This window comes from Texcoconibacillus texcoconensis (assembly GCF_014202575.1).
Taxonomy (GTDB): Bacteria; Bacillota; Bacilli; order Bacillales; family Salisediminibacteriaceae; genus Texcoconibacillus; species Texcoconibacillus texcoconensis.
The window spans coordinates 115,344-173,014 of the sequence record NZ_JACHHB010000007.1; the positions used below are offsets into that span (position 1 = coordinate 115,344).

At 38.5% G+C, this 57,671-nt stretch carries 53 protein-coding genes and 1 riboswitch (2 of these 54 cut by a window edge); of the genes, 41 read left to right on the forward strand and 12 right to left on the reverse strand.

Annotated elements, in window-relative coordinates; translation table 11 throughout:
* The 13 genes from HNQ41_RS09175 to leuD all read left to right on the forward strand — a co-directional run.
* Positions 1-320 carry the 3' portion of a TMEM164-related integral membrane acyltransferase gene (locus HNQ41_RS09175; protein WP_184664125.1) on the forward strand. It extends 391 nt beyond the left edge of the window, so the window shows 320 of its 711 coding nt (coding positions 392-711); the start codon falls outside the window, past its left edge; it ends in the stop codon at positions 318-320.
* A 71-nt stretch (positions 321-391) separates the two neighbouring features.
* Entirely contained in the window at positions 392-1,336 is a 945-nt protein-coding gene (locus tag HNQ41_RS09180; protein ID WP_184664126.1) for a serine hydrolase domain-containing protein, read from the forward strand.
* A 36-nt stretch (positions 1,337-1,372) separates the two neighbouring features.
* Positions 1,373-1,882, forward strand: a complete 510-nt coding sequence (locus tag HNQ41_RS09185) for a DNA-deoxyinosine glycosylase (RefSeq protein ID WP_343043347.1) — start codon at positions 1,373-1,375, stop codon at positions 1,880-1,882.
* Between the two features lie 50 nt (positions 1,883-1,932).
* Positions 1,933-2,799 (forward strand): helical backbone metal receptor, encoded by an 867-nt coding sequence (locus HNQ41_RS09190; RefSeq protein ID WP_184664128.1) that lies wholly within the window; start codon positions 1,933-1,935, stop codon positions 2,797-2,799.
* An 823-nt stretch (positions 2,800-3,622) separates the two neighbouring features.
* Positions 3,623-4,525, forward strand: coding sequence for a branched-chain-amino-acid transaminase (gene ilvE / locus HNQ41_RS09195; RefSeq protein ID WP_184664129.1), 903 nt, complete (start codon positions 3,623-3,625; stop codon positions 4,523-4,525).
* 25 nt (positions 4,526-4,550) lie between these two features.
* Positions 4,551-6,218, forward strand: coding sequence for a dihydroxy-acid dehydratase (gene ilvD / locus HNQ41_RS09200; RefSeq protein WP_184664130.1), 1,668 nt, complete (start codon positions 4,551-4,553; stop codon positions 6,216-6,218).
* Positions 6,219-6,250: 32 nt separating this feature from the next.
* On the forward strand, positions 6,251-7,966 hold the full coding sequence (ilvB, locus tag HNQ41_RS09205; RefSeq protein ID WP_221301912.1) for a biosynthetic-type acetolactate synthase large subunit: 1,716 nt from the start codon (positions 6,251-6,253) through the stop codon (positions 7,964-7,966).
* The gene (gene ilvN / locus HNQ41_RS09210; protein ID WP_184664132.1) at positions 7,963-8,241 is read left to right on the forward strand and encodes an acetolactate synthase small subunit; all 279 of its coding nucleotides are present in this window, start codon (positions 7,963-7,965) and stop codon (positions 8,239-8,241) included. Before ilvB ends, ilvN begins: the two co-directional genes overlap by 4 nt.
* A 14-nt stretch (positions 8,242-8,255) precedes the next feature.
* Complete coding sequence (gene ilvC, locus HNQ41_RS09215) at positions 8,256-9,272, forward strand: ketol-acid reductoisomerase (RefSeq protein ID WP_184664133.1); 1,017 nt, start codon at positions 8,256-8,258, stop codon at positions 9,270-9,272.
* A complete protein-coding gene (locus HNQ41_RS09220; protein WP_184664134.1) occupies positions 9,265-10,812 on the forward strand; it encodes a 2-isopropylmalate synthase in 1,548 nt (515 codons plus the stop codon). The genes ilvC and HNQ41_RS09220 overlap by 8 nt, the downstream gene beginning before the upstream one ends.
* The gene (gene leuB / locus HNQ41_RS09225) at positions 10,809-11,906 is read left to right on the forward strand and encodes a 3-isopropylmalate dehydrogenase (RefSeq protein ID WP_184664135.1); all 1,098 of its coding nucleotides are present in this window, start codon (positions 10,809-10,811) and stop codon (positions 11,904-11,906) included. Before HNQ41_RS09220 ends, leuB begins: the two co-directional genes overlap by 4 nt.
* A gap of 94 nt (positions 11,907-12,000) precedes the next feature.
* Positions 12,001-13,413, forward strand: coding sequence for a 3-isopropylmalate dehydratase large subunit (gene leuC / locus HNQ41_RS09230; protein ID WP_184664136.1), 1,413 nt, complete (start codon positions 12,001-12,003; stop codon positions 13,411-13,413).
* A gap of 6 nt (positions 13,414-13,419) precedes the next feature.
* Positions 13,420-14,025 (forward strand): 3-isopropylmalate dehydratase small subunit, encoded by a 606-nt coding sequence (gene leuD / locus HNQ41_RS09235; RefSeq protein WP_184664137.1) that lies wholly within the window; start codon positions 13,420-13,422, stop codon positions 14,023-14,025.
* A 50-nt stretch (positions 14,026-14,075) separates the two neighbouring features.
* Here leuD and HNQ41_RS09240 read toward each other — a convergent pair whose 3' ends face one another.
* Both HNQ41_RS09240 and HNQ41_RS09245 read right to left on the reverse strand, forming a co-directional pair.
* On the reverse strand, positions 14,076-15,437 hold the full coding sequence (locus tag HNQ41_RS09240) for a PFL family protein (RefSeq protein WP_184664191.1): 1,362 nt from the start codon (positions 15,435-15,437) through the stop codon (positions 14,076-14,078).
* A 25-nt stretch (positions 15,438-15,462) separates the two neighbouring features.
* Positions 15,463-15,738, reverse strand: a complete 276-nt coding sequence (locus HNQ41_RS09245) for an ACT domain-containing protein (protein WP_184664138.1) — start codon at positions 15,736-15,738, stop codon at positions 15,463-15,465.
* Between the two features lie 121 nt (positions 15,739-15,859).
* Positions 15,860-15,936: riboswitch (glycine riboswitch) on the reverse strand.
* 760 nt (positions 15,937-16,696) lie between these two features.
* On the opposite strand from HNQ41_RS09245, the gene HNQ41_RS09250 reads away from it, so the two are divergent.
* The 6 genes from HNQ41_RS09250 to HNQ41_RS09275 all read left to right on the forward strand — a co-directional run bounded on the left by HNQ41_RS09250 (position 16,697) and on the right by HNQ41_RS09275 (position 25,141).
* The gene (locus HNQ41_RS09250; RefSeq protein WP_184664139.1) at positions 16,697-17,800 is read left to right on the forward strand and encodes a branched-chain amino acid aminotransferase; all 1,104 of its coding nucleotides are present in this window, start codon (positions 16,697-16,699) and stop codon (positions 17,798-17,800) included.
* Positions 17,801-17,821: 21 nt separating this feature from the next.
* The gene (gene ilvA, locus HNQ41_RS09255; RefSeq protein ID WP_425506981.1) at positions 17,822-19,111 is read left to right on the forward strand and encodes a threonine ammonia-lyase IlvA; all 1,290 of its coding nucleotides are present in this window, start codon (positions 17,822-17,824) and stop codon (positions 19,109-19,111) included.
* 410 nt (positions 19,112-19,521) lie between these two features.
* Positions 19,522-20,157 (forward strand): FMN-dependent NADH-azoreductase, encoded by a 636-nt coding sequence (locus HNQ41_RS09260; protein ID WP_184664140.1) that lies wholly within the window; start codon positions 19,522-19,524, stop codon positions 20,155-20,157.
* 170 nt (positions 20,158-20,327) lie between these two features.
* The gene (locus HNQ41_RS09265; protein WP_343043348.1) at positions 20,328-21,212 is read left to right on the forward strand and encodes a CAP domain-containing protein; all 885 of its coding nucleotides are present in this window, start codon (positions 20,328-20,330) and stop codon (positions 21,210-21,212) included.
* 165 nt (positions 21,213-21,377) lie between these two features.
* Positions 21,378-21,491 (forward strand): YjcZ family sporulation protein, encoded by a 114-nt coding sequence (locus HNQ41_RS09270; protein ID WP_184664141.1) that lies wholly within the window; start codon positions 21,378-21,380, stop codon positions 21,489-21,491.
* 416 nt (positions 21,492-21,907) lie between these two features.
* Complete coding sequence (locus HNQ41_RS09275; protein ID WP_184664142.1) at positions 21,908-25,141, forward strand: DEAD/DEAH box helicase; 3,234 nt, start codon at positions 21,908-21,910, stop codon at positions 25,139-25,141.
* Positions 25,142-25,187: 46 nt separating this feature from the next.
* On the opposite strand, the gene HNQ41_RS09280 is transcribed toward HNQ41_RS09275, so the two are convergent.
* The 4 genes from HNQ41_RS09280 to HNQ41_RS09295 all read right to left on the reverse strand — a co-directional run bounded on the left by HNQ41_RS09280 (position 25,188) and on the right by HNQ41_RS09295 (position 28,417).
* A complete protein-coding gene (locus HNQ41_RS09280) occupies positions 25,188-26,207 on the reverse strand; it encodes a cytochrome d ubiquinol oxidase subunit II (RefSeq protein WP_184664143.1) in 1,020 nt (339 codons plus the stop codon).
* Positions 26,208-26,235: 28 nt separating this feature from the next.
* Positions 26,236-27,570, reverse strand: coding sequence for a cytochrome ubiquinol oxidase subunit I (locus HNQ41_RS09285; protein ID WP_184664144.1), 1,335 nt, complete (start codon positions 27,568-27,570; stop codon positions 26,236-26,238).
* Positions 27,563-27,700, reverse strand: a complete 138-nt coding sequence (gene cydS / locus HNQ41_RS09290) for a cytochrome bd oxidase small subunit CydS family protein (RefSeq protein WP_184664145.1) — start codon at positions 27,698-27,700, stop codon at positions 27,563-27,565. Before cydS ends, HNQ41_RS09285 begins: the two co-directional genes overlap by 8 nt.
* Before the next feature lie 90 nt (positions 27,701-27,790).
* Entirely contained in the window at positions 27,791-28,417 is a 627-nt protein-coding gene (locus HNQ41_RS09295; protein WP_184664146.1) for a GDSL-type esterase/lipase family protein, read from the reverse strand.
* A gap of 408 nt (positions 28,418-28,825) precedes the next feature.
* Between HNQ41_RS09295 and xerS the strand changes: the two genes are divergently transcribed.
* From xerS to HNQ41_RS09330, 7 genes are all read left to right on the forward strand, one after another.
* On the forward strand, positions 28,826-29,908 hold the full coding sequence (gene xerS / locus HNQ41_RS09300) for a tyrosine recombinase XerS (RefSeq protein WP_184664147.1): 1,083 nt from the start codon (positions 28,826-28,828) through the stop codon (positions 29,906-29,908).
* 59 nt (positions 29,909-29,967) lie between these two features.
* Entirely contained in the window at positions 29,968-31,209 is a 1,242-nt protein-coding gene (locus HNQ41_RS09305; protein ID WP_184664148.1) for a site-specific integrase, read from the forward strand.
* Between the two features lie 121 nt (positions 31,210-31,330).
* Positions 31,331-32,653, forward strand: coding sequence for a radical SAM/SPASM domain-containing protein (locus HNQ41_RS09310; protein WP_184664149.1), 1,323 nt, complete (start codon positions 31,331-31,333; stop codon positions 32,651-32,653).
* A gap of 560 nt (positions 32,654-33,213) precedes the next feature.
* Positions 33,214-34,413, forward strand: a complete 1,200-nt coding sequence (locus HNQ41_RS09315) for a NupC/NupG family nucleoside CNT transporter (protein ID WP_184664150.1) — start codon at positions 33,214-33,216, stop codon at positions 34,411-34,413.
* A 67-nt stretch (positions 34,414-34,480) separates the two neighbouring features.
* Positions 34,481-34,864 carry a cytidine deaminase gene (gene cdd / locus HNQ41_RS09320; RefSeq protein WP_425506983.1) on the forward strand — a complete coding sequence of 128 codons (384 nt, stop codon included), beginning with the start codon at positions 34,481-34,483 and terminating at the stop codon, positions 34,862-34,864.
* A gap of 21 nt (positions 34,865-34,885) precedes the next feature.
* Positions 34,886-35,557, forward strand: coding sequence for a deoxyribose-phosphate aldolase (gene deoC, locus HNQ41_RS09325; RefSeq protein ID WP_184664152.1), 672 nt, complete (start codon positions 34,886-34,888; stop codon positions 35,555-35,557).
* A gap of 567 nt (positions 35,558-36,124) precedes the next feature.
* The gene (locus HNQ41_RS09330; RefSeq protein WP_184664153.1) at positions 36,125-36,322 is read left to right on the forward strand and encodes a YwbE family protein; all 198 of its coding nucleotides are present in this window, start codon (positions 36,125-36,127) and stop codon (positions 36,320-36,322) included.
* A gap of 2 nt (positions 36,323-36,324) precedes the next feature.
* Here the strand turns inward: HNQ41_RS09330 and HNQ41_RS09335 are convergent, their stop codons facing one another.
* Positions 36,325-36,642: a hypothetical protein gene (locus HNQ41_RS09335; RefSeq protein ID WP_184664154.1), complete on the reverse strand. Its 318-nt coding sequence runs from the start codon at positions 36,640-36,642 to the stop codon at positions 36,325-36,327.
* Positions 36,643-36,941: 299 nt separating this feature from the next.
* Between HNQ41_RS09335 and cshA the strand changes: the two genes are divergently transcribed.
* Positions 36,942-38,417: a degradosome RNA helicase CshA gene (gene cshA, locus HNQ41_RS09340; RefSeq protein ID WP_246421576.1), complete on the forward strand. Its 1,476-nt coding sequence runs from the start codon at positions 36,942-36,944 to the stop codon at positions 38,415-38,417.
* Positions 38,418-38,598: 181 nt separating this feature from the next.
* Positions 38,599-39,417, forward strand: coding sequence for a uroporphyrinogen-III synthase (locus HNQ41_RS09345; RefSeq protein WP_184664155.1), 819 nt, complete (start codon positions 38,599-38,601; stop codon positions 39,415-39,417).
* A gap of 49 nt (positions 39,418-39,466) precedes the next feature.
* On the opposite strand, the gene HNQ41_RS09350 is transcribed toward HNQ41_RS09345, so the two are convergent.
* Positions 39,467-40,042, reverse strand: coding sequence for a DUF6944 family repetitive protein (locus HNQ41_RS09350; protein WP_184664156.1), 576 nt, complete (start codon positions 40,040-40,042; stop codon positions 39,467-39,469).
* 195 nt (positions 40,043-40,237) lie between these two features.
* Between HNQ41_RS09350 and HNQ41_RS09355 the strand changes: the two genes are divergently transcribed.
* The 4 genes from HNQ41_RS09355 (at position 40,238) to HNQ41_RS09370 (ending at position 44,063) form a co-directional block, all read left to right on the forward strand.
* Positions 40,238-41,128: an SDR family oxidoreductase gene (locus HNQ41_RS09355; RefSeq protein ID WP_184664157.1), complete on the forward strand. Its 891-nt coding sequence runs from the start codon at positions 40,238-40,240 to the stop codon at positions 41,126-41,128.
* 280 nt (positions 41,129-41,408) lie between these two features.
* Positions 41,409-42,083 carry a beta-phosphoglucomutase gene (gene pgmB, locus HNQ41_RS09360; RefSeq protein ID WP_184664158.1) on the forward strand — a complete coding sequence of 225 codons (675 nt, stop codon included), beginning with the start codon at positions 41,409-41,411 and terminating at the stop codon, positions 42,081-42,083.
* Positions 42,084-42,122: 39 nt separating this feature from the next.
* Positions 42,123-43,586 carry an NADP-dependent isocitrate dehydrogenase gene (locus HNQ41_RS09365; RefSeq protein ID WP_184664159.1) on the forward strand — a complete coding sequence of 488 codons (1,464 nt, stop codon included), beginning with the start codon at positions 42,123-42,125 and terminating at the stop codon, positions 43,584-43,586.
* Positions 43,587-43,673: 87 nt separating this feature from the next.
* The gene (locus tag HNQ41_RS09370; protein WP_184664160.1) at positions 43,674-44,063 is read left to right on the forward strand and encodes a RidA family protein; all 390 of its coding nucleotides are present in this window, start codon (positions 43,674-43,676) and stop codon (positions 44,061-44,063) included.
* 60 nt (positions 44,064-44,123) lie between these two features.
* On the opposite strand, the gene HNQ41_RS09375 is transcribed toward HNQ41_RS09370, so the two are convergent.
* From HNQ41_RS09375 to HNQ41_RS09390, 4 genes are all read right to left on the reverse strand, one after another.
* Positions 44,124-45,098: a hypothetical protein gene (locus HNQ41_RS09375; RefSeq protein ID WP_184664161.1), complete on the reverse strand. Its 975-nt coding sequence runs from the start codon at positions 45,096-45,098 to the stop codon at positions 44,124-44,126.
* A 182-nt stretch (positions 45,099-45,280) separates the two neighbouring features.
* The gene (locus tag HNQ41_RS09380; RefSeq protein WP_184664162.1) at positions 45,281-45,811 is read right to left on the reverse strand and encodes a Gx transporter family protein; all 531 of its coding nucleotides are present in this window, start codon (positions 45,809-45,811) and stop codon (positions 45,281-45,283) included.
* A 23-nt stretch (positions 45,812-45,834) separates the two neighbouring features.
* Positions 45,835-46,245 (reverse strand): NusG domain II-containing protein, encoded by a 411-nt coding sequence (locus HNQ41_RS09385; protein ID WP_184664163.1) that lies wholly within the window; start codon positions 46,243-46,245, stop codon positions 45,835-45,837.
* A gap of 98 nt (positions 46,246-46,343) precedes the next feature.
* A complete protein-coding gene (locus HNQ41_RS09390) occupies positions 46,344-48,161 on the reverse strand; it encodes an FAD-dependent oxidoreductase (protein WP_184664164.1) in 1,818 nt (605 codons plus the stop codon).
* Between the two features lie 419 nt (positions 48,162-48,580).
* On the opposite strand from HNQ41_RS09390, the gene HNQ41_RS09395 reads away from it, so the two are divergent.
* The 9 genes from HNQ41_RS09395 to trxB all read left to right on the forward strand — a co-directional run.
* Positions 48,581-49,630 (forward strand): FAD:protein FMN transferase, encoded by a 1,050-nt coding sequence (locus tag HNQ41_RS09395; RefSeq protein ID WP_184664165.1) that lies wholly within the window; start codon positions 48,581-48,583, stop codon positions 49,628-49,630.
* Between the two features lie 32 nt (positions 49,631-49,662).
* Positions 49,663-50,601: a 1,4-dihydroxy-2-naphthoate polyprenyltransferase gene (gene menA, locus HNQ41_RS09400; RefSeq protein ID WP_184664166.1), complete on the forward strand. Its 939-nt coding sequence runs from the start codon at positions 49,663-49,665 to the stop codon at positions 50,599-50,601.
* Between the two features lie 20 nt (positions 50,602-50,621).
* On the forward strand, positions 50,622-51,431 hold the full coding sequence (locus tag HNQ41_RS09405; protein ID WP_184664167.1) for an energy-coupling factor transporter ATPase: 810 nt from the start codon (positions 50,622-50,624) through the stop codon (positions 51,429-51,431).
* A complete protein-coding gene (locus tag HNQ41_RS09410) occupies positions 51,422-52,279 on the forward strand; it encodes an energy-coupling factor transporter ATPase (protein ID WP_184664195.1) in 858 nt (285 codons plus the stop codon). Before HNQ41_RS09405 ends, HNQ41_RS09410 begins: the two co-directional genes overlap by 10 nt.
* Positions 52,276-53,073 (forward strand): CbiQ family ECF transporter T component, encoded by a 798-nt coding sequence (locus tag HNQ41_RS09415; RefSeq protein WP_184664168.1) that lies wholly within the window; start codon positions 52,276-52,278, stop codon positions 53,071-53,073. The genes HNQ41_RS09410 and HNQ41_RS09415 overlap by 4 nt, the downstream gene beginning before the upstream one ends.
* A gap of 163 nt (positions 53,074-53,236) precedes the next feature.
* Positions 53,237-53,926: a TetR/AcrR family transcriptional regulator gene (locus tag HNQ41_RS09420; protein WP_184664169.1), complete on the forward strand. Its 690-nt coding sequence runs from the start codon at positions 53,237-53,239 to the stop codon at positions 53,924-53,926.
* Between the two features lie 198 nt (positions 53,927-54,124).
* A complete protein-coding gene (locus tag HNQ41_RS09425) occupies positions 54,125-55,432 on the forward strand; it encodes a glycine/sarcosine/betaine reductase component B subunit (protein WP_184664170.1) in 1,308 nt (435 codons plus the stop codon).
* A 12-nt stretch (positions 55,433-55,444) separates the two neighbouring features.
* Entirely contained in the window at positions 55,445-56,761 is a 1,317-nt protein-coding gene (locus HNQ41_RS09430; RefSeq protein WP_184664171.1) for a glycine/betaine/sarcosine/D-proline family reductase selenoprotein B, read from the forward strand.
* A gap of 38 nt (positions 56,762-56,799) precedes the next feature.
* Positions 56,800-57,671, forward strand: the 5' portion of a protein-coding gene (gene trxB / locus HNQ41_RS09435; protein WP_184664172.1) for a thioredoxin-disulfide reductase. Its footprint extends 82 nt past the window's final position; 872 of the gene's 954 nt are visible here — the first part of the coding sequence; it begins with the start codon at positions 56,800-56,802; its stop codon lies beyond the right edge, outside the window.

A 57,671-nucleotide genomic window follows, 5' to 3' on the forward strand; every position in this document is an offset into this window, starting at 1 on the left:
TTCGATATGTTCATTTTTTCTATACACATATGATGGTCATTTGGGTAGCACTTTATTTCACATGGGTTGTAGGGTATCGTCCTACGATTCGTTCGGTATTTAAAAGTCTCATTTTTTTAAACATTCTTTTACCTATCGTTTGGTTCACAAATTCGTGGGCAGGTGGAAATTACATGTTTTTGCAAACAAAGCCAGAATCACCTAACTTGCTAGATTTCCTTGGTCCTCACCCTTGGTATATCATTTCACTGGAAATTGTTGCACTCGTTTTGTTTCTTTTGTTATGGCTGTTATTCCGTGAACGTTCAATGACTCGTTAAATCGTATGATTTGTCAGTGAAAATCCTGTTCTGTAATCTGATGATAAATGATATCTAGGAGGAAACGTAAAATGACAAGCGGAGATGAAGTTGTACATCCTCATGATGTCGGGATGGATGAACATAAATTATCAGCGTTTAAAGAAGCGTTCGCTAATGAGCCTGTGAAAAGTTGGTTGATTTCTAAAAATGGAAAAAATATCACAAATGATCAGACACTAAGTGAAAGAAAAGAACTTCACACACTAAATTCAATCACAAAAAGTATCCTTTCTATTCTTATCGGTAAGGCGGTTGAACAAAGATACATTTCTAGCATTCAAGTACCATTGCAAGAAATCTTTCCACAACATTCATTACGTGATGAGAAAAAAGACATCACGATAGAACATCTATTAACGATGACTTCTGGTTTACAAGGTCCTGAAAGAAGTGATATACAAATTAATGATAACTTGTTAGGAACGATTTTTGATCAACCATTAGCATATAGCCCTGGGGAAAAAATGACTTATAACAACCATGATTCTCATGTTTTAAGCGCAATTATAAGGGAAGTCACAGGAATGAATACAGATGAATATGCCCATTCGGTCCTTTTTGAAGCATTGGAGATCGAAGAGTACGCATGGAAAAAAGACCGACAAGGGACGGCGATTGGCGGCTTTGGTTTAAAGTTGAACCCATATGATTTGCTACGGATTGGAAACTTTATGCTTCAAAAAGGGAAATGGAAAAATGAAGTTTTGTTGTCTAACGACTGGATTGAAGAGGCAACGAAGTCACAAGTTGAAACGGATATTCGCCAACAAAAATACGGATACCATTGGTGGATAAATAACAATGTCCGTGGTGATAATAACAACTTTTATTATGCGGCTGGACGAGGTGGTAATTTTCTATTCGTCGTCCCCGATAAAAGTCTTGTGGCTGCGTTTACTGGTGAATTCAATGCAAAAGAAAGTTTAAAACCTTACCAGTGGTTTGTTCGATATATTTTACCAGCCTTTGAGTAGAAACCGTCGTCACAGCATGCCAAGGAGGTGACATTGATGTCGGTAGTCAAGTCTATGCCTCCAATCATTACTGAAGAGGCTCGCGTGTTAGTGTTAGGTTCGATGCCGAGTGAACAATCTCTAAAAAAGCAACAATATTATGGTCATCCACGAAACCATTTCTGGCCGATCTTATCGAACATCTTTGAAGAAGATGTAGGCACCGAATATGAACAGAGGGTCTTTTTCTTACATCGTCATCATATTGCACTTTGGGATGTCTTCCGTATGTGTGAACGTGAAGGGAGCCTTGACTCAAATATTAGAAATGCCCAAGTGAATGATGTCGTTTCATTGTTAGAACAGTATCCAAATATTCGTCTTGTAGCATGTAACGGTAATAAAGCATATGAGTCATTTATTCGTTATTTGTATAAAGAAGTTGAGGGGATGGTGGAAGTAAAGAAGCTCCCTTCAACAAGCCCTATACCAGGAAAGAATGTAAAAACATTTGAAGAGAAGGTAGAGGAGTGGCAAATCGTTCGCGAAAATGTTTTAAAAAGATAATAGGAGGCGCGTAAAGCTGTACGTGTCCCAAACATAGAGGAGGCCTCGCCGTGAGATTGATTTCACTATGTCCTAGTAATACTGAATTTGTCACTTACTTAGGCTTAACTTCTTCGCTTGTTGCCGTTGATGATTATTCGGACTGGCCAAAAGAGGTTGAACAACTCCCAAGAGTCGGTCCTGACCTTTCCATTGATATGGATGTTGTGGAAAAGATGAAGCCAGACCTTGTTCTCGCCTCCCTGTCTGTTCCAGGTATGGAGAAAAACATCGAACAATTAGAAGATCGAAACATCCCTCATATCATCGTATCAAACCCTAAAAGTCTAACAGAAGTTGCGGAAGTTTTACGAAACCTCGGAAATGACGTTGGGAGAAAAGAAGTTGCTGAACATATAACTGACCGTTTTCATCAGATTCTCAAAATATATCGAACTCTTTCTATGAATGTCGAAGAGAAAAAGTCGATCTATTGGGAGTGGTGGCCCAAACCAGTATTTACACCGGGACAAGATAGTTGGTTGACGGAGATGAGTGAACTTGCTGGTGGGTATAACGTATTCGCACAAGAAAAGAAAGCAAGTGTTCAAACGGACTGGGCGAATGTTTTAGAAAAACAACCTGATGTCATCGCTGCGATATGGGTAGGGGTAAGACAAGATCATATTAAACCGAAATTGATAAAGCAACGTCCTGGATGGGCAGATATGAGAGCAATTGTAAACAATCAACTGTATATTTTAGAAGAGCCATTCTTTTGCCGTCCATCTCCACGTTTGCTCATAGGTTTAATAAGGATTGCATCACTTTTACACCCGAATCATTACCCTTCATTACCATTAGATCAAGATCCTTTGCTTAATGATGAGATGTTCAATATGGTTACAAATTATGGAGCTGGTGGTGATTATAATTAAAGTAACAAATGAAGCTCAGCAATTTCTTGTAAAGTTACTTAACAAACAAAATCAAAAGAGTTTTCGTATTGGTTATAACGCAAGTAGTCGTTGAGGGGGATCTGGATTTAAAATAACTCTGGATGAGTTAAAGGCTGATGATTCTCTTTTACATATAAATGGCCTCTCTTTTCATTACCAACCATCTGTAGAACCTCATATTCCTCATCTTGTTATACAAATTGAAAAAGGGAAACTGAAACTCTTCGACTTTAGAACGACACAGGAGAACGAAGTTTAGATTAACGATATTTTCAGAGCCATTCCACTACCTTCGTGGGATGGCTTTAATGATTTCAACATTATGGAACTATAGTAATCTTGGCATTGTTTATTCGATGTTTCTACACGGGATTTTCCTGTTACCACGTTGTCGATATTTGAAAATAAGGGTGTTCGAAAGGGGGTTTATCATTAGGTAAGTGCGTGAAATAATTTTTTTGTAAATAAAAATGTAAACGCTTACAATGTGTCGAATCAACGGTGGTAACGCTTACACACTTGTTTCATAAGTCGAAATTATCTGAAAACTACTGTTGACGCCTGTGTTAGCAAATATTACAATAACAATCAACTTCAACACTTTATATGACTTTAGAAAAGACGCCAAGCTAAGATTTTAAACTTTGAAATAAATCTCATTTTTTGGTGTAAGGTGTCGAGTTGCAAATGTAGGAATGGCAATAAAATTGTCATGGAAAATATATATCAAAAATGTAGAACTATTATTATCTGAAATTTTTGATCATTCTAAACAAGGGGTTTAAATAAGAGGAGGGGGAGTATGAGCGGTTGGTTGTACCTAGATGGTGAATTTGTTGAAAAGGAGAACGCCAAAGTTTCAGTTTATGACCACGGATTTCTTTATGGTGATGGTGTTTTTGAAGGGATTCGAATGTATTCAGGGAATATTTTTCGATTACGAGAACATTTAGAACGTCTCTACGATTCTGCGAAATCAATAATGTTAGATATTCCACATACGCTCGAAGAGTTGGAATCGATTGTTGTCGAAACGTTAAAAAGAAATCAATTACATGAAAGTGCATATATTCGCCTTGTCGTTTCCAGAGGTAAAGGAGACCTCGGATTAGATCCGTTCAAGTGCCCTGAACCAAGCATCGTTGTAATCGCTGAACAATTGACAATGTTTCCTAAAGAATTATACGAAACAGGTATCGAAATGGTAACAGTACCTACACGCAGGAATAGGCCGGATATTTTAAGTCCACAAGTAAAATCCCTCAATTATTTAAACAACATTTTATTAAAACTTGAGGCATATCAGGCAGGTGCAAATGAGGCACTCACTTTAAATACAGAAGGTTATGTTGCGGAAGGGTCTGGAGAAAATATCTTCCTTATAAAAAATGGAGAAATGTTCACGCCACCAACGTACATTGGAGCACTCGAAGGGGTAACGCGAAATGCGATTATCGAAATTGCAGAGGATCAAGGATACGTTGTTCGTGAACAACCTTTTACACGTCATGATGTTTATGTTGCAGACGAAGTCTTTTTAACAGGTACGGCAGCTGAAGTTGTACCTGTCGTAAAAGTTGATGGGCGAGTAATTTCCGATGGTGTGCCTGGTGAAAAAACACATGAATTATTACATGCATTTAGATCAATCGTCGTAAAAGATGGCGTAAACATTACGAATCACGATCATATTCAAGTTGGATAATTGTAGGCGCTAGGAGTGGAAAGTCATGAGAAGTAATACAATTAAAAAAGGCGTTAACCGTGCACCACATCGGAGCTTGCTATATGCAGCAGGTGTAAAGCCAGAAGACATGGATAAACCATTTATTGGCGTGTGCAATTCATACGTCGACATTATCCCTGGCCATATGCACTTAAATAAATTTGCAGAAGTCGTCAAAGATGCCATTCGCGAGGCAGGTGGTGTACCATTCGAATTTAACACAATTGGTGTTGATGACGGAATCGCAATGGGACATCTAGGTATGCGATATTCACTTCCAAGTCGAGAGCTGATCGCTGATTCAGCAGAAACGGTGATTAATGCTCATTGTTTTGACGGTGTTTTCTATATTCCCAATTGTGACAAAATTACACCCGGAATGCTAATGGCATCGGTTCGAACAAATGTCCCTTCGGTATTTGTTTCTGGAGGACCAATGGAAGCGGGGCGAAGTAAAGACGGAGAATCTTTGTCTCTTGTATCGGTCTTTGAAGGAGTCGGTAGTTATTTATCCGGCAAGATGAGCCGTGAAGAGTTACTCGAGTTAGAATCGAGCGCTTGCCCAACTTGTGGTTCTTGTTCTGGGATGTTTACTGCAAATTCGATGAATACGTTAATGGAAATGCTCGGTGTAACGTTGCCAGGAAACGGAACAATTGTTGCAACATCAGATGAGCGGCACGAGCTTATAAAAGAAGCGGCCAAACACCTTGTCCGCCAAGTAGAGGAAGATACTCGGCCGAGAGACATTATTACAAAAGATGCGATTGATGATGCGTTTGCTCTTGATATGGCCATGGGTGGTTCAACGAACACTGTTCTTCATACACTGGCTATCGCACGCGAGGCAGGTATTGAATACGAAATGGAAGATATCAATAAAGTTGCTGAGCGTGTACCGTATTTATGTAAAATCAGCCCTGCATCAGACTATTCTATGCAAGATGTTCATGAAGCAGGTGGCGTCAATGCGATCATGAAAGAACTGTGTAACATTGAGGGAGCCATTCACCCTGAGAGAATAACAATATCAGGAAAAACGATTAGAGAAACGGTCCAAAATGCAGAAATTATTAACGATGATGTGATTCGTCGTAAAGAAAACCCATACAGCTCTGTAGGGGGGCTATCAGCCTTATTTGGCAACTTAGCCCCAGATGGTGCGATCGTAAAAGTTGGTGCCATCGATCCTTCAATTAAAACATTTGAAGGAGAAGCGATCACCTTTGAGTCCCAAGATGATGCACAGGAAGGAATTGATAATGGGACAGTCAAGGAAGGTCACGTTGTTGTCATTCGTCATGAAGGGCCCAAAGGAGGTCCTGGCATGCCAGAGATGCTCGCCCCAACTTCATCAATCGTTGGGCGTGGTTTATCGACAAAAGTGGCCCTCATTACTGACGGGAGGTTTTCTGGCGCAACGAGGGGGATTTCAATTGGACATATTTCCCCTGAAGCAGCTGAAGGAGGTCCGATTGCTTATATTGAAAATGGTGATTTCATTCAGATTGACTTAACTGAGCGAACGATTCATGTTGATGTTTCAGATGAAGAGATGGCTCGACGGAAAGAAAACTGGACGGCTCCGGAACCGAAAATTAGTTCTGGTTATTTACGTCGCTATGCAAAACTTGTTACCTCGGCAAACACAGGAGGCGTCCTCAAAGATTAATTAAGTGATATAACGGGAGGGGAATGAAACAGATGATTACTGTTGAGAAAGATCAACCTGTAAAAACTGGTCAAAAACTTTCAGGGGCCGAAATGGTTATTGAATCGCTAAAGAAAGAACAGGTTGACGTCGTATTCGGTTACCCTGGAGGGGCAGTATTAAAAATTTACGATGCGCTTTATGATGGAGGGATTCCCCACCTGTTACCACGTCACGAACAAGGAGCGATTCATGCTGCTGAAGGTTACGCAAGAGTAACAGGGAAGCCAGGCGTCTGTATTGCCACATCAGGTCCTGGGGCAACAAATATTATCACAGGAATCGCAGATGCGATGATGGACTCACTGCCACTTGTCATTATTACTGGGCAAGTACAGTCATCTGCACTCGGTTCAGATGCTTTCCAAGAAGCACCGATATTAGGTGTCTCAATGTCGATTACTAAGCACAACTATCAAGTGTTGGACGTAAACGATCTACCAAGGATCATGAAAGAGGCTTTTCACGTTGCAACAACTGGGAGACCAGGGCCTGTACTCGTTGATATTCCGAAAGATGTTTCGGCAGCAGAAGCTGTTTTTGAATATCCTGATACAATTGATTTGCCTGGTTATAATCCAGCGCACGACCCTGAATCATCAGCGATTCAAGGTGTGATCGAGGCGATTAAAGAAGCAAAAAAACCAGTCATATTATCAGGTGCTGGTGTCATTCACAGTGAAGGGCACGAGGAGTTAACGAAATTTGCTGAAAAAACGAACATCCCTGTTGTGAATACCCTTCTCGGTCTAGGGACTATGCCGGCAGATCATAAATTATACCTCGGTATGGGTGGAATGCATGGGACGTATGCTGCAAACATGGCATTGTATGAATCAGATTTGATTATCAACATCGGTGCAAGGTTTGATGATCGCTTAACAGGAAACTTAAAACATTTTGCTCAGTTTGCGAAAGTCGTTCATGTTGACATTGATCCAGCAGAGATCGGTAAAAATATTCCAACAGATATTCCAGTTCTAGGGGATGCAAAGGAAGTACTCACACAACTTTTAGATGAAGAACTTCCAGAAGCGGATTGTCGAACATGGAGACGTCAATTAGATACGTTACAAAATGATTATCCACTTTGGTATCACCAGGACGACGATTCTTTCAAACCACAACGTTTATTTGAAATTGTTCATGAGATGACGAAGGGAGATGCGATTGTCACAACAGATGTCGGACAGCATCAAATGTGGGCAGCGCAGTATTACAAATTCCAACGCCCAAATCGTTGGGTAACATCAGGTGGACTTGGAACGATGGGATTCGGCCTTCCAGCAGCAATCGGTGCTCAAGTCGGTGCTCCGAAAGAACCAGTTGTGGCATTGATCGGTGATGCTGGATTTCAAATGACAATGCAAGAACTAGCGATTCTTAATGAGTATCAATTGCCACTGAAAATTGTCATCGTTAATAATCAATCGATGGGCATGGTTCGCCAATGGCAAGAGCTTTATTATAACGAAAGATATTCTGAATCGTTAATTCCAAACCAACCTGATTATGTTAAATTATCCGAATCTTTTGGCATAAAAGGGAAATCTGTAAATTGTGAAGAAGATTTTCAACAAGTAATGAAAGAAGCATTGCAAACGGATGGCCCGTTTCTTATCGATTGTAGTGTAACACCTGAAGAGAATGTATATCCAATGGTGGGTCCAGGTAAAGGGATTCAAGAGATGGTAGGTGTTAAGCCGTGAGAAGAACTGTAAATTTACTCGTCAACAACAAACTCGGTGTCTTAAACCGTATGACAAATTTATTTTTACGAAAGAGTCTTAATATTGAATACCTAACAGTAGGCCCTGTCGATGATGATTCAAATGTATCGATGTTAACCGTAGTTATCAATTTAGAGGAAGATCAGGTAATGGAAGAAATGAAAAACCAATTGGAAAAACAAGTTGATGTGATCAGCATTACTGAAACATCTTCGAAATCATTATTCTTTTCTAAAACTTACGAAAAACAATAAGGGAGCGATTAAACATGGTAAACATTTATTATGATCAAGACATTTCTTTACAAGCAATTACAGACAAAAAAGTAGCAGTTGTTGGTTATGGTTCTCAAGGCCACGCACATGCACAAAACTTGAAAGAAAATGGATGCGATGTTCGAATTGGTCTTCGTCCAGGAAAGTCATGGAGTAAAGCTGAAAATGATGGGTTTCGCGTTACTACACCAGAAGAGGCAACACAAGAAGCTGATGTGATCATGATTTTGCTTCCGGACGAGAGCCAACCAAATGTTTATACTCAACAAATTAAGCCTAATTTAGCACCAGGGAAGGCAATTGCATTTGCGCACGGTTTCAATATTCACTTCAGTCAAATTGTCCCTCCAGAAGATGTAGACGTGTTTCTTGTTGCGCCAAAAGGTCCAGGTCACCTAGTGCGTCGTGTATTTGCAGATGGTGGTGGCGTTCCGTCTCTTTTCGCTGTATACCAAGATGCGAGTGGGAATGCACGAGATATCGCACTAGCTTATAGTAAAGGGATCGGTGCAGGTCGTGCAGCAATCATGGAAACGTCCTTCCAAGAAGAAACGGAAACAGACCTATTCGGAGAACAGGCTGTCCTTTGCGGAGGTACAACTTCACTCATTAAAGCAGGCTTTGAAACATTGACTGAAGCTGGTTATCAACCAGAAGTTGCTTACTTTGAATGTTTACATGAGTTGAAACTAATCGTAGATCTTCTCTACGAAGAGGGAATTGAAGGTATGCGTTATTCTATCTCTGATACAGCACAATGGGGAGATTTCACTGCTGGACCTAGAATCATTACTGAAGATACGAAACAGGAAATGAAGAAGATTTTAGAAGAGATTCAAAGCGGACAGTTTGCTAAAGGATGGGTGCTAGAGAACCAAACAAATCGCCCAATGTTTAACGCTTTAAATCAAAAAGAAAATGACCATCAAATTGAAGAGGTAGGACGTAAACTCCGTGAAAAGATGCCATTTGTCAAACAAAAAAACAAAGGGATGGTCGGTAATGCGTAAAATCCAAGTCTTTGATACGACTTTGAGAGATGGTGAACAGTCTGCTGGAGTCAATTTGCACGCCCACGAAAAATTAGAAATTGCACTCCAATTGGAAAAGTTCGGTGTCGACGTCATGGAAGCAGGTTTTCCTGCTTCTTCTGACGGCGATTTTCAATCCGTTCGCGAAATTGCAAAAAAGGTCAAGAATTGTACAGTAGTAGGTTTGGCACGTACGATTCAAAGCGATATTGATGCTGTCCGTAGCGCTGTACAAGATGCAGCGTATCCAGGTATTCATATTTTTGTAGGAACATCACCAATTCATATGAAATATAAATTGAAAAAAACTTCACAGGAAGTTATCGACCTCTCTGTTTCATCTGTTAAATATGCCGCTCAATTCTTTTCACACATTCAGTGGTCCGCTGAAGATGCAACCCGTAGTGATTGGACGTTCTTAGCTGAAATTATTGAGAAAGTGATCGATGCTGGAGCAACAGTGATTAATTTACCTGACACGGTAGGTTATACGACACCTGAAGAGTATAGTGAACTATTTAAATATATTCGTTCAAACGTTTCGAACATCGAAAAAGCCAAACTATCAGCACATTGTCATGATGATCTAGGTTTGGCTGTTTGTAATACCCTTGCAGCTGTTCAAGGTGGTGTTGATCAAATTGAGGGAACGATCAATGGGATCGGAGAAAGAGCTGGAAATGCATCACTTGAAGAAGCGGTCGTTGCTTTAAAAGTAAGAAAGGATTTTTATCAAGCTGAAACAGATGTTGAGTTAACGCAAACAATGCGTACAAGTCAACTTGTAAGTAAATTAACAGGTATGATGATTCCGCAAAATAAAGCTGTTGTCGGGGCAAATGCTTTCGCTCATGAGTCAGGTATTCACCAAGACGGTGTACTCAAAAATAAAGAAACGTATGAAATTATCGATCCAGAAATGGTCGGCGTTACGTCTAATAAAATGGTTCTCGGTAAACATTCAGGACGTCATGCTTTCAGAGATAAATATAAACAGATGGGTCTTGATTTAACAGAAGAAGAGGAAAATCGTTTGTTTGACGCATTTAAAGACTTAACGGCGAAGAAAAAAGAAGTGACAGAGAATGATATATTTGCCTTAATGATCGAAACGTCATTAAAAGGATCGAGTCCAGCTTATAAATTAGAGTTATTGCAAGTTTCATACGGATCGAATGTGATTCCAACGACAACTGTTCAAATTCGAATGCCGGACGGAAGTATTGCAGAAGAATCAGCAACTGGGCAAGGTAGCGTTCAATCTTTATATAATACGATTGAAAAAATTATTCCAGAAGAAGTGTCACTTTCTGATTACAGAATCCAATCAACAACCGATGGAAGTGACTCATTAGCTGAAGTATATGTAACCGTTGAATTTCATGATCAAGTCTCTAGTGGTAGAGGCGTTGAGAATGATGTATTAGAAGCATCTGCAAAAGCTTACCTTGATGCGATCAACCGAGTTCATTTAAAAGAATGGTTCTCGCAAAATGAGAAAGGAGTCGGAGCCATTTGAGTTATAAAATCACAGTTTTACCAGGAGACGGGATAGGTCCAGAAATTACTAAAGAAGCTGTCAAATTACTTGATGCGGTCGGTGAAACGTACGGTCACAATTTTGAGTTTCAATATGCTGATATTGGAGGGGTTGCCGTAGATAAACAAGGCACCCCTTTACCTGAACAAACTGTTCAACACTGTGAAAGTTGTGATGCGATCCTGTTAGGGGCAGTAGGTGGCCCGAAATGGGATGATGAAACACCAGACCGTAAGCCTGAAACGGGACTTCTTGGTATAAGAAAGCAACTAAATCTATTTGCAAACTTACGACCAGCGATCGTGTATGATTCATTGCTTGATGCATCCTCATTAAAACGCGATGTACTAGATGGAGCTGATTTACTCATCGTTCGTGAACTAACCGGGGGATTGTATTTCGGAAAACCTCGTGAAAGACGTGAGGGCGAGCACGGTCTTGAAGTCATTGACACACTTCATTATACAGAAGCAGAAATAGAGAGAATCATTCGAAAAGCGTTCGATTTAGCGCGATTAAGAAATAAACAACTAACCTCAGTTGATAAAGCGAACGTCTTGGAAAATTCTCGTCTATGGCGGGAAGTTGCTAATCGTGTAGCAGCTGATTATCCAGATGTCGAGTTAAGTCATATGCTCGTTGATAATGCAGCGATGCAGCTTGTCAATGACCCAAAACAGTTTGATACGATTGTTACGGAAAATATGTTTGGAGATATTTTAAGTGATATCGCATCGATGATTACAGGTTCTCTTGGTATGTTGCCTTCAGCGAGTTTAAGTGCTGATGGCCCTGGGCTATATGAACCTGTTCATGGTTCAGCACCTGATATTGCTGGACAAAACATCGCTAATCCATTAGCTACACTTGCATCCTGTGCGATGCTCCTCCGCTACTCTCTTCACCTGAAAGAAGAGGCTGACGCTGTTGAGGAAGCGATATTAAAAACGTTGCGTGAAGGTTATCGTACAGGGGATATTGCAGCTATAGGCGAAGCTACGGTTTCAACAAGTGAGATGGGAGATATCGTTTGTCAACAAATTTTATCTGCTTCAATCAAACAATCTCAATAACTAACGTAAAGCCTATTTTTTACTAAGCAATGAAAACTTATTTTATATTAGTAACATTGCAGTGCGGGAAACGATCAGAAAGAAGGTGTCAGTGATGAAACCGAAGACGTTGTTCGAAAAAATTTGGGATCAACACGTCGTCGTAGAAGAAGAAGGAAAACCTCATCTTCTTTATGTCGACTTGCATATGGTTCATGAAGTAACTTCACCTCAGGCTTTTGAAGGCCTTAGGTTATCTAACCGTAGTGTGAGACGACCGGAATTAACTTTTGCTACGATGGACCACAATGTACCGACAAAAAATCCATTTCAAATTCATGACGATATTGCATCGAAACAAATTCAAACATTAGAGAAAAACTGTCAAGAATTTGGTATTCAACTTGCAGATTTAGAAAGTTCAGACCAAGGGATTGTACATGTTATTGGGCCTGAGCTCGGATTAACCCTTCCTGGTAAGACCATCGTATGCGGAGATAGCCACACGTCAACGCACGGTGCATTTGGCGCAATTGCTTTTGGGATTGGAACGAGTGAAGTTGAACATGTTTTAGCAACACAAACCTTATGGCAAGAGAAGCCGAAAACACTAAAGGTTGATATTCAAGGTTCAAGAGCGTCGGGAGTGGCAGCAAAAGATGTGATTTTAGGTTTAATTGCTAAGTATGGGATTGCTTTTGGAACAGGATATGTGATCGAATACACGGGTCAAGCTGTTCAAGAAATGACGATGGAGGAACGAATGACCGTTTGTAATATGTCTATTGAAGCTGGTGCCAAAGCAGGTTTAATAGCACCAGATGAGACAACGTATGAATACCTCCGTGATCGTGAATATGCACCTAAAGGTGAAGACTTTGAAAAAGCAATTTTGGAATGGGAAGCTTTAAAAACCGATGAAGGTGCAGAATTTGATGAAGTGATCACCTTTGATGTCAATGAATTAGAACCTCAAGTAACTTGGGGTACGAACCCTTCAATGGGCGTCGGTGTCAATGATGTCGTACCTGACCCTGAAAGCTTTACTAACCCTGTAGACCAGTCCTCTACAAAGCAAGCATTAGAATATATGGACTTAAAACCAGGTACAAAAATGACGGATATTGAAATTGATTATGTATTTCTCGGTTCTTGTACAAATTCGCGAATCGAGGACCTTCGAGCAGCCGCTGAAATTGCCAAAGGGCAAACTGTTGCACCTGGTGTAACTGCTATGGTTGTTCCTGGTTCTAAACGAGTAAAAGAACAAGCTGAGCAAGAAGGGCTAGATCAAATTTTTATAGAGGCTGGTTTTGACTGGCGTTCTGCAGGATGTAGCATGTGTCTAAGTATGAATCCAGACGTAGTACCACCAGGGAAACGTTGTGCATCAACTTCAAACCGTAACTTTGAAGGGCGCCAGGGGCGAGCGGCAAGAACACATCTTGTTAGTCCGCAAATGGCTGTAGCAGCAGCGATTAACGGTCATTTTACAGATGTACGTGAACGATCAACAGTAAGGAGTTGATAATAAATGGAACCACTCGTTAAACATTCAGGGAAAGTCGCTCCCTTAGACAAGGTCAATGTCGACACGGATCAAATTATTCCAAAGCAATTTTTAAAGCGTGTAGAACGAACGGGATTTGGTCGATTTTTATTCTACGATTGGCGATATCAAGAGGATGAAGAGCCGAATCCAGATTTTGTTTTAAATCAACCGGCGTACCAATCAGCGACAATTTTACTTGCAAGAAATAATTTCGGCTGTGGATCGTCACGTGAACATGCGCCATGGGCACTTCTTGACTATGGTTTTAAAGTGATTATCGCACCTTCATTTGCTGATATTTTTTACAATAATTGTTTTAAGAATGGGATTCTACCAGTGAAATTAACGGAAGATGAAGTCGATTCATTATTCCAACAAGCCGATTCTTCGGAATTAACATTAACAGTTGACCTTGAGAAGCAAACCGTCTTAGATGAGAAAGGGAACAGTTATACGTTTGAAACTGACCCTTACAGGAGGAAGATGCTATTAGAAGGGTTAGATGATATCGGTTTGACAGAAATGTATGAGTCTAACATTTCTAAGTATGAAGAAAAAGGAAAGGCCATTTATCAAAGTGTCTTTTAAAACAAGAACTCCCCATTTATAGGGGAGTTTCTTTATGGTTAAAGATGAAATTAATTAATAAGTGATTGTAGCGGTGCTGGAATTCTTCCACCACGATTTACGAGTTTATCCGACGAATAGGCGTTAACGCCCATGACTGGTGCACGTCCGAGTAAGCCTCCAAATTCAACGACATCTCCTTCGTTTTTACCAGGAACAGGAATGACGCGGACTGCAGTCGTTTTCTTGTTAATCATACCGATTGCAGCTTCATCAGCAATCATCGCAGAAAGGGCAGATGGTGTAACATCACCGGTAACGGCAATCATGTCTAATCCAACTGAACAGACACACGTCATTGCTTCCAACTTGTCCAAAGACAAGCTGTCATCCATGATGCCACGAATCATCCCATTGTCTTCACTTACTGGAATAAACGCACCACTAAGTCCACCTACATAAGAACTAGCCATAGCTCCACCTTTTTTAACAGCATCATTCATGAGTGCAAGTGCAGCGATTGTTCCGTGTGTACCAACGCGTTCTAGTCCAATTTCCTCAAGGATTTCAGCTACGCTATCATTCATTGCATTCGTTGGTGCTAACGATAAATCCATAATTCCAAATGGTAGATTGAGTCGGTCAGCTACGACTCGTCCGAGTAACTCACCAGCTCGAGTAATTTTAAATGCTGTTTTTTTAATTACGTCGGCAACTTCTCCAAGATCAGCGTCTGGATGTTTCTTTAATGCGTTAAGTACAACACCTGGGCCACTAACGCCGACGTTGATCACTGCTTCACTTTCTCCAGCACCATGAAACGCCCCAGCCATGAAAGGGTTGTCCTCTACTGGATTACTAAAGACAACAAGTTTTGCACAAGCGATGCCATTTTGTTCACTCGTTAGCTCAGCTGATTTTTTGATGATTTCACCCATTTGTTTTACAGCATCCATGTTGATCCCAGTTCGGGTTGTGGCAACAGAAATCGATCCGCATACCCGATCAGTGGTACTTAGGGCTTCAGGTAACGCATCCAATAACGTTTGATCCCCTTTTGAAATGCCTTTATGTACGAGGGCAGAATACCCACCGATAAAGTCGACACCTAGGTCTTCTGCAGCTTTATCTAATGTTTTTGCAAACTGCACAGCTTCTTCAGTGGTAGCGTTGCCTAACAATTCGGCTGCTGGAGTGATTGAAATTCGTTTATTGATGATTGGAATACCATAGGAATTTGCTGTTTCTTCAGCAACAGTTGTTAATTGTTCGGCATAACTTGTAATTTTTTGGTAGACATTATCCATCATTGTTTTTGCGTCACGGTCAATACAATCACGAAGATTGATCCCCATTGTGACCGTTCGAATATCAAGACTTTCCATTTGAACCATTCGAATGGTTTCTTGCATTTCTGAAAACGCAATATTCATATTGTTCATTTGTTGTACCGCTCCTTTAAATACGATGCATCGCCTGGAATATTTCTTCTCGTTGAATATTAATTTCAAGTGCGAGCTCTTCGCTTACTTTGTTTAAATCTTTTTCTAGCTCAGTTATTTTATTCGAGTCCTTTACATCAATGAGCATCATCATCGTAAAGAAATCTTGCAAGATGGTTTGATTAATATCTAATACGTTAAATTTGTGTTCAGCTAAAACGCCAGTAACTTTTGCAATAATACCTACTTGATCTTTTCCGACTACACTCACGACGGCACGTGTTTGTGTCATGTTCATCACCTCATAAATTCATGTCATATTGTTGTTTAGTAAAAACGGGTTGCAAATAAAAAAAGATTGGATTCTATCCAATCTCTGTACACAAAAGAACGACAGTCCACAAGTGTGGCGCTACCATACTTCTGTCCATGTGCCTGAGATTGTGAACCCTTCGGCGCCGCTCTTGACGGACTCTCCAGAAGTTGCTCCAACTATAGTGTTACCCATAGCTTTCATCGCAACGTATAAAGTTATTACAAGAATCTTACCACCTTCTATAATGGTCGTCAATTTTCTTATTAGTAAAGGGAGGAATATTTTAATGTTATTGAAGTTGTTAGTTTGTGTAAAAGTATGACAAGGGTAAAAGCAAATTGCTTCGCAATAGAATGAATTTCATAATAGATGATGTAAAGATCATTTCCGAACATGGATTGTGATTTTCACTGCAGGCGGACGCTTTCCCAAGGGCTTGTCTTCAGCTAAATTCGCTAAATTCAGCTCCACAAACCGTCGCTAAATAGGATCTTCATACTGCGCTTATCCTTTGGGCGTCGCCGCCTTTCGTTTCAATCAGTTATCACGAACGTTAACCTTCTTGATAACTAATTACATTCGTGATGTTTGTTAAAAGCCTTCATTATGAAATTGGTTCAATAGTAAAACAATTTAGATATGGTGTAATTAAGCGGGGATAAACTGAGAGTCACTTGCTGACTGGTGCTCCAAGAAAACCATACTTATACAATAAGTGGTTCATTATTTTCTAGTGGACGTGCATTTTTAGACAAAACAATTACTGAATTTGTGAAATTCCGAGAGGTTATGACAAGGATAGCTTATGCAAAAACTGTGCGAAAGAAAAAAGACACCTAAGAAAGCGCTTACTTAAAACTTCATCCTTGTAATTACCGATCAAAAAATTTAAAATTATTAGATAATATCGGTTATGACAGTAAGGAGAGTTTTTATGACATTGCAAACGATAGCCTTCGAAAAACGGGAGCAACTCAAACAAAAGCCTAACTCAGATCAATTAGGGTTTGGGAAATACTTCACCGATCATATGTTCTTAATGGATTACGATGAGCAAAAAGACTGGCACAATCCAAGGATTGTTCCGTATCAATCGATTTCTGTCGATCCATCTGCAATGATTTTTCATTATGGCCAAACGGTATTTGAAGGGTTAAAAGCCTATCGAACAGAAGATGATCAAATTTTACTATTTCGACCAGAGAATAATATGAAACGTTTAAATCAATCCAGTAAGAGAATGAGCATACCAGAAATCGATGAAGAAGAGGTTCTTCATTATTTACAACAGCTCATCGCGATTGAACAAGATTGGGTTCCATCAGCAGAGGGTACATCCCTATATATTAGGCCTGTCGTAATTGCTACAGATCCAAATTTATCTGTAGAACCTTCGAAAACTTATACGTTCATGATCATTTTATCTCCTGTTGGTTCGTATTACCCTCAAGGGATCAAACCAGTATCAATTCGTGTGGAACAACAATATACACGAGCGGTAAAAGGTGGTACAGGAACAGCAAAAACAGCAGCGAATTATTCAGGTGCATATAAAGCACAAGAAAAAGCAACTGAACAAGGGCTTTCACAAGTTCTTTGGCTCGATGGTATTGAGAAAAAATATATTGAAGAAGTCGGCAGTATGAATGTCTTTTTCAAAATTGATGGTGAGGTAATTACACCTGAACTAAACGGAAGTATTTTAGAAGGCATAACGAGAAAATCGACGATCGAGTTGTTAAATCATTGGGGAATCCCTGTTAAAGAACAGAAAATTTCTATGGCTGAACTCCATGCCTATTATCATAATGGGAAATTAGAAGAAGCATTCGGCACAGGAACAGCAGCAGTTATCTCTCCAATAGGTGAACTCATCTGGGAAAACGAAAAGCTTGTCATTAACGAAGGACAAATAGGTGAAGTAGCCAAAAAATTGTACGATACAATTACAGGCATTCAGACTGGCAAGGTAAAAGATCGTTATGGTTGGACTGTTGAAGCTGCAAGCAAAACAATGAATACTTCACCTTCACTATAAACAAGGAAAGATGATTGATACATGAAAAAAAATGATGGAAAGGATAAAAGTATGACAAAAACAGCGCAAAGTATCCCTGTCAAAGATATCATCATTGCCAACCAAATATTAAAAGATGTTGTTGTCAGAACGCCTTTACAAAAAGATCCAATCTTATCAGAACGATATGATTGTAACGTGTTATTAAAGCGAGAAGATCTCCAAGTTGTTCGCTCCTTTAAATTAAGAGGGGCGTACCATTTAATGCATAGTCTTTCAACAGAGGAATTACAAAAAGGTGTCGTTTGTGCCAGTGCAGGAAATCACGCTCAGGGTTTTGCGTATTCATGTAAAGCGCTAGGTGTCAAAGGGCACGTATTCATGCCAAATACAACACCAAAGCAAAAAGTATCCCGTGTTGAATTTTTCGGTGAACCATTTGTGGAAGTTGTCTTAACTGGTGATACATTTGATGATGCTTATAAAGAAGCGATGAATTTTCGCGATCTTCATGAGATGACCTTTATACATCCATTTGATGATCCGAAAACGATTGCAGGCCAAGGAACGGTAGGGATTGAGATTTTAGATGAGATGGAGGAACCGATCTCTCATTTATTTGCAAGCGTTGGTGGTGGTGGACTTATGTCTGGTGTTGGTTCTTACATGAAAAACATCAGTCCTGACACCAAACTTGTAGGTGTCGAGCCTTTAGGTGCTCCAGGGATGAAAACATCCATTGAAGCAAATGAAGTGACGCCATTAAAAGAGGTGGATAAATTTGTTGATGGTGCTTCAGTCAAGCAAGTGGGGCATCATACGTTCGAAGTTTGTAAAGAAGTGCTCGATGAAATCGCGCTCGTTGATGAAGGAAATGTATGTACGACGATGTTGCAATTGTACAATGAAAATGCGATTGTTGCAGAGCCAGCTGGTGCGATGCCGATTGCAGCATTGGATCAATATCGCGATGAAATTAAAGGAAAAAATGTTGTATGCATCGTTAGTGGCGGAAACAATGACATTGATCGTATGCAGGAAATCAAAGAGCGGTCGCTCATTTATGAAGGAGTTAAACATTATTTTATTGTAAACTTTCCACAACGTGCAGGAGCATTACGTGAGTTTATGCATGAAGTGCTCGGTGAAACGGATGACATTACCCGTTTTGAGTATACAAAGAAGAACAACCGTGATGAAGGGCCTGTGTTGGTGGGTATTGAATTAGAAAGAAAAGAAGATTATGGACCACTTATTAAAAGAATGGATAAAAAGGGTTTTTCGTACATTGAAATAAACAAAGATCAAGACTTATTCAACCTCTTAATTTGAAAATAAAAGATATTTATGAAACGGTAAGCAATGAAAATGTTGCTTGCCGTTTTTTTTTAGTTCATCTCCATTTCTTCATCCAGTCCAGTATTCTTCACGGAGAATGATGAATTTTCAGTCAATTCAAAACCTCTTTTTTGAACTATAGACACGGTTAACTTGTTCAACCATAGCAAAAATTACCCTTAAGACACAGCGGTAATCGCATGAATTGACTTTCATTTTTAGCCCTTGTAATATGGCTTGGCAGTTACAAAAAATAATCAAAATTCATTTCAATAAATAAATGATTGGAGAATGGAGGCTTATTTATGCGAGAATTGAACTTGATAGGTAAACAAAAAGAAATTCTTTAAGTAAAAGTATTCTACACTAAGACATTTCGTAAAACATCGAGAGGGGAATACAAAATGGAAAAAGTTCTATACATCACAGCCAACCCAAAAACAGAAGAGGACTCATTTAGCAAGGCAGCAGGAAATGCATTTATTAACACATACAAAGAAATTCAACCGAACGATGAAGTCATTTATTTAGATTTGTTCAAAGAGTATGTTCCTCAAATTGATGAAGATGTTTTTTCAGCTTGGGGTAAACTAGATGCAGGTTCTGAATTTAATACACTTTCAGAGAAAGAGCAAAAAAAATTGGCACGTTTAAACGAGTTAAATGAACAATTTATCGAGGCAGATAAATATGTATTTGTTACACCACTTTGGAATTTTTCTTTCCCTCCAGTTATGAAAGCTTATATCGACGCTGTCGCTGTTGCAGGGAAAACATTTAAATTTACAGAAGAGGGACCAGTTGGGTTATTGACGAATAAAAAAGCGATTCACATTCAAGCAAGTGGCGGTTTTTATTCAGAAGGCCCAGCTGCAGAGATGGAAATTGGCCACCGTCACCTTTCAAACATTATGAAATTTTTTGGTGTACCATCATTTGAGGGACTGATCATCGAAGGACATAGTGCAATGCCAGAGAAGGCTGATGAAATCAAAGAAAATGCGATTGCTCGTGCTAAAGATGCTGCGCATACATTTTAATAAGTATCAGTAATAAAAAGGTAGCTCTTTTCGAAGTTACCTTTTTTGTTGCCATGTTTTTTATTAGTTCCCTTTGTTTATCAGCTTTTTCACTTTTATTACCACCTATACTTTCGGTATTTTTATCAAGAATAAAAAGTGAAAAAGAACAAAAAGGGAGGTTTTTTAAAGTGAAAAAGAAGATCATGCTAATGAGCATGGCAGTATTGTTAGGAACTACTGTTGTAGGTTGTAATGCAGATACAGATGAGGCAGGTCAAGCAAGGTACGAACAGCAAACGTTAGAAGGAAATGAAAACCGTGACCGAGGTGTTATACCTGATCGAGATGATTGGGATCCACTACCAGAAATGGACGATTGGGGGCCGCTAGGAGACATATCCAGTGAAAGTACATCCATGTCTAGTGATGACTTCCCACATACAAAAGCCCAACAAGTACAAGAAGCGAAGTTTGATTACGTAATTGATAAAGAGATCGTTCATGATGAAAAATTATACGAATTCGATGTAGAATTTGATGTTCAACGCGGAGGTCAACAAAAGCAAGAAGACACTGACCAGCAACAACAAAAAGAAGCAAAACGTCAAGAACAGAAGCAGCAACATAAAGAACAACAACAAAAGGAACAACAGCAACAAGATGAACAACAAGAACAACAAGATCAGCCTTCAGGGGTTAGTGAGGCAGAGCAACAAGTAGTAGAGCTGACTAACGCGGAACGACGCGAACAAGGTTTAGATGAGTTGCAAATTGACGAAGAACTAAATCAAGTAGCTAACAAAAAGTCAACGGATATGCAGGAAAACAATTATTTCTCTCATACAAGTCCGACTTATGGTTCGCCATTCGATATGATTCGTGACCACGACATTTCATACAACGGTGCTGCAGAGAATATTGCACAGGGACAGGACTCGCCAGAACAAGTTGTTCAATCTTGGATGGATAGCCAAGGTCACCGTGAAAACATCTTAAATGGCGACTTTACTCATATCGGTGTTGGTTATGATGAAAATGGACACCATTGGACACAAATGTTTATTAGTCGTTAAATTCAATAATCTATATAGTGAAAAAGCAGGTCATTTCAAAAACCTGCTTTTTTATTATAAATTTTCCAAAGTTCGCATACATGCCCAGACGTTATAGAACATTTTACATACAGTAATAGTGTAAGTGCAGATCACTTACAAATTCGCATTAGGAGTGATGTGCAAATGTCAGGATACGGACACACTACAGGTGGAGCAGGGGCAGGATTTGCATTAGTCGTTGTCTTGTTTATTCTGCTCGTCATTATTGGAACGGCATATGTAGGCGGAGGCTATTAATAAAAAAAGGGGCAGTTCTGCCCCTTTTTTACATAATTTTTTTGTACAGGAATCAATTTCATTCAAAATAAGATATTGAAATCCGAATAATGAATGGGGCCTCCACTTCAGACGGACGCTTTCCCGAGGGCTTGTCTTCAGCTAACTTTGTCGCATAAGTGGATCTTCAGGGTTCAGATTGCGCTCAACCCTCTGGGAGTCGCCGTCTTTATGATCCGTGTATGAAATAAAAATCTATAGATATTATTCGTTTTATTGCTCATAAAAACGGTATGATGCAATTGATTCACATTTGGGGACAACCTTTTTTGAAAGCACACGTAGGAACTAATAAACCCTTTGTAATTTGAATGTTTTTTACTAACAATCATGATAAAATAATGACACAAGTATACTGTTAATTGACGGAGGAATTTATGGTTACACCAATAACCAATGCAGATATTCAATCACAATGTACAACATATCATGTTTTTGATCGTGGGCTAGCTTACTATGACCAAGGATCCGTTAGAAACGTGATTTATCATGAACAGAGAAATGGTTACTCAGCTTGGATTGTAGGAAATGATGTTTACCGTGTACGAGTTGATTTTGATAAGAATAATGATATCTATTCCTATGAATGTGAGTGTAAAGCATTTGATCAATACCCTGGCGCTTGTAAACACATTGTTGCTTTACTTACTCATTTAAAGAAAAAACAAGAAAATACACTTGATGTTTTTCCGCGTCCATCACACTTACAAAAAGAGCGTCGAACGGCACAGTTAATTGAAGCATTTCAAGATTTATATGAGACGAAAAAACAAACATTCCACGAAAGACAAATTCTTAATGTCGAATACATTTTACACCTTACTGGTACTCAGTCGTTCAATGATGATGGATTTGTTGAACTAGAAATGAAAGTAGGCCCGAAAAGAACTTATGTTGTAAAAAATATTGCCACCTTTTTAGAATCTGTGAAAGAGGAGAAACCGTTAAAATTTACGAAACTGTTTACGTACCATCCAACAGATTTTGCATTTACGAATGAGGATCAACAAATCATTGAATTACTTTATGACATTTTACGTTTAGAATTTGAACAATCATCTTATAATATCATTTCGTCTAATGATTCAAAACGACATTTGACAATACCGTCATTCTTTTTATGGTCAGTGTTAGAAAAGTTAGAAAATCAAAATGTTACGATTCAAGATCATGATCATGATCGTACATTTCAACAAATATCTACCCCATCATCTGATCAACTTCCTTTAGCGTTTTCATTGTCAAGATCACAAAATCAGGAATACTTTCTTTTCGATTGGGAAAACGTGTTTGACATAACATACTTAGGATCAAATTATGGGGTCTTATTTCACAATGGTGACTTTTATGATTTAAAAGAAGAAGAAAAGCAAGTATTATCACTGATGAACCAACAATTTTTAAGAGTTGGTCGGTCTCAAGTATGGTTATCGAAAGAAGAAATGGAAGACTTTTCATCAGTCGTTCTCCCGAAACTTTCTAGTGTCGGAGAAGTTGAGATTGAATCCGATGTTCGCGATCTTGTTACGGTGCTTCCTTTACGTGCAAAGTTATACGTTGATAAATTAGCTGATCGTTTAACGGCTAAACTATCTTTCCATTATGGTGAAAATGAATTTTATCCGCTAGCGGAATCGGAAATTGAAAGCGATCAGTTTATTGTTCGAGATATAGAACAAGAAATGTATCTTCTATCATTTATTGAAGACATACCGTTTAAATACAATGGGCAAGATTTATACCTTGATGACATTGATGAAGTGATCGAATTCGTACTGAACAAACTGCCTATTTTATCTGAACAAATGGACGTTTATACGACATCAAATGTAAAGAACCTCGTCTACGAACCGATAGAGACACCTAAGGTTCAAATTGAAGCCAATGATGAAGTCAATTTATTAGATGTTACTTTTCACATTGATGATTTCGATGAAGGTGAAATGTCTTCAATATTGAAGCAATTACAAGCTTCGAAGACATATTATCAATTAAATTCGGGTGCCTTTTTAAACTTACAAGATCCCGCATTCGACAAGTGGAGAGACGTGCTCGGGGTCGTGGAAAAATCGGCCTCAGAAGTAGCTAAGGAAACGTCATTACCTATGCTACAAGCATTTCAACTAGATGATATAACTGACAACAAGTCTTCTTCGTTTGAAAAAGGAAGGAATTTCAGAAAATTAATAGAACAGGTTAGGAATCCTCAAGAAATTGAAGCAAACGTACCAGATTCCATGGAAACAGTATTACGAGATTATCAACGTACAGGATTTCAATGGTTAAAAACGTTATCTTATTACGGTTTTGGCGGTGTATTAGCAGATGATATGGGGCTCGGAAAAACCTTGCAAACCATTGCATTTTTAGCCTCTGAAAAACAAGAAGGACGTACAGGTAAATCGTTAATCGTATGTCCATCTAGCCTCGTCTATAATTGGGAGAAAGAAATTGAGCGTTTTGCCCCTATGCTAGAGACGGTTGTTATATCTGGGCATGCCAATACACGTAGAGATGCATTACAAGCGCTCGATTCGAAAGATGTCATCATTACTTCTTATCCGTTGTTACGTCGCGATATTGATTGGTATCTTGAAGAAGTATTTGATACATTCATTCTAGATGAAGCACAATATGTGAAAAATGATTGGACAAAAACGGCAAAATCTGTACAAAACATACGTACAAAGCGTGTATTTGCACTTAGTGGAACGCCGATTGAAAATTCTCTAGATGAATTATATGCGATATTTGATGTTGTACTACCAGGTTTATTTCCTGACAAAGCGATGTTTAAATCCTTATCGCATGAAGAAATTGCTAAAAGGGTACGACCATTTGTATTGCGCCGTATGAAGACTGAAGTGTTACAAGAACTTCCAGATAAGTTAGAGTCTGTTCAATATGTAGAATTGACAGATGAACAGAAGCAACTGTACCTCGGCCAATTGCGATTGATCCAAAGCGAAGTTAAATCGGCGATTGAGACCGAAACATTCCAAGAAAATCGCATGAAGATTTTAGCCGGAATCACTCGTTTGCGGCAAATCTGTTGTCATCCTAATTTGTTTCTTGATGATTATCAAGGAAAGTCAGGCAAGTTTGAGCGGTTATTAGAATATTTACAAGAAGCCATTCAGGCCGGGCAAAAGGTCGTTATTTTTTCACAATTCACTCAAATGCTTTCGCTCATTGAGGAACAATGTAAGCAGCATGAATGGGAGTATCATTATTTAGATGGTAGTACTCCTTCATGGAAACGTGTAGAAATGGCCGAGAGGTTTAATGAAGGTGAAAAAGAGTTGTTTTTAGTCTCACTTAAAGCAGGGGGAACAGGATTAAACTTAATCGGTGGAGACACGGTCATTTTATTTGATTCTTGGTGGAATCCAGCTGTTGAAGAACAAGCGACAGACCGTGTGTATCGTTTCGGACAAAAAAATGTCGTGCAAGTACTCAGGTTAATCACCACTGGGACGATTGAAGAAAAGATTCATCAATTGCAAGAAAACAAGCGGCAGTTATTAGAGCAAGTCATACAGCCAGGAGAAACGATGCTTTCTTCATTAGGAAAAGAGGAAATTGAAGAGTTGTTACAACTGGATCAATAGGTGTTTATCAAAGGGTCTGAACATATCATGTTCAGACCCTTTAGTATTAATATGTCTTTTTTTCTCCTCGTGCGTATTCAACATTAAAAATAAATAAGCGAAGCAGTAAAAAGAGTGAAGGAATGAGTAACATGAGACCTGCTATGAAAGCCATAATCAGAGCAATTCCCATTTCTGGACTCGTCACATTTTCATAAATCGTTAAATGTGGATATAGTAAATAAGGTAAATGCGTATACCCGTAGCCAAAAAAAGCAAATGCAAATTGAAAACAAACGAAAATGAAAGCAATGCCTGTTCTTTTTCGCTTGTAAATGAGAGAGACTGCAGTTAGAAAAGAAAGTAGTGAGAATAGGAAAATCCATCGAATTTCAAGCATCGCATTAAAATGTTCAGCATTATGATTTCTCAAAGTAACAAAAATGAGAAAGCTAAACAATATCGTCGGCCCGCTCCATATGAGCGTGAATTTCCTCATTAGTTCATGTGCATCTCGATCACCCGCTCGCTTAGCATAAAATGTTAAAAAAGATGCGCTTATAAATAACACACTAGTAATTGCGAGTAATACGACTGTCCAAGAGTAAGGACTTGTAAATAGTTCGCCCATGAGAAGTTTAACATCCCCACCTTCAACTGAAATAAATCCACCTTCGGAAATCGTTAAAACCGTTGATAATGAGGCGGGGATAAACAAACCCGTCAATCCATATAGAAATAAGTAAAAGTTATTTTCTCGTGCACCGTAATTGGCAAATGCGTAAAACGACCCTCTGATAGCCAGTAAGATTAAAGCAACAGTACCAGGGACGAGCAGTGCTGTTCCGTAATAGTAAGCAGTTGCAGGGAAAAATCCAATCAATCCGACGAAAAAAAAGACTAAAAATACATTCGTCACTTCCCAAACGGGGGATAAGTATCGATCGATCACTTGGCGAATCGTATGTTTCTTATCTGTCATTTTCGCATAAAAAGAGTAAAAACCGGCACCAAAATCGATGGATGCAATGATTAAGTACCCATATAGGAAAATCCATAGCACTGTAATACCGATGTATTCAATCATCTTCGGCCACCTCACGAAGTTTTATATTTTATAGAATAACTTGTTGTTTTTCGAGCTCAGTTTCAACACTCTTTTTGGAAAATACACGAATCAAAATAATCGGCAGTAAAATACCTAGTGTGAAATATAAGACGACATATACGACCATCATTTCAAACACATGTTCAGACGTTGTCGCAGCTTCCGAAACTTTTAAAAAACCTCTTAATATCCAAGGCTGTCTACCGACTTCGGTCATAATCCAACCACTTTCCATCGTTAATATGGACAAAGGACCACTGATGGCGATCGCTCTTAATAGCCATGGACTAAGTGCGTTAAAGCGATTTACGTAATAGAAGATGATATAAATAAAAGATATACCAGCAAGAAACATCCCTGCACTGACCATAAAATTAAAGAAATAATGGATCATAAGAGGTGGCCATAACTCTTCGGGAAACTCATTTAATCCAATCACCTCGGCATCGGGTGAGTTAAATGCAATAATACTTAATGCAAGCGGAATTTCAATGCCATATTTCACTTCTTGTTCATCAGGGTCTAATATACCTCCTAACACGAGCTTAGCTCGGTCTTCAGTTTCAAAATGCCATTCAGCAGCTGCTAATTTTTCTGGTTGATACGATGCTAAAAACTTTCCGCTAAAATCCCCGTTAATAACAGTAGCTATTGAAAAAACAAAACAACCGATCATCGCAAGGTGGAGAGCTTTTTTATAATAAACATGTGTGCGTCCCCGTAATAATTGAAAAGCGGCAATGGATGCTAATATAAACGCACCGGTTAAATATGCTGATGTTAAAACGTGAGAAAACTTTGAAGGAAAAGCAGGGTTAAACATCGCAACGAGAGGTTGTACATTCGTTAACTCACCGTTATCAACATCAAAGCCTAAGGGTGTATTCATAAAAGCGTTAACCGAAGTAATAAAAAAGGCGGATCCAGTTGATCCAATAACGATCGGAATTGAAAGCAACCAGTGATAAATTCGGTTTTTAAAGCGATCCCATGTATATAAGTAAATGCCTAAAAAAACCGCTTCAAAAAAGAAGGCGAACGTCTCCATAAAGAGTGGAAGACTTATAACATGACCTGAAGCATTCATGAAACTAGGCCACAACAAAGATAGCTGCAAGCCGATAATTGTCCCTGTTACAACACCAACTGCAACTAATATCGTATAACCCCTTGTCCACCTTTTTGCTAATAACAAATAATGAGGGTCTTTTCTCTTAATTCCGATATATTCGGCTATAGAAAAGAAGATCGGTATGCCTACACCTAAGGTTGCTAATATGATATGAAAAGCTAATGTAATAAACGTTAACCAACGACTCATTATTACTGGATCTTCAATCATTTGGGCGCGACTCCTTTAATTCAGTCTCGTCACGATATGGTTCCTTCGTATTTCCAGACCAAATAAAAAAAATAGCTAGTGCAAATAGCACAACAAATATTGGTGCAACTAAGATGAGAAAGTCATTCATATACCTAACTCCTATCTCTTATCTCTTTTTTTATATTTTGCGAGACTGAACGTGAAACTATACACAGCTTTTCGTTTAGAGGAGTCTCTTTTATGATAATTGGTAAAGAGATTGGACTAAGTGGCTTGAAATGACACGGTATCCTTTACGGTTCGGATGAACCCCGATTAATAAATTGCGGCTATTCATGTGCGAAAATGGCGTATGCAAATCAATATATATCATGTTTTGGTAGGTAAAAGAGCGAATAACAAGATTGAAATCATTGACGAGTTTATCGCTATAGGGTAGGTGAGGGTAAGGATTGTAAAGACCGACTAATTGAATAATATAAAAGGGTTGGCTGATCTTTAGTGAACGAATCTGTGATAGAAGGTAATCAAGGTTCTTACGCAATTGGTTCAACGCTTGTTTATATATTTGAGGATCATAGTTCGTTAAAAAATGCCGATGTGCTTGTAATGCATCATTTCCTCCAATAGTAACTGTAATCAAATCGGCATGGTAAAGGTCCTTTTGAACATTAGGATTTTGTATGAGATGCAATAATTCGCCAGAGGTGATTCCTGGTTTGGCATGAACGCGTGTGATCACAGGCTTTCGATATATTTTTTCTAACTGTTGGGCATAAGGTTTAGTGAATCCTCTTCCGAACAATGTACCACTACCATGAGTCAAAGAATCCCCAATAGCTGTATAAGTAAAGGTTGGTTTCATATGATCCCTTCTTTCCATAAGAAGTCCCTGTTTTATCATATGAAAATAAACAAGAAGTGACATAAAATGTACAAGGCTTTAGGTGAATTAAACAAGTTGCGATGGTCAATTTGGGATAAATAAAAGCGTAGGATGTCTGAATAGGACAGCACTACGCTTTTATATTTGGCTCTGAAAATGAATTCATGTGTTCATCGATTCAAACCATAGAAAATCCTTTTAAACCCTTGGTATCAAGGGATTTCACTTTATGTCCTTAAATTTTATTACGTAAAATAGCAATTAGACGAAATAAAAATAACGTAGTAAAATGGATAAATACACCGTCATTTTATAAACAAAAATACACGGGCTAAGGATAAATGAATAACATTTTTAGTTACATATCTGTCCGAGGGGAGGATTAAAATGAGTAAAGAAATGAGGCAGAAAATTCAAAAACGAATTAAACAACAATCAGAAAAATTACCATGGTATGCTAGGGAATTTATTGATAAAAGGCGCAGAAAACTATCGCAAGCCACTTTACTTAATTATTGCCATGACTATTTCATCTTTTTTGATTGGATCGTTGAAGAAGGGATTTATGAAGGGGAAAGACACGAGGTTCCACTGGATGTATTAGAAAAGTTAACGCGTCAAGAAATTGAGGACTTCCTTTCATTTTTAGATTTTGAGCTCGATAATTCGGAACGGACCGTTAACCGTAAGTTATCCGCGCTTAAATCATTGTTTCATTATTTGCAAAATATCGCAGAGACCCGTGATTTAGAACCGTACTTATACCGAAACGTCATGGCAAAAATTGAATTAAACCCCATTAAAGAAGACCAAGAAACGGTCGCCAATCGGATTGAAACGAACATTTTACGCGGAGATGAATACGAACAATTCCGCCATTTCGTTGCCTATGAATATGGTATCCTTAACCAATCGAACAAAAAAGCGCTTCGCTTTTATGAGAAAAATTGCGTTCGCGATGTGGCGATCATTTCTCTTATTTTAGGTTCAGGAATGCGCCTTTCAGAAGTGGTAGGATTAAACGTCACCGATATTGATTTCAAAAAAAATACGGCTCGTGTAGTCCGAAAAGGGAAAAAAGAGCAATATGTATACTTTAGTGAGCAAGCGATGACACATTTACAAGATTATCTTGCGATTCGCGACACGAATTATCCTGTTAATCGAAGTGAAAAAGCCCTATTTATTTCTTACCCAATTGGACCAAAAGGAACAGCTAGCCGTTTAACACCAAGGTCTGTTGAAAAGATGATCGAAAAATATGCGACAGCTTTCGGGAAACCAGGACTTTCTGTACATAAATTACGCCATTCTTTTGCAACTAAATATCAATTAGAAAATAATGATATTCCGAAGTTGCGTCGACAACTCGGTCATTCCTCCGTACAAACAACGATGGTTTATACGCACCTTACAAATCAAGAATTGCAAGAAGCTGTAAGCAATATGGACCGCTTAAAAGAAAATTAAAGGTTTTTGAGATAACATATCGAAAGATTTTTAAGGGAAGTAAAAGGAGGGGGAAGGAAATGCCACAAGGGGAATCTTTGCAATCGGTACGTCAAGAAATTGATCCATTTATTAAGAAAATGATCTATAGACAAAATGTCGATATTGACTGGTCTTGCGCGTTTTCAATTGATCGTTTTTTAATGTACGTTTCAAATAACCAACAAGCCCAAGAAGAGCATTTTAAATGGGGAACTCACTCCGTAAACGAATATATGGTGCACTTGTTAGACAGTGGTAAAAGTGGTGCACAAGTAAGAAAAATCACTGAAGCGATCATATCTTTTTCTGAACATATTAACCAGCCGGTTAATAAAGAAGAAGTAACAATACCGGAAGACAGCACAGGCGAAGTACCTACAGTTGAAGAAGAGGAAGATATTTACCAAATCGAAAAACAACAATATGAAAAAGTAATCGCACAAAACGAAGGTGTTTATATAGATAAAAAGCCAACTTTACAAGATGTCACATTAAACCCTTACGGTAACTTTCGTGATGAATTTAGAAATTACTTGCTTTTTCGATTGGCGATCGAAACGGGATTGTACGTTTCTGAAATTGTCCATTTGAATGTAGAATCAGTTAACGATGATGGAGAACTTGTATTAGAAGATAGAACGATTCCATTATCAAATACAACGAAGCAAGTGTTTTATGATTATATCGATTTCCGAAAGCAGTACGATCTTCCTATTTGGGTACAAAAAGTCATGTATGATATTGATAACGGTGGCATTGGCATAACAAAATTATATTTAGATAAAGAGAAGTTACGATTTTTTCACCTTTCTCCTGACGAAAAGACCGAAGAAATCCGCAGTTTAGTTATGGAGAAATTTACTATGGAAGAAGAAGTAGAACAACTCGAACAATCAGAGGAAGATATCAACGAGGAGAAGATCGATGAGTTAGATGATCGCATCGAAAAAACAACGGAACAAATTTATGAATTAAAAGAAATTGTCGAGTTCGAAATGCAAATCAATCAAGCTAGTTTCAACCCAGCCATGTTTGTCACAAGTCGATATGCGCGTATTAGTGAAGAAGAAGTAAAAGAGATATTAGAAAGGGAGGCACTCCCACTAGAAGTAATAAAAGCTACGATTAAAAAAAGGTGGCAAGATGCCGGATTTAAACGAAATCAAACCGAGAAATTTCTTGGTCAAAAACCGAATCGCTTTGGATCTTCTAATCAAGATTCACTTTTCCAAGATTTCATTCATGCCGGATTTACATTTCATAACCGGATATTCTTCTAAATAAAGTTTGGCTTAGCCAAGCTTTCGTCTTTATTGTGAGAAACATCACAGAAAGTGATAGATGAACTTGCTATACTGTAAGTTAAAAGCATTTGCACAGAAGATGAGGTTGGTTAATTTTATGAATGAATGGAAAAAGTCAAGGTTTAATGTTACGACTGAAACAGAATCTGATGAATTACTCATTTACAACAGTTATACGGGGGCTATTGCTACGATTGACCCTCCTGAAAAACAAGAAGCTTTACAGATTTTAAAAAATCCAGTTGCCGATCACCACTCATCTGAACTTATAAGGGTGTTTAAAGAACAAGGCTTCCTTGTCAAATCTTCTATTGATGAAAAAAAACGAGCGCAAGACTTACACGAATCGGTGCAGCACACCGATAGTATGCACCTCGTACTACTACCGACAGAAGCGTGTAATTTCCGTTGTACTTATTGCTATGAAACATTTCAACGTGGAAATATGAATGAAGACGTTCGAGAAGGTTTAAAAGCTTATATGAATCAAAAAGCAAACCAATTATCAAACTTGATGGTAAGTTGGTTTGGGGGTGAACCTCTGCTTGCTTTGGATGAAATCATCGAAGTTTCTGAGTCTTTTCTTGAAACAGCAGAACGTCATGACATCGCTTATCAAGCAGAGATGTCCACAAATGGTTATTATTTAACAGAAGAAACATTCCGTAAACTTTTACAATTAGAAATAAGGCAATTTATGATTACCATCGATGGATTAGAAGACGTACATAATCAAAGGAGAGGATTGGCACAAGGTGGTGGAACATTTTCAACGATTATTGATAACTTGAAGAAAATCAAATTGATTCCTGGAGATTTTGAGATATTTTTACGAATCAACTTTGATGAACATAATCGTCAAGATGTTCGGGCGCTCATCACTTATTTGAGTGAACTTTTTGCTGATGATGATCGTTTTCAAGTGTTAGTTCGCCCAGTCGCTCGCTGGGGAGGAGAAAATGATGAAAATATACCTGTTTGTGATGGTTCAACAGCTCACCAACAAACATGGTCATTTACGGACTTTAGTATTGACAATAACTTAAAAGTGAGTTCACAAATAGAACAAGCATTAATGCCAACAGGTTCTGTTTGTTATGCAGCTAAGCCCAATTCCCTCGTTATTGGTGCAGATGGTCACATCTACAAATGTACATTAGCTTTCGATGAGCCTTTTAATCAATTAGGTCAATTACACCGAAATGGAACCGTGACACTGGATTACGATAAAATCGCTGAATGGACAATGTCAGGTGAAAATCAAGATGAACATTGCCAAGCTTGTTTTTTCCGACCTGCATGTCAAGGGAACCATTGTCCGTTTTATCGACGAACAACAGGATTTCGCCCTTGTTCATTTGAAAAGCAAAATATAAAAAAAGTATTACAACTTATTTGGAAAAGTCATACACTTACCTGATCATTTGATGAAAGCATCATCAATATTTAACTTGAACAGGGAGGTGAAAAGATGCGTGTCATTCGTCCGGGGGTTTCTCCGAAGGAATCAGCTAAAAAAGGCCAACTTGTAAAGTCTGTGCCTGGAAATATTAAATAATTATTGTAAAACGTTTACTGCTATAGCAGTAAACGTTTTTAATTGCTAAGCACATAAATTCAAAGAGACAGAGATAAAATAAAAAAAACCAAAAAAAATGTCGAAAAGGGGTTGAGATGTTAGACATCTTACGTTTATACTAAAGAAGAACAGTTGGACAGGCGAGACGCTTAAAACAACTTGTTTTTTTTGCAGGGAACTGAAAAGGGTTACAATGTGATGCGCTTAGAAGTTTGTTGTCAACACATTTAATGCAAAATTAGTTGAATTAGAAAAACACAATAACTCTAAGTCATCAAAAGTATATACTTTTTAAGTGCACCTGACAGATATTATTATTATTATTTTTTTCTATTGGTTTAAACCAACAAGAAAGAACAAAAGTGAAAAGGAGTGTAAGTTATGCATTTTTATGGGGTATTATGGGGATAGTAACAGTATTAGGTATCGGCTTCCTATTATCAAATAATAAACGATCCGTTAAATGGCGTACGATTTTAGGTGGTTTAGCGATTCAAGTCACTTTTGCTTTCATCGCATTACAGTGGAATGTTGGTGCAGAAGCTTTACAATGGATCACATTTAGGGTTCAAGACGTTATTGATTTTGCCAATGAAGGTATTGGGTTTTTATTTGGTGCATTAGCAGATGGTGACGAATTCGGAAATATTTTTGCTTTTCACGTATTACCGATTATTATTTTCTTTTCATCATTAATTTCTGTATTGTATTACCTTGGAATTATGCAGTGGTTGATTAAATTAATTGGTGGCGCTCTTTCCAAGTTGTTAGGAACGAGTAAAGCAGAATCGATGTCTGCAGCAGCAAACATCTTTGTTGGACAAACTGAAGCTCCGTTAGTAGTTCGTCCGTTTTTACCAAAAATGACACAATCGGAATTATTTGCGGTTATGACAGGTGGACTTGCTTCTGTTGCAGGTTCCGTATTGGTTGGTTATCACTTAATGGGTGTACCGCTTGACTATCTATTAGCAGCAGCATTTATGGCGGCACCTGGTGGACTGATTATGGCAAAAATGATCATTCCTGAAACGGAAAAATCAGAGACAGCAGATAAGTTAGAAATGGAAAAAGATACAGAAACAAGTAATGTTATTGATGCAGCAGCAAGAGGTGCGAGTGAAGGTTTGAAACTAGCTCTAAACGTCGGTGCGATGCTTATTGCATTCGTAGCGTTAATCGCTCTTCTTAATGGTATTTTAAACGGTGTTGGTGGAATCTTTGGTTTCGAAGGGGTTACAATTGAAGGAATTCTAGGAGTTCTGTTTGCACCATTTGCATTTGCAATCGGTGTACCGTGGGAAGAAGCCATGCAAGCTGGTTCTTTCATTGGACAAAAGATTACCATTAATGAATTCGTTGCCTTTGCATCTTTCTCAGAGGCAATGGACGTAGGTGAATTATCTGACAAGAGTATCCTTGTGTTAAGTTTTGCGCTTTGTGGGTTCGCAAACTTCAGCTCATTAGCCATTTTAATTGGTGGAATCGGTGGCATGGCGCCAAACCGTCGTGCTGACATCGCAAAACTTGGTATTAAAGCTGTTATCGCAGGTACTCTTGCGTCATTGTTAAGTGCTTCTATTGCAGGAATGTTCTTTTAATTAAAATACAAACTTGATAAACTAAACACGTTAAGATAAGGAGGGGAAGCTCTTGGATAATCATGCCATGATAGAAGAAGCGAAAAAAGCACGTGAATATGCTTATGTTCCTTATTCTACTTTTAAAGTAGGAGCTGCACTAAGAACAAAAAACGGGGATGTATATCACGGATGTAATATTGAAAATGCGGCTTACCCGATGTGTAACTGCGCAGAAAGAACAGCTTTATTTAAAGCGTATTCAGAAGGTGTCACTTCCTTTGATTTACTCGTAGTCGTTGCCGACACGGATCGCCCTGTCCCTCCATGTGGAGCTTGTAGGCAAGTGATTTCTGAGTTGTGCGAACCGGACATGGAGATTTGGTTAACGAACTTGCAAAATGACGTCAATAAAACAACAGTGAAAGACCTTTTACCAGGTGCTTTTTCTCCAGCGGATCTAAACAAATAAAATTAATTATAGGTGATAATAATGAATGAAAATATTGCAAAAATGATCGACCATACAATGCTTAAAGCAGATACGAAGAAAGAACAAATTGATAAAGTTTGCCAAGAAGCGAAAGAGCACGGGTTCTTCTCTGTTTGTATCAACCCTACGTGGATTGAAGAAGTTGCAAATCAACTTGCGGAATCTGATGTAAAAGTTTGTACGGTTATCGGTTTCCCTTTAGGCGCAACAACGCCTGAAACAAAAGCATTTGAAACGAAAGATGCGATTGAAAAAGGTGCAGACGAGGTTGACATGGTTATTAATATTGGCCAATTAAAAGATGGTCAGTATGACGCGGTAAAGCGTGATATCCAAGCTGTCGTTGATGCTGCGAATGGTCAAGCTCTCGTAAAAGTAATTATCGAAACGAGTCTTCTAACAGACGATGAGAAAAGAAAAGCATGTGAGTTAGCTGTTGAAGCAGGAACAGACTATGTAAAAACATCAACAGGCTTTTCTACTGGTGGTGCAACAGTCGAGGACATTCGCTTAATGCGTGAGACAGTCGGTCCTGATATCGGTGTGAAAGCTTCAGGTGGTATGCGAGATCGCGAGACAGCAGATGCAATCATTGAAGCGGGTGCGTCCCGTATTGGAGCAAGTGCAAGTGTGGCCATCGTCCAAGGTGGAACGAGTGACAGTGATTACTAAAATCAATAAATGTAAAAAGCTGAGCATATATGCTCGGCTTTTTATTTTTTGGTGAAACGGATAAAAACGAAATATCGATAAACACTAAAAATGAATGCAGAATAACTTACACCCTGACAAACAATTTAAACGGTATCAGGGAAGAGGTGTAAGTTTAAGTTTTCATCATGAAAAAGATCGTCCCAAGAAGGTGACGACCTTTTAACTAAGCCATTTAACTGTTCAAATGCATGAGCAACACGTAATAGCGTTTCATCTTCACCGTAACGACCAATGATCATCATACCGATTGGTTGTTTTTTGAAATAGGGACGGTAATCGCAGGGTGCCCTATGATATTAAATGAAGCAGTATTCGTAAATACATCAATAGCCTTGTGTATTCTCTCTTCTATGGTTGCTTTAGGTTAGGGAATATCTAAGTTCGTTTTATTGATAAATACTGAATTTATGAATCATTTCATCGTTGATCCCCTTTAGCAATTGGTATACAATGATTCCGTAAAAATGAAACTGATGATAGCGAGAGTACAGATAACCTCGATTTAGAATAGGAGGGAAGAATGAAATGAAACAAGGACAAACACGAAATCATATATCCATTGGATCGAAGGTAGAGATTGTTTTAAAGAAAGACCAAAGAACAGGTCGCACGACATCTGGGACGGTTAAAGACATCTTAACAAAATCAGCAAATCACCCACATGGCATTAAAGTACGTTTAACAGATGGACAAGTAGGACGTGTGAAAACCATCATCGAATAGATTTATTTTGTTTCTGCACGTCGTTTTTTCAGTTTATCGATTTCTTCCGTTACGACAAACGCTAAATCGTCATTACCGAATAATGATAAAACGCCTAATAACGTCTCATCGGCAATGTCCCCTGCTTCTTCTTTAGGTACAGTTAAGTCAATGGCTTCTTTTAACGTATGATTTTTAGTTTGTGTTGGATAAGCGCGTGTATACAAATCCTCTGGATCAAGGTTGTTATTAACACACCATTGAGTAAAGACGAGAACCATCATTTTTTCATCTTTTTGGTAATTTTCTACGATTTGATCTTCAACATTTTTTGAATTCATGCTAAAAACCTCCTTTAATGATCATAATAAAGTTAATTATATCGAAAGTTAATGACATTTTCATTATTTGTGGTATAATTAATATTCTATGCAATTGGTTTTGTTTACCACTTGACTATACATTCTTTATCAAATAATCATTTTTCGGCCGTATAAAAGATTGTGCGTTTCGGAACAGACGAAGCGCTTTTTCATGTTGGAATTTTGAGAATGGCAATGATTTTCTCAGTTGAATAAGCTTGTTTACAGTCGGGGATGGTTAAAATAAAAGAAGAAAAGAATAAAGGAGAAATGACAAATTGACTACATTTTTTGAATTTGGTCTCACTCATGATGTAACAAAAGCATTGAGCAATATGGGATTTGAAGAAGCAACACCGATTCAAGAGCAAACGATAAAGGTCAGTCTTGAACGGAAGGATTTAATTGGTCAGGCACAGACTGGAACAGGGAAAACAGCTGCATTTGGTGTACCTCTAGTGGAACATGTTGACACCGAAAGCGGTGATATTCAAGGTCTTGTTCTAGCGCCGACGAGAGAGTTGGCAGTTCAAGTCGCTGAAGAACTGAACCGAATTGGAGAATTTAAAGGTGTACAAGCTTTACCTGTTTATGGTGGGCAAGATATTCAACAACAAATTAAAGCACTAAAAAGAAAACCGCAAATCGTTGTTGCAACCCCTGGCCGTTTTATGGACCACATGAGAAGAAAAACGATTCGTTTGCATTCCATCAATATGGTCGTTCTAGACGAAGCAGATGAAATGTTAAATATGGGTTTTGTTGAAGACATTGAATTGATTTTAGGGGAAATTCCAGATCAAAGACAAACATTGCTCTTTTCTGCGACAATGCCGAAAAAAATCCAGCATTTAGCGCAAAAGTTTATGAATGACCCTCAAACAATTGCTATCAAACCAAAAGAATTGGCGATTAATAATATTGAACAAGAATACATTGAAGTTCAAGAAAAAAAGAAATTTGACGTCCTCAATCGTTTAATAGACATCCATTCTCCAGAGTTAGCGATTGTCTTCGGGCGTACAAAACGACGTGTGGACGAATTAGCAGAGGGATTAAACAGACGTGGATATAGTGCAGAAGGGACACATGGTGACCTTACACAAGCAAAACGTGACGCTGTTTTGAGAAAGTTTAAAAACAAAACAATCGATGTTCTCGTTGCAACAGATGTAGCTGCACGTGGGTTAGATATTAGTGGTGTAACGCACGTTTTTAACTTCGATATTCCACAAGATCCTGAAAGCTACGTTCACCGCATTGGTCGAACAGGGCGCGCTGGTAAAACAGGTATGGCAATAACATTCGTCACACCTCGAGAAATCACGCACTTAAAAACGATTGAAGAAGTGACAAAGAGAAATATCCCCCGTCGTGCAATTCCGACATTTTCAGAAGCAATAGAAGGTCAGCAACGTATTGCTGTTGAAAAACTCCTTCATATCGTTGAACATGAAAACCATCAGGAGTATCGTGTAATGGCAGAGCAATTATTAGATGATACGGATTCGGTGACCCTTGTTTCAGCTGCCTTAAAGTCATTAACAAAAGAGCCAGATACGACTCCAGTAAACCTTACCGGTGAAGCACCAGTAAGGGTACGAAAAAATCAAAAGAATGACCATAAGAAAAAAGACCACAAACATCGAGGGGGAAAAGGAGGAGGACGTGGACCACGACGAAATAATGAACGAAATAATGAACGAGGAAAACAGCGCGGTCCAGTCGATTTCAAGAAAAAACGTAAAAATTAACTAAGGCTTAAAAGAGCCTCATGGAAACTTTTGGCTAAATTATAAAATTAGATTAACATAAAAAACATGTATTTCGCTTAGTGAAATACATGTTTTTTTTTGAAGGATATAGGGATGGATTTATTGAATAAATAATTGAAAAATTGTTTTAAAGTTGACCATGATAAAAAGAGGTGGAATGATGATTAACGGATTAACAGGTAAAAGAATCGCTTTCACGAGCTCGCGACGAACAAACGAATTATCCACATTAATAGAAAAACAAAATGGAGTCCCTGTTAGTAGACCTCTTCAAGGAACGACGTTTTTTGCAGATCACAAAGTGAAAGAAGACATTTTAAATATATCAAATGAGAAAATCGATTTGTTTGTATTTACTACAGGAATGGGAACAGAAGCGTTGATTCATTTATCTGAACAACTAGGAGTTAAAAACAACTTTTTACACACCATTCATGATGCAAGCATCGCAGTAAGGGGATATAAAACGAATACTTTAATGAGGAAGTTTGATATTAAAACAGATATTGTAAGTGAAGATGGAACAATCAAAGGATTGATTGATGAATTAAATGATTATCCGTTTGCCAATCAAAAAGTAGTTGTACAACTACATGGTGAATCAGCTCCCGAACTTATCAACACGCTTGAAGCGAAGGGGGCAACGGTTATAGAGCTCCTTCCTTATGAGCATATTCCACCAGAAGAAGAAACGCTTCAAATGATGGTTGAGGAACTCTTACGAGGAGAATTAGGTGCTGTATGCTTTACAACCGCCACGCAAGTTCGTTATTTGTTTCAGCATGTCAAAGACAAAGCTAATCTAAGCCATGTATTAGACATATTTGATAGTCAAACATTAGCAGTTGGTGTTGGCAAAGTGACAAAGGATGCACTTAAAGAAGAGGGAGTCAAGGAAGTACTAACGCCTGAAAATGAAAAAATGGGCGCAATGGTGGTTGAATTATCTCAATATTATCAATCTAATTTTCATAGATAAAAAATAGAGCACCAACTCATCGATGTTCGGTGCTCTTTTCGTATCTTACTTATTCTGAAGGCGGCCAAATATTTGGATCATCGTCATACAAATAATCACGCGTAGTTCCAATCGCTTGTAGGTTGGCCCCAATTGTTTGTATTACACCTCCTACGGCTTTCACTGCTCTACCTTGTTTTTCTTTATTAGCTAATTGGAAAAGTCCACCGGCTGCTTCGAATATTGCACCTATAGAAAAGATGACATTCCCGATTTCTCTTTTTGGGTCGTATTGAACCCTTCGTAAAGCGACCATGTATGCACCAATCGATTGGAAAGAGGCACCGATGATTTCAATTTGTTTATTGATTTCACCATCTCTTCCTGTTAATTCTCGGTACGTTGTCACTGATACTGTTGATGCACCAACTGCTTGGATCCAGTTTCCCACGATCGCGATCGGGTGTATTCCAGAGGTTGCTTGAAGCGCATTTCCGAAGGCTTGGAGAGCCTTACCTACGACAACCAATTGAAAATTAATAACGTGATCACTTGTTAACCTACCACCCGTCCCAATTGCAGCAGTGGTAACACCGATCGCTGATATCCAGTTTCCAATAAGATCTATAAATTGGTTGATGTTCATCATCTGTACCACCAATCCAATCAACATCCTCATGTAGTATATTCGAAGCACGAATTCTTGTGTTGGCGATTTAAATACCCTTCGTATTAAGTGGGCGTCTATGTACTGAAATACCAAATTTATTGTCATATTGAACCTCTCTTAGCATGTGGGCATACATTGAAATGAACAAATGATATTAGGGGAGAAAGGATAATGAGTAACGCGAATCATTTTATTGTAAAAACAGAAAAAATTCCTGTGCAATTCCCACCGCAACATCAGCCGTTTCAACCAGGGGTTGAATGGATGATGGAACCGCGTCCGATTGCAGAAAGTGTTCATTATCAAGGAAGCGGAAAGTTGGAGGGGAAAGTCGCAGTCATCTCTGGTGGAGACAGTGGAATCGGTAAAGCTGTTGCGATTGCATTTGCAAAAGAAGGTGCTCATATTGTGGTCGTGTATTTAAATGAACACGACGATGCGATGGAAACGAAAAAACGGATCCGTCAACTTGGTAAACAATGTTTATTGATTTCAGGAGATCTTGGATTTGAAGAAACAAGTTTTTACGTCGTGAATCAAACGATGGAAAGGTTCGGGCAAATTGATGTTGTCGTTAATAATTGTGCAGCATCTTATCCAAAGGATAGTATTAGGGAAATCACAGCAGAACAGCTGTATCGAGTTTTTCAATCAAACGTTTTTTCGTACTTTTTCCTCACAAAAGCTGCCCTGCCGTTTTTAAAGAAAGGAAGTTCGATCATTAACACCGCATCAGAGGGAGCCTATGATGGACACAGAGGGAATCTCGATTACTCAACGACAAAAGGCGCTAATGTCACTTTCACACGGTCGCTCTCCCTTGACTTGGTTGACCAAGGGATTCGCGTCAATGGCGTTGCGCCAGGTCCAATTTGGACTCCTTTAATACCGTCTAGTTTCCCTGCAGAAGATATGATGACATTCGGCTACGGTACACCAATGAAACGCGCAGGACAGCCGTATGAACTAGCACCAGCATATGTTTATTTAGCATCAGAAGACTCGAGGTATGTAACTGGACAAATTGTGCACGTTAATGGTGGAATGATTAATGGCAGTTAACATGTCTTGAAAACGTCATATTGTTCTAACGATTTTGCGTTAAAAAGGATAATATGAAGCTTTGTCGAATGAATATAAGTGATAATAGAGGACAAAAGATGAAGAATACGTTATGATAAAAATGATATCAATAGGATAAAATCTGCTAGATTCTATGTGATTCTCAGGTTTTAAAGTAACAGAAAATTTGAACATATGTGTTTCTAGATGAACATGACAAATGTGATACAAGTCGTTAAAATTCTCCTAGAAGAGCACTGTAAGATAAGGAGCTTTCGTTTTGAACTTACTATTTGAAGCAGTTATTTTTGATTTAGATGGGGTACTTGCTGATACAGTTGGTGACCATTATTTAGCTACCAAGCGCGTTGCCGATGAAGAGGGATTACATTTCAACCGTGAGATGAACCAAAAAGTACAAGGGATGAGTCGGCGTTTTCTAATTGAACAACTTGTGAAAAATAGCCAATATAAATATTCAGATGTTGAGAAGGAAAAACTCGGTGAAAGGAAAAACCAGTATTACAAAGAACGAATAGCTGGTCTTTCAAAAGAAGACCTATTACCTGGTATGCACTCATTTTTAATACAGTTAAAACAACATAATATAAAATTAGCCATTGCTTCTTCGAGTTCAAATGCAAAATTGACACTTACAAACCTTGAAATTATTGATTTTTTTGATGTCATTATTGACCCAAGATCTGTTCAGAACATGAAACCTGATCCTGAAATTTTCATAAAAGCAGCAGATGAATTAGAAGTGTCAGGTGAGAAGTGTGTGGCGATTGAAGACGGAGAAGCGGGTATGCAAGCCATTAAACAAACCTCAATGTTTTCAGTAGGGATTGGGGATCATACTGCATTGAAAAAAGCAAATTGGCATGTGAAAAACACAAGTGAAATAACCCTAGAAAAGTTAGCAAGTAAAGTAAATCACGCCCAAGCCAACTGATAAAAAATCAGTTAGATTATAAGGATTGGAGAGATAGTGATGACAAAAAAACGCGCAATTACAGTCGCAAAAGGTGATGGAATTGGCCCTGAAATTATGGACGCAACATTGAAGATTTTAGATCAAGCTGGAGCAAGGATTGACCCTGAATTTATTGACATTGGTGAACAAGTATACTTGCAAGGGTACACCTCAGGAATTACAGATGAAGCCTGGGAGTCACTTAGAAGAACGAAAGTGTTCCTTAAGGCACCGATCACTACACCACAGGGTGGTGGTTTTAAAAGCTTAAACGTAACCATTCGAACAACATTAGGTCTATACGCAAACGTAAGACCAAACATTTCTTACGAGCAGTTTATTCAAACGAAACACCCTAACATGGATCTAGTGATTATTCGAGAAAATGAAGAAGACTTGTATACAGGGATAGAGCATCAACAAACAAATGAGGTAACACAAAGTTTAAAGTTAATTACGCGTCCTGGCAGTGAAAAAATTATTCGCCATGCATTTGAATACGCAAGAAAAAATAACCGCAAAAAAGTCACTTGTTTTTCAAAAGATAATATTATGAAAATCACAGATGGCCTTTTTCATAAAGTATTTGATGAAGTTGCAGAAGAATATCCCGATATTGAAACAGAGCACTGGATTATCGATATAGGGATTGCCAAAATTGCGGATACGCCTGAACATTTTGATGTCATTGTCATGCCGAATTTATATGGAGATATTGCTTCTGATGTCGCATCGCAAATTTCAGGAAGCGTAGGTATGGCAGGTTCAGCAAATATCGGGGACCAATGTGCAATGTTTGAAGCGATTCATGGAAGTGCTCCGGATATTGCAGGTCAAGGTATCGCAAATCCATCTGGTTTAATCCAGGGTGCACTTATGATGCTCGTACACATAGGGCAGCCTGAAGTAGCAGAAAAGATACATAACGCGTGGTTAAAAACGTTAGAAGATGGCATTTATACAGGAGATGTTGCTAAAGGCGGAGCATCTGTTAATACACAAGAGTTTGCAGAAGCTGTCATAGAAAGACTAGGAGAGAAACCTTCAACAATGGAGCCGGTTCGTTATAATAAAGAAATAGCAAAAGAAGACGATGATCAAGTAATCGCGCCTTTCGTGAAAGACAGGGAGAAGCCAGACGTAGCGCGTCAGCTTGATGGTGCCGATGTTTTTTTATTCAATAACGATCTCTCTCCTGATGAAATCGGGCAGAAGCTAGAGGGTCTAACAGGATCACGCTTTCAATTATCAATGATTAGTAATCGAGGAGTGAAAGTTTATCCTGGAGGCTTTCCTGAAACGTTTTTGACAGACCATTGGCGTTGTCGTTTCCAAATTGCAGGTGGCCAAACTGAATTGACGAACGCTGACATTCAACAATTGTTACACCGAATTAGTGAGGCAGGGTTGGAATGGATTAAAATTGAGAATTTATATACATTTAATGATGAACTGGGTTATTCATTAGGACAAGGTCAGTAATCTATCATCAATAATCGGTATAATAGAAGTTTAATATGCATCTAGGCTATAAATAATAGATAAGTATAAAATGAGGAGGATTTTAAAATGAATAAAAAGTCTGTATATACAAAAGAAGCACCTGAAGCGATTGGGCCGTATTCTCAAGCGGTTGTTGTAAATGGTGTTGTATACACTTCTGGGCAACTTGGACTAGATCCTAATACTGTCGAGATGGCTGACGGTGTTGTAAACCAAACGCATCAAGTCTTAAAAAATGTCCAAGCTGTATTAAAGGAAGCGGGAAGTGACTTAAATGAAGTGGTGAAGGCGACGATCTTCTTAAATGATATGAATGACTTTTCACAAGTCAATGAAGTATATGCTAGCTATTTCGAAAAACCGTACCCTTCAAGAAGTGCAATTGAAGTGAGTAGGTTACCAAAAGATGCATTGGTAGAAGTAGAAGTGATTGCGTTAGAAAAGGACAATCAATAATAAAAAAAGCTATCTCATAAACCAGATTGGTTGTTGAGATAGCTTTTTGTTGCTACTTAATTATTCAACTGAGATATCTCCAGTTACTTCACTGTCAGCATCGATCTCAGAAGATTCTTCATACTCTTCACTTGCAAAGTAAATGTTTCCATCAACTGTCGCATCTTGAAGGGTGAAGTCGTTTGCTTCTACGTATACATCGCCTTCAACAATACCACCTTGAACTCTTGTGTTTTCACTACGAACCGTTAATTCTGGTGTTGTTAATGTGTAGCGATCCGTTACATTTCTATCTTCATCTTGATCATATAAAGCTAACTTACGTGCTAACTCGCCTCTGTTTGTTTGCTCGCCTTCTAATACAAGTGATTCCTCTGTAGAGAAGTCATCTTCAAAAATAACAATCCATCCACCGTTTTCGCTAACACCTTCAAGAAGGGAATCCTCATCTACTACAACCGTCTGAGTAGCACCAGTAACTGCGTCTGCTTCGCTTTCTGCTGATTCGTCGACAGAAATAGCGCCAGTTACTTCGCTATCCTCTCCAATTTCAGCAGAGTCTTCGTACTCTTCACTAGTGAAAATGATGTCACCATCAATAGTTGCTTCTCGAAGTTCGAAGCCGTTTGATTCAACAAAGACATCGCCTTCGAAAGTTCCGCCTTGAACACGTGTGTTTTCACTTTGGACTGTTAATTGAGGAGCAGTTAATGTGAAAGAGTCAGTAATGTTACGATCGTCATCTTGATTGTATAAAGCTAACTTACGATCAAGCTCGTCATTGTTGTAATGATCTCCTGCTAAAACAAGGTCCTCCTCAGTAGAGAAGTCATCTTCAAAATGAACAATCCATGCTCCGTCTTCACTGATCCCTTGGAGAAGGGAGTCTTCGTCTTCAACCATAACTTGAGTAGCACCAGTTACTGCATCTTCATCTCCACCTGCTTCTTCTGTTTCTGCAGGCTCATCAACAGAACATGCCGCTGTGAACAAAGTCAAAGATGCGCCTAAAGCAAGTAATGTTTTTAGTTTCATAAATTTTTCCCCCTGATGTTTTGAAATTTCACATGAAATCATCACGTGATTAGGTTCACAATTGATTCTACCAAATAAATGAAGGTATACAAATATATTATTTTAATTTTTTTTGTCCTTTTTGTGAAGATGAATATCTTTAAATTATTACCACGATAACTATAGTGTTAAAGGGTGATTGTTTAGCTAGATTCACGTAAATATTTATAGTAATGGAGTTTTTCGACATAAGTTAGTAGATAATTTGCAGCAACGCCTACAGCAATTCCCGATAATATCGCGACAAAAGTTAACACAGGTAAATAGAGAAGGATCGACCACGTCTGAGCAATCCAACTAGCAATCAGTAATTGGCCTACATTGTGCAAAAACGCACCAGTGATACTAACGCCGATGATACTTACTCTAGATGGACCTAGCTTATGAACGATGGACATACCTATGAAACTTAATATCGCACCAGATGCACTGTACATAAATGTAGATATTGTTCCTCCAAGTAGAGCTGTGAGAACGAGGCGAGTCCCAACCACTTTGCCTGCATCAGCTGTTGATAAAGTGTAAATGGCCATTACTGTGATAATGTTGGCAAAACCTAGTTTTGCTCCTGGTGCAATGGCAAATGGGGAAGGGATCGACCGTTCAATTAAGCCAATAATGACTGCTTGAGACGCTAATAAAGCAATGTAGACGAGTCGTTGATTTTTTGTCATACTTCTCTACTTCCAATCTTATGCTAGTAACTTAGAATTTCATTTTCTACATGACCATCCTCAGCTTCGATTTCGATGACAACGCGGTGATGCAAGCACACGATTGTCTCACCAGGTGTTGAAATAAATCCGGTTAAAACACAAACTTGATCAGGACAATCAGAACTTTGTATACGTATTTGTTCATCTTGAAGTTGTACTGTATTTGTATCGCAAGGAACTTCAGGAATATCCAATATTTCATTTCCTTCATGACCTGTAAGGGGAATACGTTCGATTTCTTCGTTGTCAACAGAAACGACAGCTTCAAGATTTGAATCAGCAGAAACACTACCTTGTTGATAAGTGAAAACAACAGAAGGGAGGAATGAAAGAAGAATGATTAAGGGGATGATGATCCAATCCCAAAACTTAAACATATGGAAAACTTTCATGTTGATACGCCCCTTCATTTTTAATTTAATAGTTTCAAAAACTGCTCGTTAGTGTATTAGAAGAACCAACGAGCAGTTGTGATTTTTTTCAATATCAGTTATTTTTTAATACTGGTTTTATCGGTATATATTGCACGTTCTTTCCCATACCACCAGTTGCCTAATTTGTTTCGAAGGCCAGGGATGACCCAATAATCTAAGCCTAATGTACGTCCTGAGCCGTTTAGTAAAGCAATAGATGCAGGTAATACCCAAAGTTGATCCCAGCCGAGCATTGCTGTTAATACAAACATTGCAATAAACTTGGCACTTATAAAACTTGCTATCCATGTAAAGATACCAAAAATGAGTGCTAAACCAATAGCTAATTCAGCAATAACGACGATCTTTTGCATCATGACAGCAATTTCAGGCGTTGGTATCATTATTTTCATAATTCCTTCAAACCAACCAGGCATTTCACTGATTATAGTGGCTGCCGCATCACCTTCGTCCCATTCAGATGCGCCACTTGTCGCATCTGAATGTAACCAATCAAATGGCATGTTTACTACGTTATTTGTAATCCACGAATCTTCTCCAAAAGCTTTTGCTGCGCCTTCATAAAGCCAGAATCCACCGACAAACAATCGTAAAGGAACACTCCAGAGTGCGTTACCATAGCGAGACGGCATATCTCTGAAAATATTTCTTTTATCTTTTGTATGGAAAAATTCATGTTTTACATATTGAACCATATAATAGCCACTTCTCAACGTGAAGAAGTAAAACAAATTAACAAGATGCTTAACAAAATTAGCAAACCAACCACTTAAATGAATACCATTTAAGTCAGCTACGCCGTAACGACTACCAATGGAAACCATGACACCGTGGTAGTTTCCTTTAAATTCAACTTTCTCACCGCCGTTAATGTCAGCAATGATGTTTTCTGCAGCGGTGTGAGCTGTTTGTTCTGCAGCTTCAACAATTTGCGGGATCGGTTCTCCTGGATTTTCTTCATAGTAAGCTAAATCACCGACAACATAAACATTATCGAGGCCTTCAGCTTCCATATACCCATTAACATTTAAACGTCCTGCTCTTCCTTTTGATAAACCATAATCCTTTGTATCTGAGTTTGCTTGTACACCGGCTGTCCAAATTAAAGTATGTGTTGGGATCGTTTCCCCGGATTTTAATTCAAATGATTCAGCATTTACTTGAACGATTGGGGAATCTTTTATAATTTGCACACCATGTTTTTGTAAGTATGCTTCAGCTTTATTTGCATCTTTTCGCTCGAGCATGTTTAAAATCGTTGGAGCAGCTTCGATCACTTGTAATGTGAACTCATCTTCATCAATTTTGTTATCTTTAGCTAAACGCTTTTTCCATTCGACCAACTCCCCAACCATTTCAATTCCCGTAAACCCGGAACCGCAAACTGAGAAAGTTAGCATTGCTCGTCGCGTTTTTTCATCTCGAATCGTTGCAGCTTTTTGGACAGTTGATTCGATATGTTCGCGTAGTTGAACGGCATCTTCCCAAGACCAGAGGGTAAATGCGTGTTTTTCTACACCTGGTGTGCCAAAATCATTTGGTTCAGCACCCATCCCTAAGATTAAATGGTCGAATTCAAACGAACCATGTTCAGTCATCACCTTCTGGCTTTCATAGTCTACATGGGTGACGTTGTCTGTGACTAAATTCACTTTTGTCCTGTTAAAAAGTTTCCGTAAATCAAGTTGAACGGCATCTGGTTCTACTCGATGCGCGGCAACTTCGTGTAGTTCTGTCAACATTGTGTGGTATGAATTACGATCTATTAGCGTAATAGAAACGGAATCATCTTTTTTGTATTTCTTGGCTAATTTTTTTGCTGCAGAAACACCAGCATAACCAGCACCAACGATGACAATGTTCTTACCTGCCATATTTTCACTCCCCTTTTTGATCTTGAAGTTAAAAATTCTTGTGAATCAACGAACAATTGAAATTGTACAGATGTGAAAAAAAATTGTCTACCTTTTTCACCAAATAGTAACAAGTTATTATGAAAAATATTGTCTACAATTTTCACTAAATGGTAACAACGTAATGTACATAGAGGTTCATGATTTTGTCATGATTATTAAGTAGAAGAAAAAGAGGGCTTATAAACTAGGCTATGAAGGGGTTTAGTACATATTTCACCTTGATATAAGCACATAGACAGATAATTTTATGAGTGATATACTGAACGAAAATGTGAGGTTTGTCACATGTAGAAAGTGTATAATTTATTATATTTTAAAAATTACGAGTAGTTAGTACAATTAAAAAATTTTATATTTTAAAGGTAGGTTTTGCATCTATGAGAAAAAAATCACATTGGTCATGGTTAGTTGGTACTCTTATTATCGCTACAGGATGTAGTGAGTCCACAGCTAATGAAGCTGATGGACAGCTTGGAGAACCGTATCAAAAATCGCAAATTGTAATGGGAACAAATGTGAGCGTGCAGATTTTTGATGAAGGAAAAGAAGAATTTTTAGATATCGCCTTTGAGCAAATGGAGGAATATTCAGATATCACAGCAATGAATGAGAAAAACTCAGAAGTTGATTTAATTAATCAAAATGCAGGTAAAAAACCAGTAGAAGTTTCTGATGAAGTATTTACCCTTGTTGAAGAAGGGATTAAGCATGCTGAAACAACAGAAGGATTGTTTGATATCTCTATTGGACCTTTGACATCGCTCTGGAATATTGGCTTTGAAGATGCCCGAAAACCAGAACAATCGGAGATCGATGACGTCTTACCACTGATAGACCATACAAAAATCCAAACGGATAACGAAGAACAAACGGTCTATTTAGAAGAAGAAGGGATGATGTTAGATCTAGGTGGTATTGCAAAAGGGTATTTTGCTGATTTAGTTGCTGAGTTATTTGAGGAAAATGGTGTAGAAAAAGCAATCATAGATTTAGGTGGAAACATTGTTGTTATGGGAGACAAATATGATGGAGAAGCGTGGTCAGTAGGGATTCAAGACCCTCTAGCTATCCGCGGGCAATCTATTGGTACGATCGATGTCAAAGATAAATCTGTCGTCACATCAGGGATTTATGAACGGGTGCTAGAAGAAGACGGAGAGAATTATCACCATCTCCTCAGTCCGACTGACGGATATCCTTTTATGAATGAACTCGCAGGTGTCACGGTCATTTCAGATGAATCGATTGATGGAGATGCTCTATCAACAATGGCATTTGCCCAAGGGTTGTATGATGGATTGGAGTTTATTGAGGAAATGAATGAAATCGATGGCATCTTCGTTACTCGTGATAAAGAAGTTTATACAACGTCAGGAGCAGTAGATGATTTTCAGTTGCGACATAAAGATTACGAGCTTATAGACTGACTTGCTTTTTAGCAGAGGAGGGGAATGTAACGATGACCATCAGTACATTTTTGAAACTTGTAGAAATAAAAACAAAAATCGCTAGTCTATTTCCGTTTTTAATAGGGTTGTTATTTGTTATCTATCGATTTGAAGCATTTCAACCTGTAAATACATTGATTTTCTTTATGTCGATGTTTTTGTTTGATTTAACAACGACAGCTATTAACAATTATATGGACTACCGAAAAGCTACAAACGCTGAATATAAAACGAAACGTAATATTATTGGACAGAAAGCAATCCCAGAGCGTGTAGTTGTCACGACGATTTATACTCTTTTAACCTCAGCTGCATTGTTAGGGATATGGCTTACTGTTAGAACCGACTTGTTAGTTTTATTGATCGGTTTAGTCTGTTTTGCTATTGGTATTTTTTATACGTTTGGGCCGATTCCTTTATCACGAATGCCGCTTGGAGAAGTTTTCTCTGGGGGAGCAATGGGGTTTGGCATAATCTTTTTGATTATTTATGTAAATGCTTTCGACCAAGGGATTGCCCAAATTACTTGGGCATCACAAATGGTCCATTTTCAAGTAGATCTCTTCTTAATGTTTGAAATCCTCTTAATTTCATTACCTTGCGTGTTCACGATCGCAAATTTAATGTTAGCCAATAATATATGTGATTTAGAGGAGGATATTTCAAACCACCGTTACACATTGCCATTCTATTTAGGAAAAAAGAGGTCAATCACCCTTTTTAACATTCTTTATATCGCTTCCTTTTTATCGATTGTTACTGCAGTATTTCTAAACATCCTACCTTTAGCTATGTTGTTTACTTTTATCGTGATATATCCGGTATATAAACACGTTCGATTATTTAATCGGAAACAAACAAAAGAAGAAACTTTTGAAGTGGCAGTCAAAAATTTAGTCATTGTTAATGGGTCTAGTGTTTCATTACTCATTGTTGCGGTACTTATTTAGAAAAGGAAGGAGCATCTTAGGTGGTACAACAGCTCGAAGTAGAAAACCTCACTTTTCAACACGATCAACGACTAAATTCAAAAACGTTGTCCAATGTTTCTTTCACTGTTCAAAAAGGGGAGTGGTTAGCAATAATTGGGCATAATGGTTCTGGTAAATCAACATTAGCTCAATTATTAGTCGGATTGCTAGTACCTGAGAATGGTCAAATTTCCGCTGATGGATTGATTATGACGGAGGACACAAAGTGGGAAATTAGACGTAAAATCGGTTTAGTTTTTCAAAATCCAGAGAACCAATTTATAGGTTCTACCGTGCAAGATGACGTCGCTTTTGGATTAGAAAACTTGAATATGTCGTACAATGAAATGAAAATAAGAGTGGATGAAGCACTTGAGATGGTCAATATGACGAGGTTTCGATTTCATGAACCGACCAATTTATCGGGGGGACAAATGCAAAGAGTTGCGATTGCAGGTGCCCTTGCTTTGAAACCTAGTATTTTATTATTGGATGAAGCATTCGTCATGTTAGACCCGTTAAGTCGCAAAGATCTATTAGAAACATTAGAAAATCTTAAAATAACGGAAGATTTAACGATTATTTCGATTACACATGATGTAAATGAGACAGCTGTTTCAGACCGCGTTTTAGTGATGGAATCTGGGGAAGTAGTAAATAGCGGTTCCCCAGAGGAGATATTTTTAGCGGAGCAAGCGATCGATCCACCGTTTGCTGAACAATTGAGACGAGATTTAATGGCGAAGGGGCGCTCTGTTCCAGAAACATATATGACAGAACGAGAAATGTTGGGATGGCTATGCAAGTAAAGTTTCATAATGTGGCCGCTGATTATAAACTGGGGCCAATTCGTCAATCGTTTGTATTACAATCTGTCAACCTCGCGATTTCATCAGGTACTTTTTCAGCAGTGATTGGCCCTACAGGATCAGGGAAATCAAGTTTACTGAAAGTATTGAATGGGTTACTTGTTCCTAAACAAGGACAAGCTCATATTGGTGATCAAGTGATTGAAAAGGAAAATGATAAACATGTTTATAAGGAAGTACGTAAACGTGTAGGTATGGTTTTTCAATTTCCCGAATCACAGTTGTTTGCAGAAACGGTATTACAAGATATATGTTTTGGACCGATCAATTTCGGTGTACCGTTTGAAGAAGCAAAAAAATTAGCAAGTGATGTCATTGAGCAAGTCGGTTTAGAGCAAGATATATTAACGAAATCGCCGTTTTCTCTTTCTGGTGGTCAAAAAAGGCGCGTAGCAATAGCAGGTATTTTAGCGATGAACCCAGATATTCTTGTTCTAGATGAACCAGGAGCTGGTCTTGACCCAAAAGGAAAAGCAGAAATCATGTCACTTATCTTGAACTGGCACCGCAAAAAGGAAATGACTACATTATTAGTCACGCACGACATGGAAGATGTCGCTCATTACGCTGATGAAGTCATTGTCATGGAAAATGGAAGTGTTGTCATGCATGAAGAGGTACGCGATTTCTTTAGCGATGATCAACGTCTAGAGAAATGGAGCTTGGAACTTCCGAATGCACGGCGATTTCAATTAAAGGTCGAACAAGATACAGGGGTTAAGCTTCCCAATATATGCTTAACAAAAAACGAACTAGTAGAAGCGTTAATCAAGGTGGGTCTTGCGTGAATAAATTAATACTAGGCCGCTATTTTCCTGGTGACTCCTGGCTTCATCGATTAGATCCAAGGTCAAAGTTGATAGCAGGGGTCGCATTTATTTTCATTATTTTTTTAGCTGATAGTCTACAAGCATTTGCACTACTATGGGTGTTTACACTGTTTGTGATGCGTCTATCTGGGGTAGGCTTTCGCACTTATGTGCGTGGGGTCCGACCGCTCATTTGGTTGATATTGTTTGCTACACTTATGCAGATGCTCTTTCGAACAGGTGGAGCAACTTTTGTTGACTGGGGACCGATTACGATTTCCGAATACGGCATCATTAATGGTTTTTATGTTTTTTGCCGCTTTGTCCTCATTATATTTTTTTCAACAGTTGTAACCCTCACAACGAAACCGATTGACTTAACCGACGGCATAGGTTCTTTATTACGTCCGTTGCGAAAACTAAAAGTTCCCGTTGATGAATTGGCCTTAATGCTCTCGATATCGTTACGTTTTATTCCGAATCTAATGGATGAAACACAGCGAATAATGGATGCGCAACGAGCAAGAGGTACGCAATTTGGTGAAGGGTCTCTTATACAGCAAATGAAAACATTGGTCCCGATCTTCCTTCCGCTTTTTGCAAGTTCGTTAAACAGGGCTGAAGATATGGCGAATGCCATGGAGGTAAGAGGCTATCAATCCGGTACGAAGCGGTCGACTTTTCGTCAATTAAGTTGGAAAAGGATAGATACTGCAAGTTTGTTCATAATGGTCGTTTTAGCCGGTGTGTTACTTGTTGTAAGAACGATTTGATAACCACTGAGGCACGTAAGTATCAATAGAACATATAATATATATAAACATCATATGAATAAACGATGAACAATGCATGTCCAAATAAATGGGTATGCATTTTTTATATTTGAAACAAAGTCCGGTCAATCTCGTCAATTAATGGAAAGTGAGGAATCGTACTATGGAGAAGCGCGAGATTCAAATTATTCGTATGAGAAGTTATTTCATAGATGCAACCGTCCAAATTATCGAAGAAGAAGGAATAGAACATGTAACGATACGTAGGGTTGCAGATATAGCAGGTTATAATAGTGCAACGATTTATAACTACTTCAAAGAAGTTTCTCATCTTATTTTCTTTGCTGCAATGAAATATTTAAAAAGGTATGTTGAAGCTCTTCCTAAATTTATCGAAGTAGGTGAGAATGCTTTTGAAAGATTTTTGCTTGTATGGGAATGCTTTTGTAAATATTCATTTGAAGAACCGAAGATTTATCACGCAATATTTACATCCGATTTAGGGGGAGAAACGCCAAAAAAGTTAATTGATGAATACTACGATACATTTCCAACCGAATTAGTGAATTTACCGCTTGAATTAAAATCGATGTTTTTAGAGTCTAGTTTATCAAAGCGGGGCATTATCGCACTAGAAGAATGTATTGTCTCGGGCCATATTAAAGAGCAACATGCTGAAGACATTAATGAGTTTTGTATCTTAATTTGGCAAGGTATGCATATCATGATGCTTAATAACAGAAGATCTTATACAGTAGATGAAGCTACAAATGTCACAATGAAATACATACGTGATATCGTATTAAATGCTCAGCATTTTCAATTTAAGACACCTTCCATTTTAAAAGACTGACACATGTGACTTTTACGTGTGTCAGTCTTTTTGTTGGCGTCTCGCCCATTTTTTTTAAAAAGGACATCATCATGATGATTTTATAAATCAATTTTTAATTACTCACTGCATAAAATGGAATCAGAAAAGCGATTCATCATGATTAATTAATAATCTTGATGACCAATTTCGTTTTGTGGAAAAAGGGGGGGGAGGAAAATGAAACTCGAAATTGGAAATTTTCACGTTCAGGATATCGTTTTTGGTGAGCAAACGTTTTACGAACACGGGATACTATCGATTAATAAACGAGAAGCATTAAGTGAGATTTATGAAGATGAAAAGATCACGTATGCTGATCTCGTTATTGCAAGACCTGGAGAGTCAAAAAGAATTGTTCCTGTCAAAGAGGCTGTTGAACCAAGGTGTAAAGTCTCGAACGGTTCATTATACCCTGGTACGATTCATCCTATCGGTACATTAGGAGAGGGGCGTACGCATGCGTTACGAGGAAGTTGTGTTTTAGCTGTCGGAAATAAATGGGGCGGTTTTCAAGATGGTTTAATTGATATGAGTGGCCTCGGCGCGGAACAAACAGTATTTTCACAAACGTTAAATATCTGCCTTGTAGCTGAAACCAACGAAACCTTTGAACAAGATCAACAACAGAAGAAAAACAAAGCGTTGCGATTTGCTTGCATGCGTCTAGCTGAATATTTAGGAAAAAGCGTGAAAAATATGACCCCAGAAGATATTGAAGAATACCACTCACAACCGGTGACGAAGAGAAATGAAGAAGTACAAAAACTACCAAGTGTTGTTTATGTACTTCAGGTGCAATCGCAAATGATCGAAGATGGATACAACAGTCTTTTGTATGGTTGGGATACGAGTCACTTGTTACCTACTTTACTTCACCCGAATGAACTTTTAGATGGCGCGATTGTTTCGGGTAGTTTTATGCCATCTTCGTCAAAAATATCTACGTATCACCATGCAAATAATGCGACTGTGAAAGCATTAATGAGAGAACACGGGGAAACAATCAATTTTTTAGGGGTGATTGTTTCAAATTTAAATGTAAAAATGGCACACAAAAAACGTTCAGCGAAACTGGTCCGCCAACTAGCGAAATCATTAGGCGCAGATGGGGCGATTATTTGTGAAGAAGGGTACGGAAATCCTGATACAGATTTCATCAAAGTAATTGAAGAATTAGAAGATGCTGAAATTCAAACAGTCGGGATGACAAATGAATGTACAGGGAGAGACGGTCGCTCGCAACCTTTCGTTGACTTATCCACGAAAGCTACAGCCCTCGTATCGACTGGGAATGTTTCGCAAGTCCTTCATTTAGAACCAATGGAAACGGTAATTGGTGACCTTGAATCTTTAGCGAGAGATGGAAATTCTGGTGGTTGGGACGGCAGTGTGAAAGAAGATGGATCGATCGTCATGGAAAATAACGGCATATTCGGTGCAGATGCGAACGCTGGTAATCATTATAAAACCGTTGTTGAGTTTTAGGGGGTGAATAGAATGAAAAAAGCGATTTATTATATTAATCAATTCTTTGGTCAAATTGGTGGCGAAGCCAGTGCTGACTATGAACCAGAAATACGAGAAGGAGTCCTTGGACCTGGTCTTTTATTAAGTAATTTATTAGACCCTGACATTGAGGTTACGCATACGATTATTTGTGGTGATAACTATTTTGCTTCAAATGAAGAAAAAGCAATTGATAAGATTTTGCACGACTTAGAAGATCATTACTTTGATGTATTTGTGGCTGGTCCTGCTTTTAATGCAGGTCGGTATGGATTTGCATGTGGTGCAATTTGTCAAGCGGTTCAAGAAAGGTTCGGTGTACCGGCGATCACGAGCATGTATGAAGAAAACCCTGCAGTGCCTATCTACCGGGATCAAATATATATTTTTTCAGGTGGGAATAGTGCCGCTCATATGCGTAAAGATTTGCCAGTCGTCGCCAATTTCATGAAAAGAACCATGAACGGTGAAGAACATCTATCCGCGAAAGAAGAAGGGTATTTTCCGCGTGGTGTTCGCCTAGAAACGTTTCATAAGCCACCTGTCATTTCAGCAGAACGTGCCGTTGATATGTTGCTCAAAAAGCTTAATGGTGATGAATATGAAACGGAAATTCCCATGCCTTCACTGAAAGGTGTTCCACCTGCTGAGCCAATCTCCGACTTAAGTCAAAGTAAAATTGCGATCGTGACATCAGGGGGGATTGTTCCTGACGGCAATCCTGACGGAATCCAATCCGCTTCAGCAACAAAATGGGGGCAATATGACATTTCTGGTTTAAATGAACTCATGCAGGGTGAATGGCAGACGATTCATGGTGGATTTGACCCATCTGCTGCAAACGAAAATCCGAATGTTATCGTTCCTTTGGACGTATTGCGTGAATATGATCGCGAAGGTAAGATCGGTGAGATTCACAATGATATCTATACAACGGTTGGAACTGGGACAACAGAAGCAGAAGCAACAAGAATGGGTGGAGAAATTTCAGAAGATTTAAAAAAATCAGGAGTAGATGCAGTTATACTCACTTCCACCTGAGGAACATGTACTCGTTGCGGGGCAACGATCACAAAGGAAATTGAAAGAATGGGGATACCCGTTGTTCAAATGGCTAATATCGTGTCGATTGCAAAGACAATTGGAGCTAATCGCATTGTTCCTACTGTTGCGATTCCCCACCCGTTAGGTGATCCATTGCTATCAGAGACTGAGCAAAGAAAACTACGTCATCACCGCGTAGGAATTGCTTTGGATAGTTTAAAGACAAACATTGAAGAAACGACAATATTTGAAGTGAAAGAGTAAGCGAGTCTTTTTAAAACCCGAGAAGGGGGGAGGAGGTTGTGAGTAAAGAATGGGGAAAAGTCTATGATGTGTTGATCGCTGGTGCTGGTCCAGCGGGAATGACCGCTTCTGTCTATACCTCACGAGCAAATATGACGACATTAATGGTTGAAAAAGAGCTACCTGGTGGCCAAATGGCTAAAACTGAGGATATTGAAAATTATCCTGGATACGATCATATTCTTGGACCTGACCTTTCGCAGAAAATGTTTGATCACGCGAAAAAGTTTGGAACAGATTATGTTCGCGGAGATATTAAAAAAATTGAAGATGGATTTCCGTATAAATCAGTCACAATTAACGATCAGGTTTATCATGCAAAATCAGTGATCGTAACAACAGGTGCAAAACATCGAATGCTTGGTGTACCTGGGGAAAAAGCGTTATCTGGAGCGGGTGTTTCTTACTGTGCAGTTTGTGACGGCGCATTTTTTCAAGACCTTGAACTTGTCGTTGTAGGGGGAGGAGATTCAGCAGTAGAAGAGGCCCTCTACTTGACGAGATTTGCTCGTAAAGTGACGATCGTTCACCGGCGAGATCAATTACGAGCGCAGAAAATATTACAAGAAAAAGCATTTAATCACGAAAAAATAGATTTTATTTGGAACCATACCGTAGAAGAGATTCAAGGCGATGGGATGGTTTCAAGTGTGCTTATCAAAAATACGAAAACGGGTGAAACAAGTACTTTCCCATGTCACGGTGTATTCATTTACATTGGCATGGATCCCTTAACAGAATGTGTTGAAAACTTAGGTATCACAAATAAAAACAAGTATATCGAAACCGATGAAGAAATGCAGACAAAGTTAGAAGGCATCTTTGCAGCAGGAGATGTACGCGAGAAATCATTACGGCAAATTATTACTGC

What these genes read in the sequence shown, in the direction of transcription:
- HNQ41_RS09295 (WP_184664146.1), bottom strand. Translation starts at nt 28,417, where the DNA reads ATGAAACCAACCTTTACTTATACAGCTATTGGGGATTCTTTGACTCAT.
- ilvA (WP_425506981.1), top strand. Translation starts at nt 17,822, where the DNA reads ATGAAAAAAAATGATGGAAAGGATAAAAGTATGACAAAAACAGCGCAA.
- ilvE (WP_184664129.1), top strand. Translation starts at nt 3,623, where the DNA reads ATGAGCGGTTGGTTGTACCTAGATGGTGAATTTGTTGAAAAGGAGAAC.
- HNQ41_RS09240 (WP_184664191.1), bottom strand. Translation starts at nt 15,437, where the DNA reads ATGAATATTGCGTTTTCAGAAATGCAAGAAACCATTCGAATGGTTCAA.
- HNQ41_RS09275 (WP_184664142.1), top strand. Translation starts at nt 21,908, where the DNA reads ATGGTTACACCAATAACCAATGCAGATATTCAATCACAATGTACAACA.
- HNQ41_RS09335 (WP_184664154.1), bottom strand. Translation starts at nt 36,642, where the DNA reads ATGAATTCAAAAAATGTTGAAGATCAAATCGTAGAAAATTACCAAAAA.
- HNQ41_RS09245 (WP_184664138.1), bottom strand. Translation starts at nt 15,738, where the DNA reads ATGACACAAACACGTGCCGTCGTGAGTGTAGTCGGAAAAGATCAAGTA.
- leuC (WP_184664136.1), top strand. Translation starts at nt 12,001, where the DNA reads ATGAAACCGAAGACGTTGTTCGAAAAAATTTGGGATCAACACGTCGTC.
- HNQ41_RS09310 (WP_184664149.1), top strand. Translation starts at nt 31,331, where the DNA reads ATGAATGAATGGAAAAAGTCAAGGTTTAATGTTACGACTGAAACAGAA.
- HNQ41_RS09395 (WP_184664165.1), top strand. Translation starts at nt 48,581, where the DNA reads ATGAGAAAAAAATCACATTGGTCATGGTTAGTTGGTACTCTTATTATC.
- HNQ41_RS09370 (WP_184664160.1), top strand. Translation starts at nt 43,674, where the DNA reads ATGAATAAAAAGTCTGTATATACAAAAGAAGCACCTGAAGCGATTGGG.
- HNQ41_RS09345 (WP_184664155.1), top strand. Translation starts at nt 38,599, where the DNA reads ATGATTAACGGATTAACAGGTAAAAGAATCGCTTTCACGAGCTCGCGA.
- leuD (WP_184664137.1), top strand. Translation starts at nt 13,420, where the DNA reads ATGGAACCACTCGTTAAACATTCAGGGAAAGTCGCTCCCTTAGACAAG.
- xerS (WP_184664147.1), top strand. Translation starts at nt 28,826, where the DNA reads ATGAGTAAAGAAATGAGGCAGAAAATTCAAAAACGAATTAAACAACAA.
- HNQ41_RS09350 (WP_184664156.1), bottom strand. Translation starts at nt 40,042, where the DNA reads ATGAACATCAACCAATTTATAGATCTTATTGGAAACTGGATATCAGCG.
- HNQ41_RS09250 (WP_184664139.1), top strand. Translation starts at nt 16,697, where the DNA reads ATGACATTGCAAACGATAGCCTTCGAAAAACGGGAGCAACTCAAACAA.
- HNQ41_RS09260 (WP_184664140.1), top strand. Translation starts at nt 19,522, where the DNA reads ATGGAAAAAGTTCTATACATCACAGCCAACCCAAAAACAGAAGAGGAC.
- ilvC (WP_184664133.1), top strand. Translation starts at nt 8,256, where the DNA reads ATGGTAAACATTTATTATGATCAAGACATTTCTTTACAAGCAATTACA.
- HNQ41_RS09180 (WP_184664126.1), top strand. Translation starts at nt 392, where the DNA reads ATGACAAGCGGAGATGAAGTTGTACATCCTCATGATGTCGGGATGGAT.
- HNQ41_RS09305 (WP_184664148.1), top strand. Translation starts at nt 29,968, where the DNA reads ATGCCACAAGGGGAATCTTTGCAATCGGTACGTCAAGAAATTGATCCA.
- HNQ41_RS09355 (WP_184664157.1), top strand. Translation starts at nt 40,238, where the DNA reads ATGAGTAACGCGAATCATTTTATTGTAAAAACAGAAAAAATTCCTGTG.
- cdd (WP_425506983.1), top strand. Translation starts at nt 34,481, where the DNA reads ATGATAGAAGAAGCGAAAAAAGCACGTGAATATGCTTATGTTCCTTAT.
- HNQ41_RS09330 (WP_184664153.1), top strand. Translation starts at nt 36,125, where the DNA reads ATGAAACAAGGACAAACACGAAATCATATATCCATTGGATCGAAGGTA.
- HNQ41_RS09410 (WP_184664195.1), top strand. Translation starts at nt 51,422, where the DNA reads ATGCAAGTAAAGTTTCATAATGTGGCCGCTGATTATAAACTGGGGCCA.
- HNQ41_RS09420 (WP_184664169.1), top strand. Translation starts at nt 53,237, where the DNA reads ATGGAGAAGCGCGAGATTCAAATTATTCGTATGAGAAGTTATTTCATA.
- ilvD (WP_184664130.1), top strand. Translation starts at nt 4,551, where the DNA reads ATGAGAAGTAATACAATTAAAAAAGGCGTTAACCGTGCACCACATCGG.
- HNQ41_RS09380 (WP_184664162.1), bottom strand. Translation starts at nt 45,811, where the DNA reads ATGACAAAAAATCAACGACTCGTCTACATTGCTTTATTAGCGTCTCAA.
- HNQ41_RS09285 (WP_184664144.1), bottom strand. Translation starts at nt 27,570, where the DNA reads ATGATTGAAGATCCAGTAATAATGAGTCGTTGGTTAACGTTTATTACA.
- HNQ41_RS09220 (WP_184664134.1), top strand. Translation starts at nt 9,265, where the DNA reads ATGCGTAAAATCCAAGTCTTTGATACGACTTTGAGAGATGGTGAACAG.
- HNQ41_RS09315 (WP_184664150.1), top strand. Translation starts at nt 33,214, where the DNA reads ATGGGGATAGTAACAGTATTAGGTATCGGCTTCCTATTATCAAATAAT.
- HNQ41_RS09385 (WP_184664163.1), bottom strand. Translation starts at nt 46,245, where the DNA reads ATGAAAGTTTTCCATATGTTTAAGTTTTGGGATTGGATCATCATCCCC.
- HNQ41_RS09390 (WP_184664164.1), bottom strand. Translation starts at nt 48,161, where the DNA reads ATGGCAGGTAAGAACATTGTCATCGTTGGTGCTGGTTATGCTGGTGTT.
- menA (WP_184664166.1), top strand. Translation starts at nt 49,663, where the DNA reads ATGACCATCAGTACATTTTTGAAACTTGTAGAAATAAAAACAAAAATC.
- deoC (WP_184664152.1), top strand. Translation starts at nt 34,886, where the DNA reads ATGAATGAAAATATTGCAAAAATGATCGACCATACAATGCTTAAAGCA.
- HNQ41_RS09185 (WP_343043347.1), top strand. Translation starts at nt 1,373, where the DNA reads ATGTCGGTAGTCAAGTCTATGCCTCCAATCATTACTGAAGAGGCTCGC.
- HNQ41_RS09280 (WP_184664143.1), bottom strand. Translation starts at nt 26,207, where the DNA reads ATGATTGAATACATCGGTATTACAGTGCTATGGATTTTCCTATATGGG.
- HNQ41_RS09270 (WP_184664141.1), top strand. Translation starts at nt 21,378, where the DNA reads ATGTCAGGATACGGACACACTACAGGTGGAGCAGGGGCAGGATTTGCA.
- ilvB (WP_221301912.1), top strand. Translation starts at nt 6,251, where the DNA reads ATGATTACTGTTGAGAAAGATCAACCTGTAAAAACTGGTCAAAAACTT.
- HNQ41_RS09425 (WP_184664170.1), top strand. Translation starts at nt 54,125, where the DNA reads ATGAAACTCGAAATTGGAAATTTTCACGTTCAGGATATCGTTTTTGGT.
- cydS (WP_184664145.1), bottom strand. Translation starts at nt 27,700, where the DNA reads ATGAATGACTTTCTCATCTTAGTTGCACCAATATTTGTTGTGCTATTT.
- HNQ41_RS09375 (WP_184664161.1), bottom strand. Translation starts at nt 45,098, where the DNA reads ATGAAACTAAAAACATTACTTGCTTTAGGCGCATCTTTGACTTTGTTC.
- HNQ41_RS09365 (WP_184664159.1), top strand. Translation starts at nt 42,123, where the DNA reads ATGACAAAAAAACGCGCAATTACAGTCGCAAAAGGTGATGGAATTGGC.